General features: G+C 66.2%; 43 protein-coding genes, 1 pseudogene and 1 riboswitch. Of the genes and pseudogenes, 30 read left to right on the forward strand and 14 right to left on the reverse strand.

All coding sequences use genetic code 11. The features are described from left to right. The first annotated feature begins 33 nt into the window (after positions 1-33). Genes G7Y82_RS14610 through G7Y82_RS14620 form a run of 3 tightly spaced genes read left to right on the forward strand, consistent with a single transcriptional unit; the run spans position 34 to position 1,996 of the window. Complete coding sequence (locus G7Y82_RS14610) at positions 34-351, forward strand: SCP2 sterol-binding domain-containing protein (RefSeq protein WP_168148870.1); 318 nt, start codon at positions 34-36, stop codon at positions 349-351. Then, a complete protein-coding gene (locus tag G7Y82_RS14615) occupies positions 348-1,256 on the forward strand; it encodes an SDR family oxidoreductase (RefSeq protein ID WP_168148871.1) in 909 nt (302 codons plus the stop codon). Before G7Y82_RS14610 ends, G7Y82_RS14615 begins: the two co-directional genes overlap by 4 nt. Continuing rightward, a complete protein-coding gene (locus G7Y82_RS14620) occupies positions 1,253-1,996 on the forward strand; it encodes a methyltransferase family protein (protein ID WP_206370724.1) in 744 nt (247 codons plus the stop codon). Before G7Y82_RS14615 ends, G7Y82_RS14620 begins: the two co-directional genes overlap by 4 nt. Positions 1,997-2,030: 34 nt before the next feature. Here the strand turns inward: G7Y82_RS14620 and atzF are convergent. From atzF to G7Y82_RS14640, 4 genes and pseudogenes are all read right to left on the reverse strand, one after another. Next, positions 2,031-3,799 (reverse strand): annotated as a pseudogene (atzF, locus tag G7Y82_RS14625) (allophanate hydrolase). Continuing rightward, positions 3,799-7,332: an urea carboxylase gene (gene uca, locus G7Y82_RS14630; RefSeq protein ID WP_168148872.1), complete on the reverse strand. Its 3,534-nt coding sequence runs from the start codon at positions 7,330-7,332 to the stop codon at positions 3,799-3,801. Before uca ends, atzF begins: the two are co-directional and overlap by 1 nt. 4 nt (positions 7,333-7,336) lie before the next feature. Then, the gene (locus G7Y82_RS14635; RefSeq protein WP_168148873.1) at positions 7,337-7,975 is read right to left on the reverse strand and encodes an urea amidolyase associated protein UAAP2; all 639 of its coding nucleotides are present in this window, start codon (positions 7,973-7,975) and stop codon (positions 7,337-7,339) included. Positions 7,976-7,985: 10 nt separating this feature from the next. Continuing rightward, positions 7,986-8,816: an urea amidolyase associated protein UAAP1 gene (locus tag G7Y82_RS14640; protein ID WP_168148874.1), complete on the reverse strand. Its 831-nt coding sequence runs from the start codon at positions 8,814-8,816 to the stop codon at positions 7,986-7,988. A gap of 278 nt (positions 8,817-9,094) precedes the next feature. Continuing rightward, a riboswitch (guanidine-I (ykkC/yxkD leader) is annotated at positions 9,095-9,195 on the reverse strand. A gap of 224 nt (positions 9,196-9,419) precedes the next feature. Between G7Y82_RS14640 and G7Y82_RS14645 the strand changes: the two genes are divergently transcribed. The 10 genes from G7Y82_RS14645 to G7Y82_RS14690 all read left to right on the forward strand — a co-directional run bounded on the left by G7Y82_RS14645 (position 9,420) and on the right by G7Y82_RS14690 (position 20,425). After that, a complete protein-coding gene (locus G7Y82_RS14645) occupies positions 9,420-10,820 on the forward strand; it encodes an aldehyde dehydrogenase family protein (protein WP_206370728.1) in 1,401 nt (466 codons plus the stop codon). A gap of 2 nt (positions 10,821-10,822) precedes the next feature. Beyond that, positions 10,823-11,164: a 5-carboxymethyl-2-hydroxymuconate Delta-isomerase gene (locus G7Y82_RS14650; RefSeq protein ID WP_168148875.1), complete on the forward strand. Its 342-nt coding sequence runs from the start codon at positions 10,823-10,825 to the stop codon at positions 11,162-11,164. A gap of 8 nt (positions 11,165-11,172) precedes the next feature. Further along, positions 11,173-12,219, forward strand: a complete 1,047-nt coding sequence (locus G7Y82_RS14655) for a D-cysteine desulfhydrase family protein (RefSeq protein WP_168148876.1) — start codon at positions 11,173-11,175, stop codon at positions 12,217-12,219. Positions 12,220-12,292: 73 nt separating this feature from the next. Continuing rightward, complete coding sequence (locus tag G7Y82_RS14660) at positions 12,293-13,681, forward strand: aminotransferase family protein (protein ID WP_168148877.1); 1,389 nt, start codon at positions 12,293-12,295, stop codon at positions 13,679-13,681. A 63-nt stretch (positions 13,682-13,744) separates the two neighbouring features. Then, complete coding sequence (locus G7Y82_RS14665) at positions 13,745-15,058, forward strand: NAD(P)/FAD-dependent oxidoreductase (RefSeq protein WP_168148878.1); 1,314 nt, start codon at positions 13,745-13,747, stop codon at positions 15,056-15,058. Between the two features lie 30 nt (positions 15,059-15,088). After that, entirely contained in the window at positions 15,089-16,399 is a 1,311-nt protein-coding gene (locus G7Y82_RS14670; RefSeq protein ID WP_168148879.1) for a Rieske 2Fe-2S domain-containing protein, read from the forward strand. Further along, the gene (locus G7Y82_RS14675) at positions 16,396-17,871 is read left to right on the forward strand and encodes a glutamine synthetase family protein (protein WP_206370729.1); all 1,476 of its coding nucleotides are present in this window, start codon (positions 16,396-16,398) and stop codon (positions 17,869-17,871) included. The genes G7Y82_RS14670 and G7Y82_RS14675 overlap by 4 nt, the downstream gene beginning before the upstream one ends. A 15-nt stretch (positions 17,872-17,886) precedes the next feature. Continuing rightward, a complete protein-coding gene (locus G7Y82_RS14680) occupies positions 17,887-18,402 on the forward strand; it encodes an Lrp/AsnC family transcriptional regulator (RefSeq protein ID WP_206370730.1) in 516 nt (171 codons plus the stop codon). Positions 18,403-18,542: 140 nt separating this feature from the next. Next, entirely contained in the window at positions 18,543-19,895 is a 1,353-nt protein-coding gene (locus tag G7Y82_RS14685; protein WP_168148881.1) for a spinster family MFS transporter, read from the forward strand. Between the two features lie 44 nt (positions 19,896-19,939). Continuing rightward, the gene (locus tag G7Y82_RS14690; RefSeq protein ID WP_168148882.1) at positions 19,940-20,425 is read left to right on the forward strand and encodes a RidA family protein; all 486 of its coding nucleotides are present in this window, start codon (positions 19,940-19,942) and stop codon (positions 20,423-20,425) included. Between the two features lie 22 nt (positions 20,426-20,447). On the opposite strand, the gene G7Y82_RS14695 is transcribed toward G7Y82_RS14690, so the two are convergent. Then, on the reverse strand, positions 20,448-22,061 hold the full coding sequence (locus G7Y82_RS14695) for a GMC family oxidoreductase (RefSeq protein ID WP_206370731.1): 1,614 nt from the start codon (positions 22,059-22,061) through the stop codon (positions 20,448-20,450). Between the two features lie 514 nt (positions 22,062-22,575). On the opposite strand from G7Y82_RS14695, the gene G7Y82_RS14700 reads away from it, so the two are divergent. From G7Y82_RS14700 to G7Y82_RS14755, 12 genes are all read left to right on the forward strand, one after another. After that, on the forward strand, positions 22,576-25,005 hold the full coding sequence (locus G7Y82_RS14700; RefSeq protein WP_168148883.1) for a TonB-dependent receptor: 2,430 nt from the start codon (positions 22,576-22,578) through the stop codon (positions 25,003-25,005). A 148-nt stretch (positions 25,006-25,153) separates the two neighbouring features. Beyond that, positions 25,154-26,476 carry a spinster family MFS transporter gene (locus G7Y82_RS14705; RefSeq protein WP_168148884.1) on the forward strand — a complete coding sequence of 441 codons (1,323 nt, stop codon included), beginning with the start codon at positions 25,154-25,156 and terminating at the stop codon, positions 26,474-26,476. Further along, the gene (locus G7Y82_RS14710) at positions 26,466-28,052 is read left to right on the forward strand and encodes an amidohydrolase (protein ID WP_168148885.1); all 1,587 of its coding nucleotides are present in this window, start codon (positions 26,466-26,468) and stop codon (positions 28,050-28,052) included. The genes G7Y82_RS14705 and G7Y82_RS14710 overlap by 11 nt, the downstream gene beginning before the upstream one ends. A gap of 7 nt (positions 28,053-28,059) precedes the next feature. After that, positions 28,060-29,067: a dipeptidase gene (locus G7Y82_RS14715; protein WP_168148886.1), complete on the forward strand. Its 1,008-nt coding sequence runs from the start codon at positions 28,060-28,062 to the stop codon at positions 29,065-29,067. A 4-nt stretch (positions 29,068-29,071) separates the two neighbouring features. Then, entirely contained in the window at positions 29,072-30,676 is a 1,605-nt protein-coding gene (locus G7Y82_RS14720) for a tetratricopeptide repeat-containing sulfotransferase family protein (RefSeq protein ID WP_168148887.1), read from the forward strand. Then, entirely contained in the window at positions 30,673-31,839 is a 1,167-nt protein-coding gene (locus G7Y82_RS14725) for a serine hydrolase domain-containing protein (RefSeq protein ID WP_206370732.1), read from the forward strand. Before G7Y82_RS14720 ends, G7Y82_RS14725 begins: the two co-directional genes overlap by 4 nt. After that, positions 31,836-33,104, forward strand: a complete 1,269-nt coding sequence (locus G7Y82_RS14730) for a metal-dependent hydrolase family protein (RefSeq protein ID WP_168148888.1) — start codon at positions 31,836-31,838, stop codon at positions 33,102-33,104. Before G7Y82_RS14725 ends, G7Y82_RS14730 begins: the two co-directional genes overlap by 4 nt. Then, entirely contained in the window at positions 33,089-34,366 is a 1,278-nt protein-coding gene (locus G7Y82_RS14735; RefSeq protein ID WP_168148889.1) for a serine hydrolase domain-containing protein, read from the forward strand. Before G7Y82_RS14730 ends, G7Y82_RS14735 begins: the two co-directional genes overlap by 16 nt. A gap of 14 nt (positions 34,367-34,380) precedes the next feature. Then, positions 34,381-35,676 (forward strand): serine hydrolase domain-containing protein, encoded by a 1,296-nt coding sequence (locus tag G7Y82_RS14740; protein WP_168148890.1) that lies wholly within the window; start codon positions 34,381-34,383, stop codon positions 35,674-35,676. Then, complete coding sequence (locus tag G7Y82_RS14745; RefSeq protein WP_168148891.1) at positions 35,676-36,860, forward strand: M24 family metallopeptidase; 1,185 nt, start codon at positions 35,676-35,678, stop codon at positions 36,858-36,860. The genes G7Y82_RS14740 and G7Y82_RS14745 overlap by 1 nt, the downstream gene beginning before the upstream one ends. Next, positions 36,857-37,006, forward strand: a complete 150-nt coding sequence (locus G7Y82_RS14750; protein ID WP_168148892.1) for a hypothetical protein — start codon at positions 36,857-36,859, stop codon at positions 37,004-37,006. Before G7Y82_RS14745 ends, G7Y82_RS14750 begins: the two co-directional genes overlap by 4 nt. After that, entirely contained in the window at positions 36,999-37,820 is an 822-nt protein-coding gene (locus G7Y82_RS14755; protein WP_168148893.1) for an IclR family transcriptional regulator domain-containing protein, read from the forward strand. Before G7Y82_RS14750 ends, G7Y82_RS14755 begins: the two co-directional genes overlap by 8 nt. A 70-nt stretch (positions 37,821-37,890) precedes the next feature. Here the strand turns inward: G7Y82_RS14755 and G7Y82_RS14760 are convergent, their stop codons facing one another. The 7 genes from G7Y82_RS14760 to G7Y82_RS14790 all read right to left on the reverse strand — a co-directional run bounded on the left by G7Y82_RS14760 (position 37,891) and on the right by G7Y82_RS14790 (position 46,337). Next, positions 37,891-38,475: a cysteine hydrolase family protein gene (locus G7Y82_RS14760; RefSeq protein WP_168148894.1), complete on the reverse strand. Its 585-nt coding sequence runs from the start codon at positions 38,473-38,475 to the stop codon at positions 37,891-37,893. Positions 38,476-38,573: 98 nt separating this feature from the next. Beyond that, a complete protein-coding gene (locus G7Y82_RS14765; RefSeq protein ID WP_168148895.1) occupies positions 38,574-39,848 on the reverse strand; it encodes a lipase family protein in 1,275 nt (424 codons plus the stop codon). Then, a complete protein-coding gene (locus G7Y82_RS14770; protein WP_168148896.1) occupies positions 39,848-41,104 on the reverse strand; it encodes a lipase family protein in 1,257 nt (418 codons plus the stop codon). The genes G7Y82_RS14765 and G7Y82_RS14770 overlap by 1 nt, the downstream gene beginning before the upstream one ends. Before the next feature lie 44 nt (positions 41,105-41,148). Further along, positions 41,149-41,853, reverse strand: a complete 705-nt coding sequence (locus G7Y82_RS14775) for a GntR family transcriptional regulator (protein WP_168148897.1) — start codon at positions 41,851-41,853, stop codon at positions 41,149-41,151. 43 nt (positions 41,854-41,896) lie between these two features. Next, on the reverse strand, positions 41,897-43,234 hold the full coding sequence (locus G7Y82_RS14780; RefSeq protein WP_168148898.1) for a spinster family MFS transporter: 1,338 nt from the start codon (positions 43,232-43,234) through the stop codon (positions 41,897-41,899). Continuing rightward, positions 43,231-43,845 (reverse strand): cysteine hydrolase family protein, encoded by a 615-nt coding sequence (locus G7Y82_RS14785; RefSeq protein ID WP_168148899.1) that lies wholly within the window; start codon positions 43,843-43,845, stop codon positions 43,231-43,233. Before G7Y82_RS14785 ends, G7Y82_RS14780 begins: the two co-directional genes overlap by 4 nt. A gap of 62 nt (positions 43,846-43,907) precedes the next feature. Next, entirely contained in the window at positions 43,908-46,337 is a 2,430-nt protein-coding gene (locus G7Y82_RS14790; RefSeq protein WP_366515671.1) for a TonB-dependent receptor, read from the reverse strand. A gap of 482 nt (positions 46,338-46,819) precedes the next feature. Here G7Y82_RS14790 and G7Y82_RS14795 point away from each other — a divergent pair, with 482 nt between their 5' ends. Further along, complete coding sequence (locus G7Y82_RS14795; RefSeq protein ID WP_168148925.1) at positions 46,820-47,968, forward strand: 3-deoxy-7-phosphoheptulonate synthase; 1,149 nt, start codon at positions 46,820-46,822, stop codon at positions 47,966-47,968. 137 nt (positions 47,969-48,105) lie between these two features. Here the strand turns inward: G7Y82_RS14795 and G7Y82_RS14800 are convergent, their stop codons facing one another. After that, positions 48,106-49,020, reverse strand: coding sequence for a universal stress protein (locus G7Y82_RS14800; protein ID WP_168148901.1), 915 nt, complete (start codon positions 49,018-49,020; stop codon positions 48,106-48,108). 54 nt (positions 49,021-49,074) lie between these two features. On the opposite strand from G7Y82_RS14800, the gene G7Y82_RS14805 reads away from it, so the two are divergent. The 3 genes from G7Y82_RS14805 (at position 49,075) to G7Y82_RS14815 (ending at position 51,352) form a co-directional block, all read left to right on the forward strand. After that, positions 49,075-49,614, forward strand: coding sequence for an HPF/RaiA family ribosome-associated protein (locus tag G7Y82_RS14805; RefSeq protein ID WP_168148902.1), 540 nt, complete (start codon positions 49,075-49,077; stop codon positions 49,612-49,614). 97 nt (positions 49,615-49,711) lie between these two features. Then, a complete protein-coding gene (locus tag G7Y82_RS14810) occupies positions 49,712-50,725 on the forward strand; it encodes a universal stress protein (RefSeq protein WP_168148903.1) in 1,014 nt (337 codons plus the stop codon). Positions 50,726-50,884: 159 nt separating this feature from the next. After that, positions 50,885-51,352, forward strand: a complete 468-nt coding sequence (locus G7Y82_RS14815; RefSeq protein ID WP_168148904.1) for a flavodoxin family protein — start codon at positions 50,885-50,887, stop codon at positions 51,350-51,352. A 13-nt stretch (positions 51,353-51,365) separates the two neighbouring features. Here G7Y82_RS14815 and G7Y82_RS14820 read toward each other — a convergent pair whose 3' ends face one another. Next, a complete protein-coding gene (locus G7Y82_RS14820) occupies positions 51,366-52,274 on the reverse strand; it encodes a LysR family transcriptional regulator (protein WP_168148905.1) in 909 nt (302 codons plus the stop codon). A gap of 103 nt (positions 52,275-52,377) precedes the next feature. Between G7Y82_RS14820 and G7Y82_RS14825 the strand changes: the two genes are divergently transcribed. Then, positions 52,378-53,673 (forward strand): MFS transporter, encoded by a 1,296-nt coding sequence (locus G7Y82_RS14825; RefSeq protein WP_168148906.1) that lies wholly within the window; start codon positions 52,378-52,380, stop codon positions 53,671-53,673. The last annotated feature ends 352 nt before the right edge of the window (positions 53,674-54,025 follow it).

Consider the following 54,025-nt stretch of genomic DNA (forward strand, 5'->3'; position numbering starts at 1 on the left):
TGATTTTCCACACAAACTCGAGAGGAGTTGACGATGAGCGCCCATGATTTTCTGCAGCGTCTGCCGCAGGCCCTGAATGCCGATGCCGCCGCCGGCACCGATTGCACGATCCAGTTCAACATCGCCCGGCCGGCCTACGTCGTCATCAAGGACGGTGCCTGTCAGGTACAGGACGGCAGCGCCGGCAATGCCGACGTGACGCTGACGATGGAAGACGACGATCTGGTGCAATTGATGAAGGGCGAGCTCAACGGCATGACCGCGTTCATGACCGGCAAGCTGCAGCTCGACGGCGACCTGATGCTGGCGCAGCGCGTGTCGTCGCTGTTCGACGCGTCCAAGCTCGGATGACGGCGGCGCAGCGGTATCGCTCGGTGTTCGCGCCCGGTCTCTACGCCGGGCGCCGCATCGTCGTCACCGGTGGCGGCAGCGGCATCGGCCGCTGCACCGCGCACGAGCTCGCGTCGCTCGGCGCCGAGGTGCTGCTCTGCGGACGCAAGGCCGACAAGCTCGAACGCGTGCGCGACGAGATCGTCGAGGACGGCGGTCAGGCGTCGATCGCGGCGTTCGATATCCGCGACGAAGCGGCGGTGCGCGATACCGTGGCGAGCCTGCTCGCCGGCGGTCCGATCTACGGTCTCGTCAACAATGCCGGCGGCCAGTTTCCGTCGCCGGCGCAGGCGATCGGCAAGAAGGGTTTCGAGGCCGTGGTCGCGACCAATCTGACCGGCGGTTTCCTCGTCGCGCGCGAGCTGTACACACAACACTTCGCCCGGCATGGCGGCGCCATCGTCAACATGCTCGCCGACATGTGGGGCGGCATGCCGGCGATGGCGCACTCCGGGGCGGCGCGTGCGGGTATGCTCAATCTGACGCAGACGCTGGCGGTCGAGTGGGCGTCGCGCGGCGTGCGCGTCAATGCCGTCGCACCGGGCTTCGTCGCCAGCTCCGGCATGGACAGCTATGACCCGTCGTTCACGCGCGAGGTCATTCCGCAGATGGCGGCCGAGATTCCGCTCGGCCGGCTCGCCGACGAGTCCGAGGTCAGCGCCGCGATCGTCTTCCTGCTGTCGGACGCGGCATCGTTCATCACCGGCGCGGTGCTGTGCATCGACGGCGGCGGCAGTCTCAACACCAAGCTGTTCCCGCTGTCCGGCGTACCCGCCGACAGCGCGACCAGCCGGCCGTACGACGGCTTCCATCGCGCGCAGCCGCCGGCCGCGCTCGACGCGCTGAAGCCCAAGCTGCCGACATGAGCGACGCGGCCGCGATGCCGGCGCCCGGCTGGGCGCGGGTGCTGCGTCGCGGCAGCGATCGTCTGCTGTTCGATCTCGGCGGCGGTCCGCGGCCGCTGAAGTTTGCGTGGATCGTCAACGCGCAGAAGGCCGGCTCGTTTGCGTTCTATGGCGCGCTGATGGCCTGGTATGCGCCGCAGGTGCCGCAGGCCACCAGCCATGCGGCGTGGATCTACCTCGCACTGCACGGCAGTTACGGGCTGTGCTGGCTGCTCAAGGATCTGTGCTTTCCCGATCCGAACTGGCAGCGCCGCATCACGCTGCCGAGCAGCGTCGTCGCGCTGGTCGGTCTCGGCCTGTACTGGAGCTTCGGCTGGCTGCTGATTTCCGGTGTGTCGCAGCCGCGCTATCCGCTGCCGGACGGCGCGTGGTTCTGCCTGTGCGTGTCGCTGTGCCTGCTCGGCAGCGTCCTGATGATCGCCGCCGACGCGCAGAAGTTCTACACGCTGCGCCTGCGTCGCGGCTTAATCGACGACGGCGTATTCCGCTACGTGCGCCATCCCAACTACCTCGGCGAGATGCTCGTCTACGCGAGCTTCGCGCTGCTGGTCTGGCACTGGTTTCCGGTGGTGGTACTCGCCGTCGTCTGGCTCGGGCTGTTCGCGCCGAACATGGCGTTCAAGGAAGCCAGCCTGTCGCGCTACCCGCAGTGGGCGGCCTACCGGCGGCGCAGCTGGTGCTTGGTGCCGGGGCTGTTGTAGCCGCCGGCCGGTGCCGGCCGGCGGCCCGTATCGCCTACGACTGCGACGCGCGATACGCGCGCCAGCCGCCGAATGCCGTGATGTCGGTGGCGTCGGCCAGCGCCCAGCCTTCGCAGATGAAGCCTTTGACGACGCGGCCGTCGGCCAGCGTCAGACTGCCGATGCCGAGCGGCGGCGGAATGGCGGCGACGAAGCTGCCGAAAAGCGTCAGCGGCACGTCCCACAGCTCGACCTCGATCGCCGCGCCGGCGCCGGCTTTCGCCAGTCCCGGCTTCGGCGGCGTGGTGTTGGCGAGCGCGTAGAGCCGGTAGTCGGCCGAGGTCGTCGTCGCTTCGACGAAATGCGCATCGCGTTCGGTCAGCTCGCGGTTCAACGGCATGCCGCGCAGGTGAGCGCCGACCACGGCGAGGCGCACGTGATCGTCGGCGGGCGGGGATACGGAAGTCATTGGGAATCTCCTGCGGTGTAGAGGGTTTGCCAGCGCCGGCCGATTGCCGCCAGCGCGGCGTCGGCCCAGGCCGGACCGATCAGGGTGACGCCGAACGGCAGGCGGTCGTCGCGAAGGCCGGCCGGCACGGCGAGCGCCGACCAGTCGAGCAGGTTGACGAAGTTCGTGTAGTAGCCGAGTTCGCTGTTGAGGCGCACCGGATCGGCCTGCATCGCCGCGACCGTGTGCATCGACGGCGCGGTCGGCACGAACAGCGCATCGACCGACGCCATCAGATGATCGGCATGGCGCTGCAGTTCGAGCCGCCGGTACTCGGCGCGGAACGTGTCGACGGCGCTGAATTCGCGGCCGCGCTCGATGACGTCGCGTACTACCGGGTGCATCGCGTCCGGGTGCTGTTCGAGGAAGGACTCGGTGGCCGCCAGCCGCTCGGCAACCCAGGGGCCGTCGTAGAGCAGGGCGGCGACCTCGTTGAGCGGCTCGAAGTCGAATTCGACTAACGTCGCGCCGAGCTGCTCGTGAGCTTGTCGGCAGGCCTGCTCGTAGGCGCGCGCGGCGTGCTCGTCGCCGAAGAACTCCGGCTGGCGCGGCACGCCGAGCCGCAGCGTGTCCGGCAGCGCGGCGTCGAATGCCGGCGCCGGCCGCGAATAGGCGTCGTCGGCGTCGAAGCCACCGGCGACATTCGCCAGCAGCCAGGCCTCCTCGACGTCGTGCGCGAAGATCGACACGCAGTCGAGGCTGCGGCAGGCCGGCACGACGCCGCGCGTGCTGAGCCAGCCGCGTGTCGGTTTGAGACCGACCAGGCCGTTGAACGCCGCCGGCACCCGGCCCGAACCGGCGGTGTCGGTGCCGAGCGAGAACGCCACCAGGCCGGCGGCGACGGCGACCGCCGAGCCGGAACTCGAACCGCCGGAGACGTAGTCGCGGTCGTAGACCGAGCGCGGCGCGCCGTACGGCGAACGCGTGCCGTTGAGGCCGGTGGCGAACTGGTCGAGATTGGTCTTGCCGACCAGTAGCGCGCCGGCTGCGCGCAGGCGCGCGATGACGCCGGCATCGGCGGCGGGCCGATAGGCGAAGGCCGGGCACGCGGCACTGGTCTCGAAGCCGGCGCAATCGATGTTGTCCTTGACCGCGAATGGCACGCCCCACAGCGGTTGATCGTCGCGGCGCCCAGCTGCCATCAGCGCCCGCGCCTGTTCGCGCAGCGTCGCGTCCGCGGCGCGGCTGATCCAGACCGCCGGATCGTCGTAGGCCGCACAGCGCTCGATCAATGCGTCGACCATGGCCAGCGGCGTGCTCGTGCCATCGGCGTATTGCTGTTGCAGGCGGCGAATCTGTAAGGCCGGTGCGCGCATCAGTCGACCTCGATCACGGCGAGCGTTTGGCCGGTGCGCACCATGCGCCCGGCGTGCACACACCACTCGCGAACGGCGCCGTCGCGCGGCGCCCGAACTTCCATTTCCATTTTCATAGATTCCAGAATCATCAGGACTTGCCCGGCACGAACGTGCTCGCCGTCGGCGACGACGATCTTCCAGACGGTGCCGGTGACATGTGCGTCGACGCCGATGCAGCCCGGCGGCAGGGTTTGTGCAGCCGCTGCCGGCGGCGGCTCGTCGACGCGAAAGCGGTCGAGACCGCGGACCTTCCAGTCGGCGCGCTCGGCCTCGAAGGCGGTTTGCTGGCGCGTTTTGAAGGATTCGATGCTGTCGCGCTGTTCGGCGAGAAAGCGCGCATGCTCGGCGTACGACAATGTCGTGTCCTCGATGCGCAGCGGGTATTCGCCGTACGGAAATGCGGCGCGCGCTTCGGCCAGTTCGGTTTCGCTGACCGGGTAGAAGCGGATCTGGTCGAAGCAGCGCAGCAGCCATGGCTGCTCGAAGGCCGGCGTGCGCCGCCAGCGGTTCCACATCTGCACGGTGCGGCCGAACAGCTGATAGCCGCCGGGGCCTTCCATGCCGTAGACGCACAGATAGGCGCCGCCGATGCCGACTGCGTTTTCCGGCGTCCAGGTGCGCGCCGGGTTGTATTTGGTCGTGACCAGGCGATGGCGCGGGTCCAGCGGTGTCGCGACCGGTGCGCCGAGATAGACGTCGCCGAGGCCCATCACCAGATAGCGCGCGTCGAAGACGATGCGGCGCACGTCGTCGACCGAGTCGAGACCGTTGATGCGGCGAATGAACTCGATGTTGTCGGGGCACCACGGCGCATCCGGCCGTACCAGCTCCTGGTATTTGCGCATCGCCAGGCGGATTTGCGCATCGTTCCACGACAACGGCAGATGGACGATGCGGCTCGGCACCGTGACCTGCCCGGCGTCGGGCAGCGACGACTCGATCTCGCGCAGCGTGCCGAGCAGCGTTGTCAACGACAGCACGTCGCTGTCGTAATGCACCTGCAGCGAGCGGATACCCGGGGTCAGATCGATCAGACCCGGCAGGCGGCGTTCGCGCAGCGTCTGCATCAACAGCTGCACGCGCAGGCGCAGCGCGAGGTCCAGCGTCATTTCACCGTATTCGACGAGCAGATTGTCGTCGCCGGCTCGGCGATAGCGCACGGCGATGGCGAGATCGTCGCGCGCGGCGACGATCGGCGAGCCGTAGTCAGGGGGCGTGGCGCCGACGACGGTCGGCGCCCCGCGTTCGCGGACCGGCACGAAGCGGACCTTGTCGCCGGGCCGCAGCTGGCCGAGTTTCCACAACTCGTCGCGGGCCACGACCGCCGGGCAGACGAAGCCGCCGAGACTCGGCCCGTCCGGGCCGAGGATGATCGGCATGTCGCCGGTGAAGTCGATCGCGCCGATCGCGTAGGCGTTGTCGTGAATGTTCGACGGGTGCAGGCCGGCTTCGCCGCCGTCGGCACGCGCCCACTGCGGCCGCGGTCCGATCAGGCGCACGCCGGTTCGCGCGCTGTTGAAATGCACCTCGTATTCGGCGCTGAACAGCGTCGCGATGTCGTCGTCGGTGAAGAAGTCCGGCGCGCCATGCGGGCCGTAGCGAACCTGCAGGCGCCACTCGTGGGACAGCGCCGGCGATTCGTCGGCAGTCAGCGCGGCCGGCTCGCTGATGGCCGCTGTCTGGTCTGCGAGGTGCAAGGCATCGCCGGCGCACAGCGCGCCGTGGGCATGACCGCCGAAGCCGCCGAGCGCGAACGTCGCGCCCGAGCCGAGATAGCGCGGCACGTCGAAGCCGCCGCGCACCGCCAGGTAACAGCGCTGGCCGGCGCCGGCGATGGTGCCGAGCGTCAGCACCTGGCCGGCGCGCACCGCATGCGGCGCGCCGTACGCCAGCGCCGCGCCGTCGAGCGTCGCGGGCATCGCCGCACCGACCAGCGCGATCAGCGCGTCGCTGTGAAAGCGCAGCGTCGGGCCGGATAGCGTGCATTCGAGCGCCGCCGTGCCCGCTGCGTTGCCGACCACGCGATTGGCGAGCGCGCACGAGCGGCCGTCCATCGGTCCCGACGGCGGAATGCCGACGTCCCAGTAGCCGAGCCGGCCCGGCGCGTCCTGGATGCTGCTCTGCGTACCCGGGTCGAGCACCTCGATGCTGCGCGAGCCGAACGCAACGTGCTGCAGCGCGTGCGTGCTCAGCTGCGCCGCGGCGAACATCGGGCTGGCGGCGAGCTGGCGCAGGAAATCGAGATTGGTCTCGATGCCGTACAGCGCCGTCGTCTGCAGGGCCGTGCGCAGCTTGGCGACGGCCGCCGGCCGGTCGTCGGCGTGGACGATCAGCTTGGCCAGCAGGGAGTCGTAGTACGGCGTGACCTCGGTGCCGGTTTCGATCCAGGTATCGACGCGCGCGGCGTCGGCGAAGCGGACTTCGGTCAGCAGGCCGCTGAGCGGGCGAAAGTCGCGCTGCGGGTCCTCGGCGCAGAGGCGCACCTCGATCGCGGCGCCGCGCGGCTGCAGCGCGTGCTGCGCGGGCAGCTGCAGCTCACCGGCGGCCTGGCGGATCATCCATTCGACGAGGTCGATGCCGTAGGTCGCTTCGGTGATCGGGTGTTCGACCTGCAGACGCGTGTTGACTTCGAGAAAATAGAACGCGTCGCGCTCGACGTCGTAAACGAACTCGACCGTGCCGGCCGATTCGTAGTCGGCGGCCGCGCCCAACGCGCGTGCCGCGGCGTGCAGGCGCGCCCGCAGTGCGTCGGACAAGTGCGGCGCCGGCGTTTCCTCGACGAGCTTCTGGTGGCGGCGCTGCAGCGAGCAGTCGCGCTCGCCCAGCGAGACGACACGGCCCTGGCCGTCGCCGAAGATCTGCACCTCGATGTGGCGCGCGGTCCCGACGTAACGCTCCAGATAGACGCGCGCATCACCGAAGCCGGCGCCGGCGATCCGGCAGACGCTGTCGTAGCGTGCGCGCAGTTCGCTTTCGTCGCGGCACAGCTGCATGCCGATGCCGCCACCGCCGGCGGTGCTTTTCAGCATCACCGGATAGCCGATGCGCGCCGCTTCGCGCAGCGCCGTGTCGACGTCGTCGAGCAGCTCGCTGCCGGGCAACAGCGGCACGCCGCAGCGCCGTGCGAGCGCGCGTGCTTCATGCTTGAGGCCGAAACGGCGCAGGTGCGTCGGCTGCGGACCGATGAAGCGGATGCCGACCGCTTCCAGTCGCTCGGCGAACGCGGCGTTCTCGCTGAGAAAACCATAGCCGGGATGTACGGCCTGCGCGCCGCTGCGTTGGCAGGCGTCGACGATGCGCTCGATGTCGAGATAGCTGTCGCGCGGCGCCGGGCCGCCGATGTGCACGGCCTCGTCGGCCGCGCGCACCGGCGCCGTGTAGCGGTCGGCATCCGAATACACCGCGACCGTGCGGATGCCGAGCCGCTGTGCGCTGCGCTGCACACGGCCGGCGATCTCGCCGCGGTTGGCGATGAGGATGCGCTCGAACACCGTGTCAGTCCTCCCAGATCAGTACGCGCACCGGCGTCGGGTTGAAGCCGTTGCAGGGGTTGTTGATCTGCGGACAGTTCGAGATCACGCACAGCACATCCATGTCGGCGCGGATCTCGACGTAGTCGCCGGGTGCGGAGACGCCGTCGACGATCGCCAGCCGGCCATCGGATTCGACCGGTACGTTCATGAAGAAGTTGATGTTGCCGACGATGTCGCGCTTGTCCATGCCGTACTTGGCGACTTCGACGAGGAAGTTCTCGCGGCAGGCGTGCATGTAGCGCGTGTGGTGACCGAAGCGCACCGTGTTGGCCTCGCACGAGCAGGCGCCGGCCGATGTGTCGTGCGCGCCGCAGCTGTCGGCGATGACGGTGGCGAGCACGCGATCCTCATTCGACATGATGCGCGTGCCGGTCGTTACGTAGGCGGCATTCTGCGCGCGCAGTGTGTTCTGCGCGCTGTAGCGTTCGCTGTGATCGGCGGCGCTGTAGAACAGCGTGTCGACGGCCTGCTGACCTTCGAGGTCGACGATGCGCAGCACTTCGCCGCGATGGATCAGTTGCGACCAGGGGCGCGTTGGCGCAATGGTGTGGTCGTAGCGAGCGCGGGCCGGGTCACGGGAAGAAAGGGTGATGTTGCTCATGTCCAGATCCTCAGGCGGCCGGCGATTCGCCGAAGTAGCGGGCGTTGTTGTCGAAGCCGCGGCGCGCTTCGGCGGTGGCGTTGCGGCAAAGATCGTCGGCACCGGCTTCGGCGGTGCGGTGGACGATCAGCTCGATGGCGTGCGCCGGCGTCGTGCTCGGCGCCAGCGGATGCGGACAATTGGAGATCGCGACGATCAAGTTCATCTCGGCGCGCAGATCGACGAAGTCGCCGGGCTGCAGCTGCCCGTCGCGCCACACGAAGCGACCGTCGGTGTCGGTCGCGACCGGTGCAAAGAACGTCATGCACGGCGCGATGTCGCGTCGCGACAGGCCGTGCTTGCCGGCCGCGAGGACGAAGTTCTCCTGGGTATTGCGGCGATGGCGGGCCGTGCCGTGCTTTTCGGCATTGCTGGCGGCGGTGCTGCCGCCAAGCAGTGCGTCGTGCGCCGCGCAACTGTCCTCGGTGATCGATGCGAGCACGCGGCCCATGTCGGAGAACAGCACGCGGCCTTTGCCGAGCGCCGCGGTCCACTGCACCTTGACGGTGTCGCCGGCGTTGTAGCGCTCACTGTGGTCGTCGGCGTTCCAGGCAAAGAACGACACGCCCGGCGTTGCCGCGCTGTTGAGCAGACGCAGCGTCTCGCCGCGGGCGATGTGGCCGGTCCAGTACCAGCCGCTCGGTATGGTGTCGCGCAGGCGCACGTCGACGCCGGCGATCGGCGCAGCGTCGCGCGCCGTCGGCGGCGGCAGCGGCAGATCCTTGCCCTGGCCGGTGGCTTTCAGTTCTTCGTAGCGGCGTCGATTGGCCGCGATCGTCGCAGCCGTTTCGGACTCATTCATGGAGGTCACTCCTTAACGCTTGATCGGATGCCGGGTCGTCCCGGCGAGTTCAGGCCGATGTGGCGGCCGGGTCGTCCCGGCTGCCGGCAATGGGTGAGGGCGATCGATGCGGCCCGCTCATGCCGCGCACGACAACGCGTCCGCTGCTGGACGGACGGGTGCATGTGGGCGATGGGGTGGGCGTCATGGTCGATCCTCGGCTGTGGTGAACATCGTTCAGCAAGGATCTGGGGATCGCCGGCGCACGCTCGAACGAAGACCAGATCCTGGCCGTCGAGGTCTCCCGGGTTTTTATCCCGCCGTGCACCGGGCGTCTCACCCGGCGGCAGCTCTCGGACCTGTCGCGCTCGAAAGCGCCGGAACCCTAGCCGCCAACTCATTCAGTTGTGACGCAATACTTACGCCAATTCGAACAAATGTCCAGTGGACGGATTTTTGCAATATCAAAACAACACCGATGTCGTCGCTTTCGGGATATCGCCGTGCTTGCACGCCGAAGATGGTGGTTATACGATATGAACATATGTTCGCAATAAAAACATTTTTTCGTGACCGGCGCCGGATGGCGGCGCGCCGGCCGCGACTGGGCCTGGAGCTGAAACGATGCAGATGCTGATCAACGGAAAAGGCGTGTCGGGGACGCGCAGCTTCGCGGTCGAGAACCCGGCGACGAACGCTGTCGTCACAGAGGTGCCGGATTGCTCGGCGGCCGAACTCGACGCTGCGGTCGGCGCCGCGCAGCAGGCGTTCCCGATTTGGAGCGCGACACCGCACGCCGAGCGCCAGCAGCTGCTGCTCGACTGTGCCGACATTCTGGTCGCCAACCTTGATGAACTGGCGGCGTTGCTGGTGAGCGAGCAGGGCAAGCCGCTGGCCAAGGCCAAGCGCGAGCTGATGGGTTCGGCGGCGTGGCTGCGCTATACCGCGACGCTGGAGCTGCCGGTCGAGACGATTCGCGACGACGAGATGGTGCGCGTCGAACTGCATCACAAGCCGCTCGGCGTGGTCGGTGCCATCGTGCCGTGGAACTATCCGGTGATCTCGGCAGTGGGCAAGTTCGCGCCGGCGATGCTGGCCGGCAACACCGTGGTGCTGAAGCCGTCGCCGTTCACGCCGCTGGCGACGCTGCGTCTGGGCGAGCTGCTGGCCGAGCGCATTCCGGCCGGCGTGCTGAACATCGTCAGCGGTGGCGACGAACTCGGGCGCCTGATCACGGCGCATCCGGCCATTCGCAAGCTGTCACTGACCGGTTCGGTGGCCGCCGGCCGTTCGGTGGCCGCCGCCGCCGCGCAGGATCTCAAGCGCATCACGCTCGAACTGGGCGGCAACGATGCGGCGATCGTGCTCGACGACGTCGACGTCAAGACCGTCGCGCAGAGGATCTTTACCGCAGCGTTCGAGAACACCGGGCAGGTCTGCACGGCGATCAAGCGCGTTTACGTGCACGACAGCATTCATGACGCATTCGTCGATGAACTGGTGGCGCTGGCCGGCGCCGCGCGGCTCGGCGACGGCATGGCCGACGACACCGAATACGGGCCGATCAACAACCGTCCGCAATACGAGCGCGTGCTGGAGCTGATCGAAAGCGCGAAGGCCGATGGCGGCACGATCCGCTGCGGCGGCGAGCGCGTCGACGGACCGGGTTACTTCATCACGCCGGCGATCGTCACCGGGCTGTCGGATGCGGCGCGCCTGGTCGTCGAGGAACAGTTCGGTCCGGTGTTGCCGGTGTTGCGCTACAGCGACGTCGACGACGCGATCGCGCGTGCCAACGACAGCCTGCTCGGGCTTGGCGGTTCGGCGTGGAGCGCCGACGCCGCGCGTGCGGCGGCCGTTGCCGACCGCCTGGTCTGCGGCATGTCGTGGGTCAACGCGCATCTCATGATCGTGCCGCAGGCGCCGATCAGCGGCCAGAAGCTGTCCGGCATCGGCGCCGAAAACGGCGTCGCCGGTCTGCACGCGTTCACGCGCCTGCAGACGCGCATCACGCCGAAGGGCTGAGCGTGCCGCATTTGATCGTCGAATACTCGGCCGGCCTCGACGCGCAGCTGGCGATCGAGCGCGTGCTCGATGCGCTCGGCGAGGCCGCGGCCGAATCCGGCGTGATGCAGCGCCGCGACATCAAGCTGCGTGCCATCCCGTATTCCCATTTCCGCCTGCTCGACGGCGGCGACGCGTTCGTGCACGTCACGGCGCGCCTGCTGTCGGGGCGCAGCGATGCGCAGAAGCTGCAGCTCTCGAGCCGCTTGCGCGAGTGTCTGGCGTCGATGCTGACGCACGTCCACAGCATCAGTGTCGAGATCGTCGACATGCATGCGCCGTCCTATCTCAAGAGGTTGTTGTGAACCTTCCCATGGATCTGAACAAAACGGTCGAGGCCTGTGCCGCCTTCAACAATTTCCCCCGTGTGCGCCTGGCGACACTGCCGACGCCGCTGGAGGAGGCGGTGCATCTCAGCGCCGCGCTGAAGGGGCCGCGCATCTTCTTCAAGCGCGACGACCTGACCGGCGCCGGCCTCGGCGGCAACAAGGTCCGCAAGCTCGAATTCGTGCTCGCGCGCGCGCTCGAAAGCGGCGCCGACACGGTGGTCGTCGTCGGCGGCTTCCAGTCGAACCTGGCGCGCATCGCCTCGGCGATGGGCGCGCGGCTTGGCCTGCAGGTCGAGCTGGTGCTCGGCGGCCTGCCCGACGAGCCGCGGCCGATGACCGGCAACCTGCTGCTCGACCGCCTGTTCGGCGCCAAGGTGACGATGGTCGACACTGAGATCCGCTGGGAATTCGGCGACGCCGTGCAGGTGGTGGTCGAGCGTCTGCAGCGTGAAGGGCGTAAGCCGTTCGTGGTGCCGCTCGGTGGCGCCGGCCCCGAAGGCATGGCCGGCTACGTCAACGCCACGCAGGAAATGCTCGAGCAGTTCGAGGCGATCGGCATCGAGCCCGACTATCTGGCGGTGCCGATCGGCTCCGGTGGGACCTATTCGGGGCTGATGCTCGGCGCACTCCATTTCGATGCGCCGTACCGCGTGCTGGGCATCAGCGTCAGCCGTACGCGCGACTATCTGCTCGAGCGCGTGCCGGCCGAGGCGGCGTCGGCCGCCGTGCAGCTGGGCCTCGACGCGGTGCCGGGCGCCGATGATCTGCTGATTCACGACGACTACGTCGGCACCGGCTACGGCGAGTCGACGGCGGGCGCGATGGAGGCGATCCGCCTGGTCGCCGAGACCGAGGGCATCCTCCTCGATCCGGTCTATTCAGCCAAATGCATGCACGGCGTGATCGAACTGATCCGCCGCGGCGAGATCGGTGCCGATCAGACCCTGGTGTTTCTGCACACCGGCGGCTGGCCCGCGCTGTTCGCGTACGCGCCGGAATCATTCGGCGTCAGCGACGGTCCGAAAGCCTGATGCCGTCGGCAACCTTTTTTGAAACCCATCAAGGCCGCGCGCAGAGCAGGCGCGACAGGCAGGAGATAGTGAGATGAACGCACACGAACCGAAGCCGCGCCCCGAGCTGGAGCAACAGGCTCTCGAGCACATCTGGTTCCACGCCACGCCGCCTGCCGCGCTGCGCCAGAGCGGCGGCATGCTCGTTTTCGAGAAGGGAGAGGGCTGTTACCTCACCGACCATCATGGCGACACCTATCTCGACGCGCTGTCGGGTGGTGCGTTCGTCACCAACATCGGTCACGGCCGTTCGGAAGTGGCGCAGGCATACGCCGAACAGGCCGCCAAGCTGGCCTACGTGACGCCCTACAACTTCGTCGCGCAGCCCACGGTCGAGCTGGCGCAGAAGATCGGCGAACTGGCCCCAGGCGACCTCAATCGCGTGTTCTTCGGCTCCGGCGGCACCGACGCGGTGGAAGTGGCGCTGAAGATCGCCAAGCAATATCACTGGCTCGGCGGCGACCAGAAGCGCACCAAGGTGATCAGCCGTCGCGGCTCCTATCACGGCTCCTCGTTCTATGCGATGAGCGTCACCGGTGCCAGCCACGAGTTCAACAGCAAGATGTTCGCCCCGCTGGTGCCAGGTTGCCTGCAGGTGCCGAGCACCAACTACTACCGCTGCGAGTTCGACATGAGCGAGGAGCAGTACGGCAAGTTCTGCGCGGACATGGTCGAACACACGATCGTGCACGAAGGGCCTGAAACCGTCGCTGCGATCATTGCTGAGCCGATCCCGTCCGCCGCCTCGATCTATCTGCCGCCGGACGGCTACCTGAAACGCCTGCGCGAGATCGCCGACAAGTATGGCGTGCTGTTGATCATCGACGAGGTCATCAACGGCTTCGGCCGCACCGGCAAGATGTTCGCCTGCGAGCACTGGGGCGTGCAGGGCGACATTATGACCATGGCCAAGGGCCTGACCAGCGGCTACGCGCCGATGGGCGCGACCGTCGTCTCCGACAGGGTGACCGCGCGCTTCGATTCCGCCAAGGGCCGCGAGTCCGGCCTCAACCACGTGATCAGCTTCGGCGGCCACGCCGCATCCGCGGCGGCGGCATTGAAGAACATCGAGATCATGCAGACCGAAAGCATGGTCGAGAACTCCGCGAAGATGGGCGCGCTGCTGCTGGAAGGCCTCAATGATCTGCGCAAGTACCCGATCGTCGGCGATGTACGCGGCAAGGGCCTGCTCGCCGCGGTGGAATTGGTGCGTGACGCCAAGACCAAGACCTTCTTCTCCCCGGCCGACGGCGTATCGCCCAAGGTCACGTCGAAGCTGCAGTCGCTCGGCGTGCTTGCCCGTACCTTTCAGGTGGTCGAGTTCGGTCCGCCGTTGTGCGCCGGCCCCACGGAAATCCAGAAGATCGTCGAGGCGATGGAGCAGACCATCGTCTGGCTGATGAAGGAAATGAATCTCGGCTGATAGCCCGGCGGCCATCGGCGCCGTTTCGCCGTCCAGCGAATACGCGCTTTATCGGAAATAAAAATGTCTACACCAAAGCAGGTCGTCGTGGTCGGAGCCGGCGTCATCGGCTGCGCCATCTCCCTTCAACTGGCTCGCAAGGGCTACCAGACCGTCAATGTCGACAAGAACCCCGAGGTCGGCTACGGCAGCACCAGCCACTCCTGCGCGGTCGTGCGTTTTTCGTACTCGCTGCCGGAAACGGTGATGCTGGCCTATGAGGGTTTTCACTACTGGAAGCACTGGGAGCAGTTCGTCGGTAAGCACGACGAACGCGGCCTGGCGCGCTATCACCAGTGCGGTCACCTGATGCTGCGCAGCTCGGCCGACGACCGTGCCTCGGTGGTGCAGTTCTACAAGGAGCTGGGCATTCCGTTCGCGGAGTGGGATCTGCAGACGATCCGTCATCGCCTGCCGGTGCTCGACCTGCGTCTGATGGGGCCGGCGGTCGCGTTTGACGATCCGCATTTCTTCGACGAGCCGAGCGGCGACGCGATGATGCACGGCGGTGTGTTCACGCCGGAGGCCGGCTACATCGGCGATCCGCAGCTGGCCACGCACAACCTGCGTCGCGCGGTCGAGGCCAGCGGCGGGCGCTTCGTGCTCGGCAAGCGCGTGACCGCGATTCTGCGCGACGACGAGCGCGTGCGCGGCGTCGAGCTCGAGGATGGTACGCGCATCGACGCCGACATCGTCGTCAATGCTGCCGGTCCGTACTCGTCCATCGTCAACAAACTGGCCGGCGTCGAGCAGGGCATGTCGATCGGCACGCGCGCGCTGCGCCGCGAAGTGCATCACCTGCCGAGTCCGCCGAACTTCGACTTCGGTCAGTACGGCGTGATGACCTCGGATGGTGATCTGTATCAGTACTTCCGCCCCGAGACCGGCGCCAAGCTGACGGTCGGCTCGGGCGACCCGCCGTGCGATTCGCAGACCTGGGTGGACGATCCGGACCACTTCAACACCGAGTTCACCGAAAGCCAGTGGAACACGCAGGTCTATCGCGCCGCCAAGCGCATTCCGGACCTGCCGATTCCGAGCAAGGCGCAGGGCGTGGTGTCGCTCTACGACGTCGCCGACGACTGGGTGCCGCTGTACGACAAGTCCGACCTCAAGGGTTTCTACATGGCGGTCGGCACCAGCGGCCACCAGTTCAAGAACGCCGGCGTGGTCGGCGAGCTGATGTCGACGCTGATCGATGCCTGCGAGCAGGGCCATGACCACGATGCCGATCCGCTGAGTTTCACGGGCCGCTACACCGGCTACCGCTTCAGCCTTGGCACGTTCTCGCGCCGCCGCGCGATCAACCAGGGCAGCAGCTTCTCGGTACGCGGCTGACGCGCTACACCGCCATAGCAGAGCAGATCGATGAACAGACAGGACAACGAACTCATCACGCGTATCGGTCCGGGCAGCGCTGCCGGTTCGGTATTGCGCCAGTACTGGCAGCCGGCGGCGCTGATCGAGGAACTCGACGGCCCGCGCGCGGTGCGCCCGGTGACCTTGCTCGGCGAGTCGCTGGTGCTGTTCCGCGACGAACAGGGCCGTTATGGACTGGTCGATCGGCGCTGCTCGCATCGCGGCGCCGACCTCTGCTACGGCCGTCTCGAAAACGGCGGCCTGCGCTGTCCGTTCCACGGCTGGCTGTTCGACGTTAACGGCGATTGCCTCGAACAGCCGGCGGAGCCGGAAGGCAGCACGCTGCACGAGCGCATCCGCCATCGCGCCTATCCGTGTGTCGAGCGCGCCGGCGTCATCTTCGCGTACATGGGCGAGGGCGAGCCGCCGGCGTTTCCGGACTTCGACTGCTTTCGCGCGCCAGACACGCACACCTTCGCGTTCAAGGGGCAGTGGGATTGCAATTGGCTGCAGGCACTCGAAGTCGGCATCGATCCGGCGCACGCGTCGTATCTGCACCGCTTCTTCGAAGACGAGGATCCGCGCGATTCGTACGGCAAGCAGTTCCGTGCCGGCGCTGCCGGGACCGAGATTCCGCTGACGCAGGTACTGCGCGACTACGGCCGGCCCGACATTCGTGTCGAGAACACCGGTTACGGTTTTCGCCTGGTGACCACACGACCGCTGCCGGCCGAACAGACGCATTACCGCATCACCAATCTGGCGTTTCCGAACGCGATCGCGATTCCGATGAGCGGCGACATGACGATCACGCAATGGCATGTGCCGATCGACGATACGCACTGCTACTGGTACGCGATCTTCACCAGCTTCGGCGCACCGGTCGACCGTGCGACGATGCGCGCGCAGCGCCTCGAACGGCACACGCTGCCGGATTATCGGCCGACCGCCAATCGCGACAACGAGTGGGGTTACAACGCCGACGAGCAAGCCACGCAGACCTACACCGGTATGGGCATGGACATCAACGTCCACGACCAGTGGGCGGTCGAATCGCAGGGCGCGATCCAGGATCGCACGATCGAGCATCTGGGCAAGACCGACGTTGCGATCATCGCCAACCGGCGACTGCTGCGTGCGGCGATCCAGGCGCGTCAGCAGGGCGAGCCGCTGCCGTTCCGCGAGCCGCTGGTGGATGCCGACACCGGCCCGGTCGCAGTCGACGCGATCGGCGGTCGCGATCTCGGCGAGGCGTGCTGGCGCGCGCTCGATCGTGTGCGCCGCGCCGGTGCATCGTGGTGGGCCAAGGAGCGCGCGTGAGCTCCATCAATCCGGCCGGCGTCGGCCGCAGCGGCTTCGTCGAGCGCCATGCGCCGTGGACGCCGGCGCAGCACGAGGCGGCGCGCGCAGCGCTGGCGCTCGTCGCCGAACGCAACATCAAGACCGTGCGCCTGGCGTTTGCCGACCAGCACGGCATTCTGCGCGGCAAAACCATCGTCGCCGACCTGCTGCCGTCGATCTTTCGCAACGGCTGCGGCATGACCACGACGCTGCTGTCGAAGGACACCTCGCACCGCACGGTCTACCCGGTTTGGAGCGGTGGTGGCGGCATCGGTATGAGCGAGATGACCGGCGCCAGTGACTTTGTCGCGGTACCCGATCCGACAACGTTCCGCGTGCTGCCGTGGGTCGACCATTCGGCCTGGGTGCTGTGCGACGCGTATTTCCAGAACGGCGAGCCGGTGCCGTTCTCGTCGCGCTATCAGTGCGCGCAGCAGCTGCAGCGGCTCGGCGCCGCCGGCTACGACTATCTGGTTGGCGTCGAGCTGGAGTTCTACGTCTACCGCATGCAGAACAGCCGGCACACGATCGCCGACAGCGCGACGCCGGCCGGCCCGGCGCCGGAGGTGTTGCCGCTGTCGCGGGGCTTTCAGTATCTGACCGAAACGCGCTACGACGAGCTCGACCCCATTCTCGACCGCCTGCGCGAAGACCTGCTGGCGCTGGGCCTGCCGGTACGCACGCTGGAAGTCGAGTTCGGCCCGAGTCAGTGCGAGCTGACCTTTGGTCCGGTGGCCGGCGTCGCCGCCGCCGACAATGTCGTGCTGGCGCGCTCGGCGATCAAGCAGATCTGCCGCCGGCTTGGCCTGCATGCGACGTTCATGTGCCGGCCGGCGCTGCCCGGCGCGATGTCGAGTGGCTGGCATCTGCATCAGTCGCTGATCGAGCGCAGCAGCGGTCGCAACGCGTTCATGTCGACGCAGGACGAGCTGCCGTTGTCGGCCGACGGCATGGCGTTCATGGCCGGCCTGCTGCGGCACGCACGCGAGTCGAGTCTGCTCGCGGTGCCGACGATCAACGGCTACAAGCGCTTCCGCCCGTTCTCGCTGGCACCGAACAACATCGTCTGGGGCCGCGATAACCGCGGCGCGATGCTACGTGTGATCGGCGGCACCGACGATCCGGCCTCGCACATCGAGAACCGCATTGGCGAATCGGCCGCCAATCCGTATCTTTATTTCGTCTCGCAGATCGTCTCCGGCCTGGCCGGCATGGAGCAGCAGCTCGATCCGGGGCCGGCGGTCGATACGCCGTATGCGCCGGGCAGCGAGCTGCTGCCGCGCAGCCTCGTCGAAGCGGTCGCCGCGCTGCGCGGCAGCACGCTGTTTGAGGCGCAGCTCGGCCGTCGCTTCATCGACTATCTGCTGACGATCAAGGAATTCGAGTTGCACCGTTTCCTGTCCGACGAGGTGACGGATTGGGAGCAGCGCGAGTATTTCGACGTGTTCTGAAGCAGGAGTATGTCCGTGAGTGACGATAGGCGTACATCATCCAAGCGGCTGGATCGCTACGACCTGGCCCTGATTCGTCAATTACAGCGTGACGGGCGCATGCCGGTGGCCCGTCTTGCCGAACGCATTCACTTGTCAGAATCGTCGTGTGCGCGGCGCATGCGCGCGCTCGAAAATGCGGGCCTGATCTCCGGGTATACGGCGCTTCTCGACCCATCCCTGATTGGTTGCGGCGTCGATGTCTTCGTTAGCGTCAGCCTGCTGCGTCAAGAGACCGCTGAGCTGGCACGTTTTGAAGCGGCGGTGCGTGATGTGCCGCAGATTCTTGAGTGCTATCTGGTCGCCGGTCAGTACGACTACACACTGCGCGTTTCGGTCAGAGACATGGCGAGTTTTGAGCATCTGCATCAAACCGTGCTGACACGCTTGCCTGGCGTGATCAGCATCCAGTCCAGCATGGCGATTCGCACCGTTAAGCGTGAGGCGCCAGCGCCAGCTGAAAGCCTGTGGCCCGAAAGCGTTGCGGCGTAGGTGTCGTTGCGCTGCGAGCAGTCGAGTCGAGCCGGCAGTCGGGCGTTTTCCTGTAGGGCCGCGCTGCGGGAGTGCCGCTTGCTCGGTTCAAATAAATAACTTCTGTTCCATTTGCGAACTTATCGAAGTGCGGAAAGTCCATGTCATCCATGAATGAGCATCACGATGGCGCGTTTGCGCCAACTCCGCAGCCGATGGACAGCATCGCGTCGCCATCCGCTTCAGCGTCGGCCAATATTCCACGTTACTCATGGTGGGTGCTGGCGATCCTGGTTGGCGTCTACAGCTGCTGCTGGACCGATCGCTATTTGATGGTGATCCTCATCGAGCCGATCGCCAAGGACCTGCACTTGAACGACGCGCAGATGGGGTTGCTGACCGGCTTCGCGTTCACGCTGGTCTACTCGTTCGCCGGTCTGCCGTTCGCGTACTGGGCCGATCGCAAGTCGCGCAAGCTGGTGCTGTCGATCGCGGTGTTCGGCTGGAGCATCGCGACCATGCTCAGCAGCCTCGGACGCAACTTCGTAACGATGGCAATGGCGCGGCTCGGCGTCGCCACCTTCGAAGCCGGCTGCAGTCCGCCGGCCTATTCGCTGATCTCCGATTACTTTCCCGCATCGCACCGCGCCCGCGCGATCGCGATCTACGGTCTCGGCATCTCGTTCGGCATCTGGGCCGGCCTGACGCTCGGCGGCGCCGTCAATGCGCACTATGGTTGGCGCGCCGCGTTCATCGTGCTCGGTCTGCCGTCGCTGGTGATGGCGACGCTGGTGCTGCTGTTCGTTCGCGAGCCGAGGCGCGGCCAGCACGAACGCACTGTCGATCGACGCTACTCGGCCGCGCAGGCGGCGCGACTGATGGCCGTGCGTCCGTCATTCATCGGCAGTGCGTTCGCGATGGCGTTGCTGACCATCACCAGCACTTCGTTCGTGACCTGGGCACCGACCTATCTGATCCGTGCGCGCGGCCTCGACACCGAACAGGTCGGCTTCATCATCGGCTCGATCTCGGGCTTCTCCGGCATTGCCGGTTCGCTGGCGATGGGCTGGCTCTGCGACCGCCTCGCCGGTCGCGATCCGCGCTGGTACCTGTGGCTGCCGCTGATCGGCTTCGCACTATTCCTGCCGTTCGAGCGTCTGTTCTTCATGACCACCGGCACCTGGAGCTACGTCTTCTACTTCCTGGCGTCGATGGCGTCGTCGACTTACATCGCGCCGCTGTTCTCGGTCGGCCAGCTGGTACTGCCGGCGAGGGTGCGCGCACTCGGCGCGGCGGTGATGCTGATGGTGCTGAACCTGCTCGGCATGGGCTTCGGCAGCTACGCCGTCGGTCTGCTCAGCGACCACTTCAAGCCGACGCTCGGCGACGAATCGCTGCGCGCCGCGGCGATGTGGCTGCAGATCTCCGCGCTGCTCGGCTTCGTCTGTCTCGCCGTCGCTGCCAGATCGATACGCCGCGATGTCGAAATGACCGAGCGCAGCGTCTCGGCCTGATCTTCAGTGGCGCGCCGACCGCGCGCCGACCACCGGATGCTCCCATGAAAATCGAACAACGCCTCGCCGAACTCGGCATCGAGCTGAATCCGCCGCCCAGTGGCAACGGCCCCTATGGTCAGCGCTACGGACGCATGAAGCCGTTCTTCATTTCAGGCCGCCTGCTGTTCCTGTGCGGCCATACCGCCGGCCTCGACAACGGCGTGCCGCGCTTTCCGGGCCGTCTCGGTCACGATCTGTCGATTGACGAGGGCTACCAGGCGGCGCGCCGCACCGGCATCAACTGCCTGTCGACGATCAAGCGTGCGCTCGGCGATCTCGATCGCGTGTCCGGCATCGCCAGCTCGGTCAATTTCATCGCGTCGACGCCGGACTTCTTCGAGCACCACAAGGTCACCAACGGCCTGACCGACCTGCTCGCCGACGTGTTCGGCGACGACATCGGCGTCGGCCCGCGCGCCAGCCTCGGCACGCCGTCGTTGTCCGACAACTACTGCTTCGAGACTTCGCTGACGCTGCAGATCGACTGAAATCGAAGGACGCGCAGTTCCTTCAGGGGGAATGCGCGGCGGCGAGGATCATGTCGGCGGCCTTCTCGGCGATCATGATCGTCGGCGCGTTTGTATTGGCGCGCGGCACGCGCGGCATGACCGAGGCATCGGCGACGCGCAGACCGGCCACGCCGCGCACGCGCAGCTGCGGGTCGACCACCGAGGCCGCGTCGCCGCCCATGCGGCACGAGCTGGTCGGATGGAACACGGTTTCTGCCTTGTCGCGAATGAAGGCGTCGAGCGCGTCGTCGTCCTGTACCGCTGCGCCAGGCTCCATTTCACGACCGCTGAACGGGCGCATCGCGGCCGATGCGGCGATCTTGCGCGCGGCGCGGATGCCGTCGCGGATCGGCACGATGTCGTCGCGCACCGACAGAAAGCGCGGCTCGATGATCGGATGCGCGAGCGGGTCGGGGGAGGCGAGCCGGATCTGTCCGCGGCTGTCCGGCTGCAGATTGCAGACGTGGATGCCGAAGCCTTCGCGATCTGGTACCGGTCGGTCCGGCGTGCGTGGCAGCGCCAGGATCAGGTGCAGTTGCACGTCCGGCGCACGCAGGCCGTCGCGGCTGCGCAGGAAGCCGCCGACCGGCAGCAGCAGGTCGGATGCGAAGCCGCCCCGCGTCAGCGCCCATTGCGCCGCCGCCAGCCACTGGCGATGCCGTGGCACGTACTGATAGGCGGTGACCGGCTGCAGGCACTCGTATTCGAGGACCACGTCGAGATGTTCCTGCAGTTGTCGGCCGACGTCGGGTGCATCGTGGACCACGTCGATTCCCATCTCGCGCAGGTCGTCGGCCGGCCCGACGCCGGACAGCAGCAGCAACTGCGGAGAATTGACCGCACCACCGCTGAGGATCACCTCGCGGCTGGCGTAGGCGCGCAGCGTGCGCCCGGCGCGAACGTATTCGACGCCGATCGCGCGCCGGCCTTCGAACAGCACGCGCGTCGCCTGCGCATGCGTCTCGACGCGCAGGTTCGGACGTCCGCGTGCCGGATGCAGGAAGGCCACGGCGGTCGACTGGCGCCGGCCGTTGAGCCGCGTCGAATCGAAGAAGCCCAGACCTTCGGGTTGCGGGCCGTTGAAGTCGTCGGTGACGCCGTAGCCGGTATCGCGGCCGGCGGCGACGAAGGCGTCGCACAACGGATTGCGGATGGTCGCCGGAATCACCGGCAGCGGACCACGGTCGTTGTGCAGTTCGCTGGCGCCGCGCCGGTTGCCTTCCGATTTGAGGAAGTACGGCAGCACGTCGGCCCACGACCAGCCGTTGCAGCCATTTTCTGCCCACTCGTCATAGTCGGCGGGGAAGCCGCGTACATAGACGAGGCCGTTCAGCGATGAACTGCCGCCGAGCATCCGACCGCGCGGCCACGGCTGAGAGCGACCGCCGAGGCCGGGCTCGGCCTCGGTGCGAAAGCGCCAGTCCGTCTGCGGATTGCCGACCAGCCAGCGGATGCCCATCGGCACGTGAATCATCGGGTGACGGTCGGCGCCGCCCGCTTCCATGACCAGGACGCGATGCTGCCCATTGGCGCTGAGACGATTGGCGAGCACGCAGCCGGCCGAACCGGCACCGATGACGATGAAATCGAAAATCGAGTCGGACGCTGACGTCATGTCTGCTTTGCCTTGATCTAGCCTCGCGCGCGGGCGACGGCGGGTGAATAAGAAGTTACAAGATACGAACAGTAATTTCTATTGCGAACTTTTTGCAGCGATCATGCCGAACGACAGAGGCATGTCAGCCTGCCGAAAGCCCCTTGCTGTGCATGAGCGCAATGCCGCGACACCAGATAGAGAGTTGATTGCGCATCCGGCGTCACATCAGGCGCGCCGCTTCGTCGCCGCTGTGCACCATCGAGGGTCTCGAGAGGGCGCTAATGGAGCGGAAACCCGCTTCATATGAGTGCTTCGTTTCGTATCGAAGCTTCCGGCGCTGGTCCGCGCGCCACTCGCCACCGGCCGGGTCACGCATTTGGCGGAAAGCTGCAACTCAAAGGCTCGAAATGGCGCAGATCGCCATTGGCACGATGTTCGCGTAATGGATAACTGTTCGTATTTCGTATTTTTTTGGGGCCAGGTATCGGTCTGCAGGTATTTCCAACGCGTCAACACGGAAGGGAGTGCAGTCGTGGGATCGTCTAGAAATTATCGGGTCGTCGGCAGGTTCGGTCGTAGAACCCCCATTGCGCTGGCGGTTGCCGGCTTGTGCAGCGGACAGGCGGCGTGGGCGCAAGGGGCCAGCAGCGCGCAGGGCAGTGACGCGGATGCGTCGGTCGCCGAAGTCATCGTCACCGCCACCGGGCGTCGTCAGGCCGCCCAGGAGGTGCCATACAACCTGACGGTGGTCAGCGGCGACGATATCGCTGCGGCCGGCGTCACCGACACCGCGAGCCTCGCCCGGCAGGTGCCGGGCCTGAGCTATACCGACCTCGGGGCGCGGTCGAACGGCATCAGCAACGGCATCATCCTGCGCGGTCTGAGCGGCACTTCGGCCGGGATCAACAACGCGTCGCCGGCGGCCGGCGACCAGACCGTGTCGACCTACATCAACGGCACGCCGCTGTTCAGCAATCTGCGCATCACCGACGTCAAGCGCGTCGAGGTGCTGCGCGGTCCGCAGGGCACGCTGTACGGCGCCGGCGCGGTCGGCGGTACGATCCGCTACATTTTCAACCGCCCGGATCTGACCCAGCGTTCCGGCGACATCCAGGCGACGCTGAGCCAGACCAACGACTCCGACGGCTTCAACAACAGCGTCGACGGTATCTACAACCTGCCGCTGACGTCGTCGCTGGGGCTGCGCATTTCGGCCGGCTACAGCCGCGATGCCGGCGTGATCGACGCGAAGCACCTGATGACCTACGGCGCCGACGGCAGCCCGGAGCTGGCCGATTCGAGCGACTACTTCGGCAGCGACGCGGTCTATCACCAGCGGCACGATGTCGATACCGACAGCCTCTGGTACGTTCGGCCGTCGCTGCTATGGCAGATCAGCGATTCGGTCGATGCGTTGCTGATGTATCAGCATCAGGACGCGCGCGCCGGGGACTTCACCGGCATCGCCTACAACGACAATCCGGACGGCGACCGCTACAGCACACGCTACCGCACGTCGCCGCAGAAGACCGTCGACGATCTGTACTCGCTCGAGGTCAATGCCGATCTCGGCTTCGCGACACTGACGTCGAACTCGTCGTTCACGTACAGCGATCTGGACTCGCAGACCGACTACACGAACTACGGCCTGGCCAACGAAAGTTTCTACGCCAATTACCCGCGGATCAGCGACTACAACGACATCCTCTACGACACCAAGCGCCTGACGCAGGAATTCCGCCTGGCGTCGAACGAGGGTGGCGCCTGGGACTGGGTGGCCGGTGCGTATTACTCGTACTACGAGCAGAAGTCGTCGATTCCCGGCTTCATTCCGGGCTGGGCGGAGTTCACCAACACGCCGGGCCATCCGGATGCCGTCGCCGCGACCGGCGACGCCGATGCGACCTGGGCGCAGTACTACCAGACGATCTATCCGGACGGCACGTTCAACGACGACCAGACCTTCGTGCTGAGCAAGGACAACAAGAACAGCAATGCGGCGCTGTTCGGTGAGCTGACCTATCACCTCACCGACGCCTGGCAGGTGACGGGCGGCGCGCGTGTGTTCTGGGTGACCAACAACCGTCGTTCGATCCAGGGCATTCCGTATGCCGGTTCGGCCGGCGATTTCGATGCGCACGACAAGTCGTCGGATCAGGATCAGATCTTCAAGCTGAACACCTCGTACAAGCTCGCGTCGCGCGACATGCTGTACTTCACGTGGTCGCAGGGTTATCGCCAGGGCGGCGACAACGCGCTGCCGATGGTCGGCCCTTTCGCCGCCGATCCGGCGCTGGTCGAATACAAGCCGGACTACGCGACGAACTGGGAAGTCGGCGCCAAGGGGCGGCTGTTCAACCGCATCAACTACTCGGCGGCGTTGTACCGGATCTACTGGAAGGACATGCAGGTGCAGTTCCCGGCGCCGGGTTCGGGTATTCCGACGCTGGCCAACGGCGGCAAGGCGCGCTCGCAGGGCGTCGAGCTGCAGCTCGACGGGCCGATCACCAGCTGGCTGGCGGCGACGCTCGGCTATGCTTATACCGACGCACGTCTGACTGAGGACTTCACGGTGCGCAGCGGCTTCAACGGCAACGACGGCGATCATCAGCCGGGCGTGCCCGAGAACAACCTGACCGCGGCGCTGACCGCGATCCAGGCGCTCGGCGCGTCGGACATCACGTATCGCATCGACGCGATGTATCGCAGCGGCGTCAACACCGCGCTCAACTCGGCGGCCCGCAACTACGCCAAGCTCGGCGGTTTCACGACCCTCAATGCCTCGGCGACCTGGCACGTCGGGCAGTTCCGGGTCGGCGCCTATGTCCACAACCTGACCGATACCAACGGCGCGACGGCCGTCGACATCTCCAACGAGACGTCGCCGACCTCGCGGCCGGGCAGCCTCAAGTTCATCCAGCGGCCGCGCACGATCGGTTTGATGACGGGCTATTCGTTCTGAGTCTGAGCTGTCGTTCCCCGTGTGGTTTTCGGATGCGACACCTTAGTCGGGTGCCGCATCCGGCTTTCCGGCGCACGAGACCGTTGCCGAGCTCTGCGCGCTCTGTTGTCAGCGCAGCGGGCACTCTCCGCAGCGTGAGGATGGTGAAATGAATGGTTTCGCAGCAGCGGCCGATGTGAAGCGCTCCGCGCCGGAGGTTTCGGCGGGCGCCAGTCTGTATGCCTGGTATGTGCTCGCCATGTTGATGGTGGTCTACATCTTCAACTGGTTCGATCGCTACCTGCTGAACATCACGATGGAGTCGATCAAGAACGATCTCGGATTGTCCGATACCGAGCTCGGCATCATCAGCGGCTTCGCGTTTTCCGCGGTCTACTCGATCTCCGGTCTGTTCATCGCCCGCATGTCCGATCTCGGCGTGCGCCGCACGGTGGTTGCCGGCGGCCTGGCGCTGTGGAGCACGATGACGGCGGTTTGCGGCATGGCCAGCGGTTTCGTCCACCTCGTCTTCGCCCGGTTCGGCGTCGGCATCGGCGAAGCGACCTGCAGCCCGCCGTCGCACTCGCTGATCTCCGACTACTTTCCGCCGCGCCAGCGCGCGACCGCCATCGCCGTGTTCAGCATCGGCCTTTATATCGGCCTCGGGCTGGGACTCGGTGTCGGCGGCTGGCTCAACGAGCAGTACGGTTGGCGCCATGCGTTCATGGCGGCAGCCGTGCCGGGTCTGTTGTTCGCCGTGCTGTTCCGGCTGACGGTCAAGGAGCCGCCGCGTGGCGCGCACGACGGAGCGGCGGCCGATCAGCATCAAAGCATTGCCGAGGTCGTCCGTTTCATGGTCACGCGTCGCTCGTTCGTCGCCTACACGATCGGCACCGGATTATTCGTGTTCGCCGGCGATGCGACCGACATCTGGGGCGCGACGTTCCTGATGCGGGTCCACGGCTATTCGAGCGAATTCGTCGGCGCGCGGCTGGGGCTGCTCGGCGGTGTCGCCGGCGCGCTCGGCACGCTGTTCTTCGCGGTGCTGGCGGACCGCCTGTCGTTGCGCGATCTGCGCTGGTACGTCCGCGTCGCCGGCCTCGGCGGCTTGGCGACCATGCCTTTCATTCTGCTGTTTCTGTTCGCGTCGAAGGGCTCCATGCTGTTTGCGTTCTACTTCTTCGCGACGTTCTGCGGCGCGTCGTACATGGCGCCGACGATCGCCGTGACGCAACGCCTGATGCCGCCGCGAATGCGCGCGGTGTCGTCGGCGGTGATTCTGCTCAGCTTCAACATCATCGGCGTCGCATCGGGCAACCTGGTGACCGGCTTGCTCAGCGACGCGTTCACGCCGCAGTACGGCGATGCCGCGCTGCGCTATGCGCTGGCCTGGACGATGATCGCGTCGCTGATCGGTTTCGCGCTGATGATCTATGCCGCGCGGCGCCTGCCGCGTGACATCGAGGCCGGAGTTGCCGCCCATGCAGGCTGATCTGATCCTGCGCGGCGCGACGGTCGTCACCATGGCGACCGACGAGACCGGGGCCGGCGCGCCGCTCGCCATCGCGATTCTTGACGGGCGCATCGCAGCCGTGGTGCCCGAGGGCGAGGCGCAGCGCTGGATCGGCGATGCGACGCGCGTCGTCGACGTCAGCGGCAAGACCATCGTGCCGGGCTTCATCGATTCGCACGTGCATTTCACGCAGACCGGACTCGGCAGCCTCGGCCCGCAGGTCTATGACGTGACCCGCCGGGCGCAGGTGCTGGAGACCGTGGCGGCAGCGCACGCGATGATGGCGGACGGCGAGCCGATGCTCGTGCACGGGCTGGCGATCGCCGACCTCGACGCGCCGATCACGATGGCCGATCTCGATCGCATCGCGCCACGGCGTGCGGTCATGATCGGCGACGTCGGTGCGCACGGCTGCATTGTCAGCTCGGCGGCCTGGGCGATGCTCGAACTCGGCGCGCTCGACGGCATCGGGCGTGACGCGCAGGGCCGCCCGGACGGCGTGCTGACCGCCAAGGCCAACACCTGGGCCCGCTACCAGTACTATAACCGCGCGATCAGCGACGCGCGACGTGCACAGGCGCTGCAGCGCGCGTCGCAAATGGCGGCCGAGGTCGGCATCACCACCGTCCACGCGCTCGAGGGCGGCAGCCCGGACGGGCGCGGCTGGCTGCCGGAACGCGATGTCGCGGTGCTGCTCGCCGAACAGGCGACGCTGCCGGTGCGCACCGTCGTCTACTTCCAGAGCACCGACGTGCAGAAGGCGCTGGACTGGCAGCTGCCGCGCATCGGCGGCTGCATCTGGGTCGACGGTGCCTACGGCGAGTTCACCGCGGCGCTGCTGGAGCCGTACTGCAACTGTGCCGGCTGCACCGGCAGCCTCTATTTCTCCGACGACGAGCTGTACGCGTTCGTCGATCGCGCGCACCGCGCCGGGCTGCAGATCAGCATGCACGCGATCGGCGATGCCGCGATCGAGCAGTTGCTCAATGCCTACGAGCGGGCGCTGACCGAAACGCCGCGCGCCGACCACCGGCACCGCATCGAGCATTTCAGTCTGCCGACCGAGGCGCACATCGCGCGCGCCGCCAGACTCGGGGTCGCGGTCGGCATGCAGCCGAATTTCGCGATGGTGCCCGATCCGCTGCCGCAGCCCGACGACGAGCCGGCCGGGCTGGTCGCGTACCTGGGCTACGAGCGCTACCAGCGTCGCCATCCGTACCGGCGCATCGTCGATGCCGGCGTGCTCGTCGCCGGCGGCTCCGACGCTGACCCGATGCCGATGGGGCCGCTGATCGGCATGCAGCGGCTGGCCGCGCATCCGGAGGCGGCGCGGCGGCTGTCGGCGCGCGAAGCGCTGGCGCTGTATACCGTCAATGGCGCGCGCATTGCGTTCGAAGAGCATCTGAAGGGCAGCATCGAGCCCGGCAAGTACGCCGACCTCGTGGTGCTGGCCGACAATCCACTGCTGGCCGATCCGTCGACGTTGGCGTCGATCGCGGTCGAGCAGACCATCGTCAACGGCCGCGTCGTTCATGCGCGCGGCGCCGATCACTGAGAGTCCGATGTCCGATTATCCCGTTTCACTCGACGACGTCATCGTCTGCGACATGACCTTCCCGCAGTCGCCCTGCGGTCCGCTGTACACGCCCGACTTCGCCGGGGCGATGCGCGAGCGCCTGGCGCTCGGCGTGACCTACACCTCGATCACGATCGCCAGCGACGAGCCGACCATCGACGGTGCGATGCGCTGGCTCGGCGAGGCGCGTGCGCACATCGACGAGCATCCGGAGCTGTACGTGATGGTCGAGCGCGTTGCCGACATCGAGCGCGCCAAGGCCGAAGGCAAGGTCGCCGTCAACTTCCATTTCCAGGGCACCAACGCACTGCTCGGCGATCTGGGCCTGGTCGAGGTCTACTACCGGCTCGGCGTCAAGCACATGCTGATGGCGTACAACTCGCGCAACCTGGTTGCCGACGGCTGCCATGAGGACAGCGACGTCGGCCTGAGCCGCTACGGCCGCGCGCTGGTCGCCGAGATGAATCGCGTCGGCATGATCGTCGACGTCTCGCATACCGGCTACCGCAGCTCGCTCGACGCGATCGAGCTGTCGACCAAGCCGGTGATCTTTTCGCACTCGAACGCCAAGGCGCTGTGGAATCACCAGCGCAACATCACCGACGACCAGGCGCGCGCCTGCGCGGCCACCGGCGGCGTGATCGGCGTCAACGGGGTCGGCCTGTTCCTGTCCGAAGCGCGCTTTGACAACTCGCCGGAGACGATCGCCCGCCATATCGATCATTTCGCGAACCTGGTCGGCCCGCAGCACGTCGGCTTCGGTCTCGATTCGGTGCACGACATCCCGTACTTCCTGTCGAACTTCGCGAAGGCCGGCAAGGACCGCAAGTACCCGGTCGGCGGTTATCTGACGTCGAACAAGCCGGCGTTCGCCGGTCCCGACGTGATCGCCAAGGTGACGAGCGTGCTGGCCGGCATGGGCTGGCGCGACGCCGACCTCAAGGGCGTGATGGGCGGCAACTGGCTACGCGTGATGAAGCAGGTCTGGGGCTGACATCGTGACGGCGGTCAGCCTGCAATGCCGCGAGGCCTATCAGGCCGTGCAGCGGCAGCTCAAGGCCGGTCGGCTGCACGAGGCGGCGCTGGCCTGCAAGTCGTTGTGCGAGCGTTTCCCGGCATTCGCCGGCGGCTGGGAGGCGGGCAGCTTCGTCGCGCAACGTCTCGGCAATCTGCCGAAGGCGCTCGAGTACATCGAAAGAGCGTTGGCATTGGAACCGCAGCATCCGCTGCTGCATCTGCGCCGCGCGCGCGTGCTGCTGCAGATGTCGCGCCACGGCGAGGCGCTGCGCGTGGCCGAGGCGGTCGCAACGCTGGCGCCCGCGGATCCTGCGGTGCTTGCGCAGCTGGCCGGCTTTCACACGGCCGCCAACGATCACGCGCGCGCCTTGCCGTTCTATCGCGAGGCCCGGCGCCTCGATCCGTCCGATGCCGGCGTCTGCTTCAACCTCGCCGCGACCGAGCGCTTTGTCGGCAATATCGACGCAGCGGAGGCGGCGTACGAGGCGGGTTTACGCTTGCGGCCGGCGCATCACGAAGCGCGCTATCTGCGCGCCGGCCTGCGCCGGCAGACGCCGGAGCGCAATCACGTCGCGGAGCTCGAGGGCCTGCTCGCCGGTATCGGCGACGACTGGTTCGGCGAGGCACAGCTGTGCTACGCGCTGGCCAAGGAATACGAGGATCTCGGCGAATACGAGCGCAGCTTCGCCACGCTGCAGCGCGGCGGCGCGCGGCGTCGGGCAAACATGCGCTACGACGTCGCCGACGACGAAGCGGCGGTCGACGCGATCATCGCCAGCTTCGCCGCGCCGCTCTCCGAGGCGCCTTCCGGCCATCCGAGCGCCGAGCCGATCTTCGTGCTCGGCCTGCCGCGCACCGGGACGACGCTGGTCGAACGCATCCTGTCCAGCCATCCACAGGTCAGCTCGGCCGGCGAGCTCAATCACTTCGCGATCGAAATGACGCGCGCGGTGCGGGCGACCGGCCGGCCGGCTGCCGACAAGCTGCAGATGATCGAGGCGGCGCCGACGATCGACTTCGCGCAGCTCGGCGAGCGCTATGTCGCCAGCACGCGGCCGCTGACCGGGCATCGCGCGCATTTCATCGACAAGATGCCGCTGAACTATCTGTACTGCGGGCTGATCGCGCGAGCCTTGCCGCAGGCGCGGATCATCGAGCTGGTCCGCCATCCGCTCGACACCTGCCTGTCGGTCTACAAGCAGTGGTTCACGATGGCGTACCCGTTCTCTTACGACCTCGACGATCTCGGCCGTTACTACCTGGCCTACCTGCGGCTGATGCAGCACTGGCACCGCACCATGCCGGGGCGGATTCTGCGGGTGCGCTACGAAGACCTGATCGCCGACCAGACCGGGCAGACACGGCGCATGCTAGAGCACTGCGGGCTGGCCTGGGACGACGCGTGTCTGGCGTTCGAGCGCAACGAGAATGCGAGCACCACGGCCAGTGCCGTGCAGGTCCGGCAGAAGCTCTACAGCTCGGCGGTCGACCGCTGGACGCATTACGCGCAGGCGCTGGCGCCGCTGGCCGATGCGATCAAGGCCAGTCCCGACTATCAGGCGGCCGAGCTGGGATATCCGCTGTGACGCAGCCGTCGATCAATCGGCAGGTTTGCGCAGACCAGGGCGCACCGGCCGCGCCGCGCCTCCTCGATTCGGCGCCGTATTTTCCGCCGCGCGGCGACTGGGAGCAGGTCGCGCCGGCGCGCGAAGGTTTCGACGCCGCGCGGCTCGCCGCCGCGGTGCAGTACGCACAGGAAAACGAATTCCCGGCGCCGCGCGATCTTCGGATCATGAATCTGCAGCGCTATCAGAACGAGCCCGGCTATCGAATGAAGGGTCCGATGAAGGACCGCTGCGGGCCGACCGGGCTCGTCATTCGCCACGGGCGCATCGTCGCCAGTTGGGGCGAACCGCAGCGCGTCGACATGACCTTCAGCGTCAGCAAGAGCTATCTGTCGACAGTGGCCGGCGTCGCATACGACGACGGCCTGCTGCCGGATCTGGAGGCGGCGGTCGCCGACGTGGTCTGGGACGGTACGTTCGACGGTGCGCACAACGCCAGCATCACCTGGGCCGATCTGCTCAATCAGTCGTCCGACTGGCGCGGCATGCTGTTCGGCCAGCCGGACTGGATGGATAGACCGGCGGAGGGGCTGACGCTCGAACAGATTCGCGCCCAGCCGCTGCATCGGCCCGGCACGTTTTTCAAATACAACGATGTGCGCGTCAACGTCGCGTCGTACGCCCTGTTGCAACTGCTGCGCCGGCCGCTGCCGGCGGTGTTGCGCGAGCGCATCATGAATCCGATCGGCGCCTCGCCGAGCTGGCGCTGGTATGGCTACGAGGATTCGACGGTCGAGATCGACGGGCAGATGATGGTGTCGGTCAGCGGCGGCGGTCACTACGGCGGTGGCATGTTCGTCTCGACCTACGATCAGGCGCGTTTCGGTCTGCTGTTCCTCAACGAAGGTCTGTGGAACGGCGGGCGCGTGCTGTCGAAACGCTGGATCGAGATGGCGACCGCCCCGTCGCCGGCGATGCCGGACTACGGCTTCATGTGGTGGCTCAACCGCGGTCCGAGCGCCTGGCCGGACCTGCCGGGCCATCTGTTTTTCGCGGACGGCGTCGGCGGCAACTACGTCGTCGTCGACCGCGAGCACGACCTGCTGATCGTCACGCGCTGGATGGACGAGGACCGCGCGGTGCTCGGCGAGCTGATCCGGCGCGTGATCGGAGCGCTGCGATGAGCCGTCTGCTGCTGCATGGCGCGCGCCTGATCGACGGCAGCGGCGCTGCGCCGCGCGCCGCGCAGTCGGTGCTGATCGATGGCGCACGCATCGTCGCGGTCGACGACGATGCCGCATTCGACGGCATCGACGATGTGCGCCGCGTCGATCTCGGCGGGCGCACGCTGTTGCCCGGGTTCATCGACTGCCATGCCCACCTCGGCGCCTACGACTATGAACTCGAAGCGCGCATCGCCACGCCGGCATCGCTGACGGTGATGCGCACGCTGCCGCAATTGCGCCAGACGCTGGAGGCCGGCGTGACGACGGTGCGCGAGGCCGGCGGTCTCGACGCCGGCTACCGGCTCGCGCACGAGCAGGGGTTGATCGCCAGCCCGCGGCTGCTGCTGTCGATCGTGATCCTGGCGCAGACCGGCGGCATCTGGGACATCGCCTGCGGTTCCGGTGCGCGGCTCGATTTGCATGGCGCGATGGGCCAGGTCGTGCGCTACTGCGGCGGTGTCGAGGCGATGCGGCAGCTCGCGCGCGAGCTGATCGCGGCCGGCGCGGACCTGCTCAACATCCATACGACGAGCAGCCTGCACAAGGATCCCGAGCGGCTGCCGTACGCGATGTTCACGCCCGATGAAATCGCCGCGGTCGTCGATGAAGCGCATCGCGCCGGTCGGCGCGTCATGGCGCACGTCGACGGCGGCCCCGGCGTCGGCAATGCGATACGCGCCGGCGTCGACAGTGTCGATCATCCGTATCTGTTGTCCGACGCCGACATCGAGCTGCTGCTCGAACACGGGACCTGGCTGGTGCCGACGCTGTCGTGCAACTACGGCATCGTCCGCATCGCCGAGCGCGACCCGCATGCCGGCATTCACGAAAGCTCGCTGCGTGCGGCGCGCCAGCTGATCGCGGTTCACACCGACGGCTTTCGCCGCGCACTGAAGGCCGGCGTGCGCTACGCGATGGGCTCGGATTCGTTCGGTCGTTTCCAGGGCGACAATCTGTTCGAGTTGCAGCTGATGGTCGAGGCCGGATGCACGCCGATGCAGGCCATCGTCGCCGGTACCGGCGATGCTGCGCGCTGTATCGGTCGGGCCGACGTCGGCACGGTCGCTGCCGGCCAGTGCGCCGATCTGCTCTGCGTCGATGGCGATCCGCTCGGCGACATTCGCCTGCTGCAGGATCGCGGGCGCTTCGCGTTCGTGATGCAGGGCGGCGGTTTCGTCGTCGACCGCTTGCAGACCGCGGAGTCGGCATGCGGCACGCGCTGAACGTGGCGGCGCTGTTGCTGGCGATGGGTGCCGGACCGCTGGCCGCACAGCCGACGCCGACGCCGACGCCGACGCCGGCGCAGGTCCAGGCCTGGCACGCGCTGCGCGAGGCGTCGCCGTATCTGCCGTTCAGCGGCGCCGCGTCCGAGGATGCCGAGGAGTTTCGTTACGAAAGCCTGCACAGCGGCGAGTTCCTGACCAGCGCGCGCATTGCGCGCGGCGGGCCGGTTGCCGCGCTGCCATACGCGTTGCGGCCCGAGATCGGCGCTGCGCGCGTGCAGACACGGCTCGGCGCGATGACGGTCGATCAGTTCGTCGAGCGCTTTCCGATGGATGGCGTGCTGATTCTCCATCATGGCCGCATCGTCTACGAGCGCTATCCGAAGATGCGTGCCGACGACGCGCATCTGACCTATTCGGTGTCGAAGGTGATTCCGGCGCTGCTGGTCGCCGAACTCGTCGATCTGGGGCGCGTCGATCCGCGGCTCGGTATCGAGCATTACATTCCGCGGCTTGCACACAGTCAGTGGGCCGGCGTAACGGTGCAGAACATTCTCGACATGGCGTCGGGTATGCAGAAGACCGGGCTCGAGGACGATGCCTGGGAGGACGAGTTCTGGGCCAGCATGATGGGCCGCCTGCCAGGCTCGACGTACGACTACGTTGCGGCAATGCAGCGCAACCCCGAGATCCCGCAGGGGACCGACTTCGAGTACGGCACGCAGAACAGCTTTGTGCTCGCCTGGCTGGTCGAAACGATGTGGAAACGTCCGTTCGCCGACGTCGTCAGCGACCGGTTGTGGACGCGCATCGGCGCCGAGCACGACGCCCTGGTCGGCGTTTCGCCGGATGGCGCGCCGCACCCGCGGATCGCCATGACGCTGCGCGACCTCGGCCGCGTCGGCCTGCTCTACACGCCGAGCTGGCGGATGGTCAGCCGCACGCGGCTGGTGTCGAAGGCGGCGCTGCATCGCACGCAGTTCGAGGGGCGGCCGGCACTGCTCAAGGGCATCGAGGTTGACCTCAACGAACGCTCGTTTCCCGGGTCGAGGATTGATCACAACGGCTGGCAATGGGACGCGGTGTTCGGCGACGGCACGATGTGGAAGAGTGGTTTCGGCGGGCAGGGCTTGATGGTGTCGCCGCAGCACGACCTGGTCGTGGCGTTCTTCGGCTCGTGGCCGGCGACCGGCCGTCCCGACTACAACCGTTTCCAGTGGCTGGCGCGGCAGCTTGTCGAGCGCGGCTATTTCGACCGGTGAAGTGCCTCGCCGCCATGCTGTCCGCCGCCGCGCTGCTCGTCGCCTGCGCGCATGTGCCGCCGTCGCCGATGCAGGCAGCGCCGACCGATCTGGCGACCGCGCATCGGCAGACCGAGGCGCTGAACGCCGCGGCGCTGCTGCCGGGCAGCGGCCACGACGTGCACGACGTCGACGCGTTTCGCTACGAGGCGCTGCACGGTCCGCAGTTCACGCCCAGCGCCCGCATCGCGCGCAGCGCAGCGGTCTCGGCTCTGCCGTACGCGCCGCGCGCCGAAATCGGCCGTACGCGCGTGCAGACGCGGATCGGCACGATGAGTGTCGACCAGTTCGTCGACCGCTTCCCGATGGACGGCGTGCTGATGATCCAGCACGGACGCATTGTCTACGAGCGTTACCCGAAGATGCGCGCCGACGACATCCACCAGCTTTATTCGGTGTCGAAGATCGTCGTGGCGCTGCTGGTGGCGGAGTTGGTCGACGACGGTCGCGTCGATCCGGCGCTCGGCATCGAACGCTATGTGCCGGCACTGGCCGGCACCGACTGGGCCGGCGTCAGCGTGCAGAACATCCTCGACATGGCCTCCGGCATGCAGAAGACCGGGCTCGAAGACGAGGCCTGGGAGACCGAGTTCTGGGCCAGCGCCTATGGTCTGCTGCCGCAGTCGCCGTACCAACTGGTGGCGGCGATGCGCCGTAACCCGGCGATTCCGCAGGGCAGCGATTTCGAGTACGCGACGCGCAACACCTTCGTGCTCGCCTGGCTGCTGGAATCGGTATGGCACGCGCCGCTGGCCGATATCGTCAGCGAGCGGCTCTGGCGCCGGATCGGCGCCGAGAGCGACGCCTACATGGGCGTGTCGCCCGGCGGCGCCCCGCACACCGAATTTTCGATGACGCTGCGCGATCTGGGCCGCGTCGGCCTGCTGTATACGCCGAGCTGGAAGCTCGTCGCGCAGCAGCCGCTGGTGTCGGCGGCGACGCTGCAGCGCATGCAGCGCGATGGCCGGCCGCAGCTGTTGCGCGGCATCGAACGCGACGAGAACGAAAGCGGCTTTCACCACGAAGCGGTTGACCACAACGGTTGGCAGTGGGATGCCGTATTCGCCGACGGCACGCTGTGGAAGAGCGGCTATGCCGGCCAGGGTCTGCTGGTGGCGCCGGCCTACGATCTCGTCATCGCCTTCGTCGGCTCATGGCCGTCGATGCAGCAGCAGAACTACAACCGCTTCCAGTGGATCGCGCGCCAGCTCATGCACGACGGTCTGTTCGGAGTGCCGACCACGACGGATCAGACCGTGAGAACGCCGTAATGCCTGATTTCAGCCGCCTGCCATTCACGTCCGACGAATATCGAGAGCGTCAGCGCCGCGTGCGCGAGGAGATGAAAGCGCGCGACATTGAACTGCTGTACGTCACCAGTCCGCCGAATATCCAGTACCTGACCGGTTACGAGGCGATCTGGTATCCGAACCGCTTGCCGGTCGGCGTACTGCTCGATGTGGCGCGTGACGACACGCTGTTCTTCGACTGGGTACGTCACGCGCCCTATGTCGGCACCAGCGTGTTCTGCGACGAGGCGCGTTATTTCCAGTACGGCGAGTCCGATGCGGTGGTCAGCGCCGCGATCGCCGAGCGCGGCCGCGCCGATGCGCGAATCGCGCTCGAAGCGTTCAGTCTCAATCCGTCGGCGCCGGTGATGACGGCGCTGGGCGAGGCGCTGCGTCGGCAAGGTGCGACGGTGATCTCCGGGGATTGGGTCGTCGACAAGCTGCGCCTGTACAAGTCGCCGACGGAAGTCGAGCGCGTGCGACGCGCGGCGGCGATCGCCGATCGCGCGATGCTGCGCCTGCGCGAGCAGTTGCGGCCCGGCTTGACCGAGGCCGAGGTGTCGGCGCGGCTGAACCTGTTGCTGGCCGAGGAGGGCAGCGAGCCGGCGGCGACGCTGCCGCTCGTCAATTCCGGGCCGACGGCGTGGGTCGACGTGCACGCCTTTCCGTCGCAGCGGTGCCTGCAGGCCGGCGACGTGGTGTCGGTGGACTGCTGCGCGGTCGTCGACCGCTACCACGCCAATCTGCAGCGTACCTTCGTGCTCGGCCCGTCGGCGACCAAGGCGCGGGCGATGATCGCCGCCGCCGCCGGCAGTATCGAGGTGCTGTGCCGCGAGGCTCGGCTCGGCGAGGGTCCGGAACGTGCCGCGGCGGCGGCCGTGGCCTATGTGCGCGAGCGCATCCCGGCCGAGAACATCTGGTGGGTGGGCGGCTACGCGCTCGGTCTCGGCACGCCGCCGAGCTGGGTCGGCCACACGTATCTGGCCAACGACGGCGAGGAGCGCTGCGAGCTGCGCGAGGGCTACGTCTCGAACTACGAGAACGTGTTCTTCGACGAGGCGGAAGGATTCGAGGCCGGCTATATCGATACCGTGGTGATGACCAGCGACGGCTTGCGGGCGCTGTCGACAATTCCGCGCGAGCTGCTGGAGGTGCCGCTGCGATGATCCGGATCGACGGCCGCTTGTGGCCGCAGGTGGCGATCTCCTACCATTTCGCCGAACAACATTTTCGTATGCCGAACGGGGAGACGATGCGCGCGCCTGTTTCGTGGGGATGCGCGCAGATTCGAATGAGCACAAGCGATGAGTGACGGGGTGGCGGAAAACGAAGAATCGCAGGCCGACAAGGCGCCGCCCTCCGATTTCGTCGGTTCGGTCGCGCATGGGCTGGCGGTGCTGCGCTCGTTCGATCACGACCATTTCCAGATGACCTTGTCCGAGGTCTCGGCGCGTACCGGGATGACGCGGGCCGGTGCCCGGCGCTATCTGCTGACGCTGGCCCATCTGGGTTACGTCGAGCAGAGCGGGCGGCTGTTCCGTCTGACGCCGAAGGTGCTCGAACTCGGCTACGCGTTCATGTCGACGATGCCGCTGGCCGACATCGCGCAGCCGTATCTGGACCGCCTGACGGCGCGCACCGGTGAGGTTTCGGCCATCGCCGTGCTCGATGGGCGCGAGGTCGTGCACCTGGCGGTGGCGACGCCGGCGCAGCGCCAGTTGCTGCCGAAGGTGACCATCGGCCGGCGCTTCAATGCGCTCTACAACTCGACGGGACGGGTGTTGACCGCCTGTCGCGACGACAAGCCGCTGGAGCAGCAGCTCGGCGGCGCCAAGCTGACCAAGCTGACGAATTGGAGCATCGACAACAAGGCGGCGTTGCTCGACGAGCTGCGTCGCGTACGCGAGCAGGGCTACGCGATCGTCGACCAGGAAAGCGAGGAGGGTCTGCGCTCGCTGGCAGTGCCGATCCGCAACAAGCAGGGCCGCCCGGTTGCGGCGATCAACATCATCACCAATATCGCCACCGTGTCGAGCGAGGAGCTGACCAACCGGCTGTTGCCGGTGCTGCACGAGGCGGCCGACGAGCTATCCCGGGCGATCGGGTCGCAATCCATCGCGTTGTAAGCACCGGATCGTCGGATGCAAAAAAGGGGACGGCGCCAGCCGTCCCCTTTTTTGGCACGAAGCGTGGGTTCTAGCGGCTCGACAGGCTTTCGACGACCTCGCTTTCAGTGACCAGCGCATCGCGCTGAAGATAGGCGATCGCCTCCAGCGCGGCCTCGTGTGCGCGCTGCGACGAGCCGCCGACCAGGTCGCGAATCACGCGCAGGTGGTAGTCGTGCTGATGGGCATCGACCGCCGTGTAGTGGATGCAGACGTCGGTCAGTCCGCCGACCATCAGCAGCGTCGAGGCCTTGTACGCCTTCAGCACGATTTCCAGCTCGGTGCCGAAGAACGCCGAGTAGCGGCGCTTGCGGATCACGAATTCCTCCGGCGTCGGGTCGATGCCGACCGCCAATTGCGTACGCGGGTCGTTCTCGGCGCAATGCGGGCCTTCGGAGCCATCGAGCTCGCGGCCGATGTCGACCATCGACGGCTTGTGTACTTCCTGGATGAAGACCACCGGCACGCCCTTGGCGCGGCACAGATCGATCAGCTTGATGACGCGCGGCAGACGCTGCTCGGCGCCGCCCATCTTCGGGATGCCCGCCGCGCCGCCGCCGTGGCCGATCCCCTGAATGTCGACGACGACGAGAACGGGATTGCCGATGATGTTCATGATGACTCCTTATGCAAATACGAGAGCAGCCCGACGGACTGCCGGTCGCGCGGGCGCCGTCACAAGGCGCCCGCGCGGGTGGGGGAAGGGAAGGCGCGTCAGTCCGCGATCTTGCGGTGGTCGGCGACCTTCTGCAGCGGGCCCGGCGGATGCAGGCTGGCGCAGTTGCTCTCGATCGTCTCGCCGGCCAGCAGGCGCCGTGCGAAAGGCTCCGAGTCCTGCAGCGACAGGTTGACGGTGCTGTGATGCGTCTGGCCCGGGTAGTAGTGCCATTCGACCGTGCTGCCGGCCGTGCACATCGCCGACAGGAAGTTGTACTGCTGCGCGGTGCCGGCCATGGCGTCGGCGAGACCGGTCGCCGTGAACACCGGCGTCTTGAAGTGCGCGTTCGGGAAGGCCTGCGCCTCTTCCAGATGCGCTTCGATCTTGGCGACGCTTTTGCGATACATCTTCGCTGCCGACAGGTCGTCGGCCTTGGCGACGCGCATCGCATCTCGGAAACAACCGGTGCGCGCGGCCTTCAGCAGCGGCCGGCCGGCGGCCGACATGTAGTCGTCGACGTTCAGTTGAGGATAGATCGACTTGCCGGTACCGAGCATGTAGACCATCGCGAACGCCGCGTCCACATAGTCGGGATCGGCATACGGCGGCAGCGGCACCTGCGGCGCCTTGCCCGGATCGGCGACGTGCACGACCAGCCCGGTGGCGATGGTGCCGAGTACGTTGACGTCCGGCGCATAGTCCGGCGCGACGAAGGCGGCGCCGAGCGCGGCGCCGGAACCCTGAGACTGGCCGCTGAGGATCACCCGGTTCGACAGCTGCTTCGGATAGGCGCGCAGCGCGGCGCGCACGTTGTCGAGAATGCTGTAGCCCTCGGGGCGGTAGAGCAGATACGGATGCGGACCGGTCGTGCCGAGACCCTGGTAGTCGCTGGCGACCACTGCATAGCCCTGCTTGAGCCAGGCGTTGATATAGGCGCCACGCTCGGCCGATGGGCCGGTCCACGAGGGCGCGCAGACGTCGGCGGCGCCGACCGTGCCGTGCGCCCAGGCGAGGATCGGCCAGCCGCCGGCCGGTGGCTGGCCCTTGGGCAGATAAACGATGCCGGAGACGACGATCGGCTTGTTGCTGCCCAGACCGTCGGTCGAGCTGTACAGCATGCGCTGCGCGGCCGAGGCGTTGGCCAGGACTTGCGACGCCGGCGCCGGCGCCTGCTTCAGCGGCGTGCCGGGCTGCTCGGGGATCGGCGCATTCCAGCGGTACAGCGACGAAACACCGCCGTCGCCGACCGACGGATCGGCCGGGGGCGGATTCGTCGCCATGGCGGCGAACGGCAGCAGGCCCGCTGCCGCCAACATTAAAAACTTACGCATTACTCGGATTCCGGTGGGGGAGGCTTGAGCGCGGCGCAGTTGCTCGCGATCGCGTCCCCGGCACGCAGCCGGTCGGCGAAGTCGAGCGCGTCGGCAATCGATGCGACAGCTGCGCCTTCGTGGGTCTTCTGGGGGTAGTCGCGCCAGTCGACGGTGGTTCCGGCGTAGCACATCGCCGAAATGAAGTTGTATTGCGTGGTCGGCGGCGCCGCGGTGTCGGCGAGACCGGTGGCCGTGAACACCGGTTGCGTGAAGCGCGTGCTCGGGAACTTGCCGGCCTCGTCGATCTCGTCGAGCAGCGGCATGAACGGCGCGGTATAGGCCTTGTCGAGCGTCAGTCGGTGCCGATTCGACACGTCGATCATCGAGTCGAGGCAGCCGTGCTGCGCGGCCGTCAGCAGTGGTCTGCCGGCACTCGTCACGTAGTCGCGTGGGTCGAGTCCCGGATGCATGGTCGTCGCGTCACCGATCAGGAACAGCATGACGAACGCGGTGTCGACCGATGCGTGATCCGATGCCCACTGATGCGCCTTGATCTGCGGCGCGCCGCCCGGATCCTTCGGCCGCACCACGAGTCCGGTGGCGACCGTGCCGAGCACGTGTAGATCCGGTGCGTACGTTGGCGCCAACAACGCGGCGCCGAGCGCTGCGCCCGAGCCTTGCGAAAAGCCGCCGATGATGACCTGGTTGGCGATCGTGCCGGGGTGCGCGCCGATCGCCGCACGGGCGATGTCGAGCACGCTGTAGCCTTCGGGGCGGTATTGCAGATACGGATGCGGGCCCGGCACGCCGAGACCTTGATAGTCGGTCGCCGCGACTGCGTAGCCGCGCGCCAGCCACGCGTCGATGACGCGCTGCAGGGTCGAATGCTTCGGGTCCGGCCGCATCGCCGACGGCGCGCAGACATCGGCGCCACCGGTCGTGCCATGGCCCCAGGTCAGCAGTGGCCAACCACCCGGTGGTGGCGTTCCTCGCGGCAGGTAGAGCATGCCGGACACGACGACCGGCGTCTTGCCGCCGATGCCGTCGGTCGAGGTGTAGAGCACGCGCATCCCGCGCGCGGCGTGTGCGAGTCGATGCGAGGCTGGCAGCGGCTCGTGGCGCAGCTGGTGGCCCGGATTGTCCGGAATCGCCGCGCCCCAGTCGTAGAACGCCGGTACGCCACCGTCGCCCACCGGCAGTGCGGGGCGCGCCGCGGCGGCCGATGCCGCCGCGCAAGTCAGGCAGGCGGCCAGTAATAGGGTGGTGCGGATCATCGTCATCGAAAGGGCGGTGTTGAAAGGGGGCGGCCGGCGTACGGCTAGCGCCGCGCGCGATTACGCGCCTCGTCGAGCATGTGCAGCGTGATCTTGCGCACCTCGGCCTTGCTTTCCTCGATGTGCGTGCGCAGCAGCTGCTGTGCGTGCTCGGTGCGGCGGCTGAGCAGCACGTTCAGGATCTTCGAGTGCTCGGCGTAGGTCGCCTCGATACGCCGATCCATCGTGAAGTCGAGCCGGCGCACGATGCGAATGCGCTCGGTGACGTCGTGATGGATGCGCGCCATTTCGTCATTGCCGGTCGATTCGACGAGGTGTTCATGGAAGCGCTCATCGAGCTCGGCGATATCGCGACCTTCCTGTGGGCGTGCTTCTAGCGGCGCCATCCAGACCTTGCACAGGGGCTCGAGGCGCAGCTCGATGTCGGCGCTGTCACAGAGCATGCGAAGCGCCGCCAGCTCAAGGATCACGCGTACGTCGTACAGATTTTCGAGGCTGCGGAAGTCGAACGGGCGAATCGTCCAGCCGTTACGGAACTGCACCTCGACATAGCCCTCACGCTGCAGGCGCACCAACGCCTCGCGCACCGGCGTGCGGCTGGCGTCCATGCGTTCGGCGAGTTCGGTTTCCGTGAAGCGGTCGCCGGGTAATAACTGCCAGTCGAAGATTTCCTGCTTGATGCGTTGATAGATCCGCTCCGCGAGATTGTCCTCGCGCGGCGGCTTGCGCACGCTCCTGTACGTCATCATGTCTGTCGCCCCCCTTTTGATCTGGTCGAGACACTGCCCACGTTCATGCGGTCGCCTCCGGCACGTCGAGCGCCGCGGCCCGCATTGCCTGCAGTTCACGTGGTAGATGTCGTGCAGCAAAAACGATGCTGGTAATGCCGAACAGCGCGCCGAACTGCACCAGCACGATGGCGTGGCGCAAGGAATCACTGCCGAAATGCGGCGACAGCAGGTCGCTGAGCAAGCCGACGCTGAAGTTGCCAGCGCCGGAGCCGAGCATGTTCAGCACGAACAGCATCGTCGAAGCGCCGAGCGCGCGCAGGCGCGGTGGCAGCAGGCTCTGGCCGACCGAGAACAGCGGAGCCGAATAGGCCGACGTGCCGATGATCGCGATGAAATAATAGACGTAGAGGAATTTGCCGCCGACATAGAAAAACATCAGCTCGGCGGGGATCATCAGGACAATGCCGATCAGCGGAAACCACAGGTACCAGCGCGGGTCGCGCGACGCAAAGCGGTCGGCAAGCACGCCGGCGCCAAGGGTGCCAAGCAGTCCTGCAACCCCTTCGATCATGCCGCTCATCGCGCCGACCTTCTCGGTGCTCAGCCCTAGCGAACGAATCAGGTAGGTCGGCGTCCAGAACTCGAAACCCGTTCCGGCGAAGGAGGCCAGTCCCAACCCCAGTGTCACCAGTACGAATGTGCGCCGCCGCCACATGGTCCGTGAGGCCTCGCTCAGGGAATAGTGCCGATGCAGCGCATCGTTGCCGGGGGTGTCATGCTGGCCGCGTCGCGGTTCGCGAATCGCGAAGCGGACAACCACTGCCATCAGCAGGCCGGGCAGGCCGACGACGAAGAACGCTGCCTGCCAGCCGTAGTGGGCGTTGACGGCGCCGCCGACGGACAGCCCGAGCCAGATACCGAAAGAGATGCCGAGACTGTAGATCGCGAACGCGGTGCCACGGCGGTGTAACGGAAAATAGTCCGAGATCAGCGAGTGCGCAGGTGGGCTGCAACCCGCCTCGCAGACGGCGACCCCGGCGCGCGCGAGTGCGAGCGTACCGAAGCCTCTCGCGAAGCCGGACAGGGTCGTCATCAGGCTCCAGGCCGCGAGCGCGACGGCCATGATCGTGCGTCGCGAGCCGCGGTCGGCCCAGCGCGCGATCGGAAAGCCGGCGAGCGAGTAGATCACCGAGAATGTGAAGCCGCTGAGCAGGCCCATCTGCGTATCAGATGCGCCCAGGCTTTCGCGGATCGGTTCGAGCAGGATCACCAGAACATAGCGATCCATCCAGTTGAAGGTGTAGACGCCACACAGCAGGAACAGCACGACCCAAGAGTAGGACGGGATCTGCTCGGTGCGGGCTGGTGGCGACAGCGCTGCCTCGGCCAGCGCCATCATGCGCTCCGCCGTGCCGCGAATGCGGCTTGCATCGCCGCCGTCGTGCGCCGCGCGCCGTGCTGCAGATATTCCATCGCACGCAGCGACGCATCATGCGCCGGCACCGACGAGCCGGCGACGGCGTCCTCGACGACACGCACGTGGTAGTCGTACTGATGTGCGTCGACGAAGGTGTAATGCACGCAGACGTCGGTGAAGCCGCCGCAGAGGATCAGCGTCTCCGCCTTGAGTCCGCGCAGCAGGATTTCCAGTTCGGTGCCGAAGAAGCACGAGTAGCGGCGCTTGCGGATGAAGTAGTCGTCGTCACGCATGCCGACCTCGCGCGCCACCGGCGTGCCCGGATCGCCCTCGAGGCAATGCACGTGTTCGTCGCCGTCCAGTTCGCGGCCGAAGTCGACCATGTTGCGACGATGTTCTTCCTGAAAAAAGATGATCGGGACGCCGGCTTCGCGCGCCGATTCGACCAGTTTCGGAATATTGGCGAAGTACTCGACGAAGCCCGGCATGCGCCAGTCGCGGCCTTCGGTCTTCGGCGGATCGTAGCCGCCCTGTTGCGCGTCGACGACGATCAACACCGGCTTGCCGACGATCAGCGGGTTGTCCTTTTTCATTTACAGCTCCCGGATGCCAATGACCGCCCGGGCGCCTCTTGGCGCCCGGGCGGTCCGGTCAATTAACGGTAGTTCCAGGTCAGGCGCAGACCAAGCGTGCGCGGGGTGCCCCAGACCACCTGCTGCGTGTAGTCGTACAGGTTCTGCATGTAGACGAAGTACTTCTTGTTGGCGAGGTTCTGGCCGAAAACGTCGACCTGGTAGGTCTCGGTCGGCGAAATCCAGCCGAGGTTCGCGCTCCACAGTCCGTATGCCTTACCTTCTTCGGTGACCTGATTGCTCATCGAGAAGTAGTGGTCGGCCATCCAGGTATAGTCGGTGCGTGCCTTGATCATGCCGTAGTCGCCGATCGCGGTGACGTACGACAAACCGCCGTTGGCCGTCGGGTTCGAGAACGGCAGTTCATGCCCGTTGAGCGGGTTGCCGTCCTTGTCGACTTCGTCGGTTTCGATCTTGCTCTGTGTCGCGCCGAAGCCGGCGTTCAGCGTCAGACCGCGCATCAGCAGTGCCTGGACGTTCGCTTCGCCGCCCCAGACATGTACCGTGTCGATGTTGCTGAGCACACCGGCACCGACGGTGCTGCCATCGTCAGTCGTGTACGTCTTGTAGATCGACGTCTGCATGTCCTTGAAGTCGTAGTAGAACATCGAGGCGTCGAAGCGCAGGCGGTGGTTGAAGAAGTCAGCCTTCGAACCGACCTCATAGGAGATCAGCTTTTCCGACTTGACCGGCTTCAGTGCGTCGATCGGCGAACTGGCGTCGATCGTGCCGTACTGCGACTGGCTGTTGATGTTCGGGCTGCGATGACCGCTGGTGATCGACGCGTAGGTCATCACGTTGTCGGTCGGCGACCACTGCAGAACCGCCTTGCCGTCATAGTCGCCGCTGAACGCATGGCGATGCTGGTCCGAGGTCGGGTCGGTGTAGTAACCGTCGCGGGCGAAGTTGACGTCGACGTCTTCCCACGAGTAGCGCGAACCGAGAATCAGCTTGACCTTCTCGGCCAGCGGAATATCGAGGTTGCCGTACAGCGCGTACGAGCGCGTGTCCTTCTTCGAGTGATCGTTGTAGTACGTCGTCGGGAACAGGTTCGTCGTCAGATGACGGGTGTCGTCGTAGAAAAAGCCACCGAGAATCCAGTCCATGCCGGACCAGTTACCGGACGCGCGCAGTTCCTGCGTGTACGTGTCGGCCTTCGCGGTCAGACGATCGTCGTACTGGTACTGGATGTTGCCGTCGAGATCCTCGGTGATGTTCTTGTAGCCGCCGGAGTAGGCGCTGATCGACGTCAGTTTCCAGCCGTCGAGCTGCCAGTTCAGCGTTGCATGGCCGCCGTAGCTGGTGATGTCGTTGCGTGGACGCACGGTATCGCCGTTGTTGCCGGGAATGTCGGCACCGAGCCAGTGCTTTGGATCGAAATGGCCGTACAGCGAGTTCGCCGAGACGTTGAGGTTGCCCTCGTCGTCGGTCAGCGCATAGATGCCGACGCAGTTGCCGGTCATCTGCTGCGACATCGAGCAGGTCTTGCCGGTGTTCGGATCGACCGTGCCGTTCAGGGCATAGGCTTCGGCGCCCTGATCGACTTTGAACCAATTGCCGGCCAGTTCCAGCGACAGGTTCTGTGCCAGGTCGATGTCGAGCGTGCCGCGCAGTGCGCCGGTGTCGATGTCGTTGGCGTCGACGCCGTCGACCTGGCCGTGCACGTAGCCGTCGCGGCGATGCGTCTGCGCCGCCAGTCGGCCGCGCACGTGCTCGCTCAGCGGGCCGCTGATGACGGCGTCGAACTGCTGGTTGTTGAATGTGCCGTATTCGGTCGAGATCGAGCCCTGCAGCGTGTCGGTCGGCTTGTTGGTGATGACGTTGACCAGACCGCCGGTCGCGTTACGGCCATACAGCGTGCCCTGCGGTCCCTTCAGGACCTCGATGCGCTGCACGTCGAAGAATTGCAGCGCCTGCGCGAACGCCGAGCTGGCATAGACCTCGTCGGTGTACATCGCCACCGGCGGCTCGATGCCGTCGCCGTACGGCACGTTGAGGCAGATGCTGCGAAAACAGAACGTCGGATTCTGCGATTCACCGAAGAACGACTTGAACGACGTATTCGGAACGTGGCTGAGCAGGTCAGTGGCCTTGGTGACGCCGAGATCCTTCAGTTGCTCACTGGTGAAGGCAGCGATCGACATCGGCGTCTGCTGCAGGGATTCACTGTGCTTTTGCGCGGTGACAACAATCGTGGCGAGACTGTCTGGAGCGCCGCCGGTTTGCTTCGTGTCCAGCGCGCCGGTGGAATCCGCTGCAGCAGCGACTTCGGTCGCGGTGTTGGAATGAGTGTCGTCTGCCAGCGCCAAATGAGGCGTCGACAGAATCATCAGGCATGCCGCGACCGGGGCGGCTGCTGGCAGCTTTTGCATGGAGGAGCGTGGCATATCGAGTACCGGAGTGAAGAGGGTTTGAGCTTTTCTGGCGCTCAAGTTCAGTGTTCCGTCTTGCATACAAGAACATGTCCAAGAAAGCACTCTTCGTGCCAAGCTGAGAAATACTTATTAACTCATTGTAATTAAAGTACAATATAAAAATTTACAAAGCCAGAATGGAAAATAGCCTGCTTCAAATAAGTGCGTAATTTGTACTGTAGTCCGTAATGCGAACAAATCGTGCACATGAACATTGCACGGTGTGTCGCCGCGGTGCGGCTTTTGGCATGGGTCGCTCGCCTCTGAGCAGGTGATCAGCGTTACTGTGTTGTCGACGCGCACGCGGAGGCATGCCGAAAGCGATCGCGAGCGTCGGCACAGCGCGAACGATCTCTGTTAGCATCGCTGCCCATGAACCATCTGTCCTCCATGTATTTTTCGTTTTACTGGTCTCCGGTTGCCGGCGGACGGTTAGCGAGTACGTGACAGATCGACATCGCTTCCAAGCACCGCCGGCGCGCAAGCCCGGCGGTTTTTTTTTGACCAGAGCCCATATCCCCATGTCCAGTACGCTCCATGCAGCGCCCCCCCGAGTCGCGGCCGCCGACCTATCGTCGGGGACGACCGACGACGAGAACATCGACAGCATCACCGAATTGCCGGCGCCGGAATCCCTGATCAGCCGCTTGCCGATACGTGACACGCCAGTCGAGCAGCACATTCGCGCGTCGCGTGAGCGTATCCGTCGCCTGATCGCTGGCGACGACGATCGTTTGCTGGTGGTGATGGGGCCGTGCTCGATCCACGATGTCGATTCGGCGCTGGAATACGCGCGGCGGTTAACGGCGGTACGCGAGCAATATGCGGACACGCTGGAAATCGTCATGCGCGTCTATTTCGAGAAGCCGCGCACCACGATCGGCTGGAAGGGGCTGATCAACGACCCGCATCTGGACGGCAGCTACCGCATCGAAGATGGGCTGCGTATCGCGCGGCAACTGTTGATCGAGATCAACCAGCTGGGTTTGCCGGCGGCCACCGAGTTTCTCGATGTGATCTCACCGCAGTACATCGGCGATCTGATCTCCTGGGGCGCGATCGGTGCGCGCACCACGGAAAGCCAGGTGCACCGCGAGCTGGCTTCCGGTTTGTCGGCGCCGGTCGGTTTCAAGAACGGTACCGATGGCAGCGTACGCATTGCCGCTGACGCCATCGTCGCGGCGGGTCGCCCCCATCGTTTCCTGTCAGTGCAAAAGAATGGTCAAGTCTCGATCGTGCGTACGCGCGGCAACCCCCACGGGCACGCGATTCTGCGCGGCGGGCCGCAACCGAATTACGACGCAGCCAGCGTCGAGCAGGCTTGTGCGTTGCTCGAGGCCAGCGGGTTGGCGCCGCGGGTCATGGTCGACTGCAGTCACGCAAACAGTGCCAAGCAGCATTTGCTGCAGATCAATGTTGCTCAGGACATCGCCCAGCAGGTCGCAGGCGGTTCCCGCAAGATTTTTGCGGTCATGGTCGAGAGCCATCTCGAAGCCGGCGCGCAGAAGTTCACGCCCGGCGTCGATTCAGTCGAGCACCTGCGCCGTGGCGTGAGCATTACCGATGCGTGCCTTGCGTGGTCGCACTCGGTCGAAGTGCTGGACATCCTGTCGGCGGCCGTCGCCGAGCGGCGCAATGCGGATTCGTCGCCTCTGCAACGCCGTGCCTGAATTCGGCGCGGACGCCGCGCCAGACGGACGTGCGGTCGCATCTATGCGGGAGGCGGGTGTGCTGTTGCTGATGCGGTGCTGACAGCGGGGCACTGCGGGTTCGTCAGCCCTGACGCGCTGGTGCGTGTCGATTGGCGCTAGGCGTGCCGGGTGCGTGCGCGCTGGGTCAGATGGGCGCGAACTTCCGTCGGCTTGACCACCAGCAGGTCACAGCCGACGCGGCCGAGGATGGCCTCGGCGGTGCTGCCGAGCAATAGGCGTTCCGCCAGGTTGCGGTCGCTGCTGCCCATCACGATGACGTCGGCGTGATTGCGATCGGCGTAGTCGAACAGCGACGGTGCGGCGGCGCCGACCAGGAAGTGACGACGGTCGGCCGGTACGCTGTGCGCGTCGGCGAACGCTTCGAAACGGTCGTGGTGTACCTGATAGATGCCGTCGTAGATTTCTTCGCTGATGGCCGCCACGGCCATCTGTCCGGCGGGGTCGAGCACCGGCACCGCCTGGAAGGCATAGGCCAGATGCAGTTCGGCGTCGACCGCATAGGCGAACGCCATGGCTTGCTCGACGAGTGCATCGGCACTGCCTTCCGCCATCACGTCGACCGCCAGCACGATGTGTTTCGGCGTCATGCCGTCGCTGTTGACGAGCAATACCGGCACCGGGCAATCGCGCAGCAGCTGCCGGTCGAGTGGCGTGGTCAGGATATGGCGCAAACCGTGCTGCAGATCGACATCCTTGACGACCATGTCGGCCTGCGACTCGACAACGTGCAGATTGATTTCTTCGAGCGGGTCATCGGTCCACAGCACCTCGACGGTCGGCCGGATGCCCAGCTCCTGAAATTCGCTGACGGCTTTCTGCAGTTGCGAGCGCTGCTCGTGCAGCAGCGTTTCGTGCGCGCTGTCGTGAGCGCCGATGCCGTGCCGGTGTTCGACCAACAGTACGTGCAGTGCGGCGCCGCTGCGGTGCGCCAGCCACGCCGCCTGGCGCATGGCCGGCGATACGTGCCCGTCGGGCCGCGCAATCATCAGGATGCGTTGATAAGTCTTCATCGCCGTCACTCCGGTTTGTTGGATAGAGCATGCGCGCCAGGGCGCGTGCCGGCCTTGACGACGATCAAGCGCGGGTTTGCAGCGATTGACCGATATCAATGTCGTTGCGGCGTGTGGGGTCGAAGCTGCAAACGTCCGGTGGGCATCGGCGCAGACCTGACCGGGGCCGATGCCGACCGCCGTCAACCGTGGTCGAACCAGGAGTCAGACGCGATGAAAATGCCGCTCCGCATCGAATTTCGCCATATGCCGTCTTCCCCGGCCTTGCGCGCGCTGATCCAGCAGCAACTGCGGCGTCTCGAGCGCCGCTTCGACGATCTGACGCGTTGCGACGTCGTTCTCGATATCGAGCAGCGGCGTACGCAGTCCGCCAAGCCACTATGCGTCTCCATTCGCGCGACACGCCCCAATATCGAGGCGGACGTGCACTCCGTCGGCGCTCAGGAATACGCCTATGAATCCGTACGTCGTGCATTCGACGCGCTGCGCCGCCAACTCGGCGATGCACGCGGCGCATTGCGCCGGGCGAGCCGCACGCCGCGCCGCGGCATGGCGGCGCGGCAGCGCAACACGATATTGACCGGCACCACCTGAACTTGATCCCGGTCAGTCCGTCCGCCTGTCGGGTCTGCCAGCCTCGGGGTGCGTCGCCACGAGCGGCCACGACTTTCACAGACGCAGGAGTTCCCGCATGGATACCGTCCGCCACATCGTCGCCATTGTCGATCCGCAAATGCGCGAAACCGCCGCGTTGCGTCGTGCTGCGGCGCTGGCGCGGCGCGGCAATGCGGCCCTGTATCTGCTGATGTGCGCCTATGACGCGATCTTCGATGCCGAGCTTGAAGTGACCGATCCGCGCGTGCAGGAGATGGCTAAGGCGCACTGGCTGGAACAGCGTCGGCAGTGGCTGGATGCGCGGGCCGAAGCACTGATCGCCGACGGTCTCGATGTGCGGGTCGAAGTGGTGTGGGCGCCTCGCGCGCACGAAGCGATCCTGATGCGCAGCCTGGCGCTGAAGCCGGATCTGGTGATCAAGGACTTGCTGCCGCGGCGCGGCAGCAAGCTGCAGATGCCGATGACGAGCGGCGATTGGCGGCTGGCACGCAGCTGTCCGGCGCCGCTGATGTTCGTGCGCCAGGATCAGGACTTGCTGCCGCAGCGTATTGCCGCTGCCGTCGACGTCAGCCCCGATGCGAATCAGGTGCGCGCCGCGCTGAACGAGCGTGTTGCGCTGCTGGCGACGTCGCTCGCGGCGCAGGCTGGCGCCGAGGTGCGGCTGGTTTATGCGCTGCCGTACCTGCGGCCGACCAATGCCGTCGCCGCGTCGCGTCATCTGCGCGAGCTGTACGACCATGCGCGGACGGCGGCCGCCGATGCGTTCCGTACATTCGCGGCGCAGCATGAGATCGCGCCGGATCGCGCCGACTGGCTGCAGCGCGACGGCGATCCGGCGCTGATGCTGAGCCGTTACGTCGAGACGCGACACATCGATCTGCTGGTGGTTGGCTCGGCGTATCACACGATCATTGGCCGCTTCCTGCTCGGCAGCGTGTCCGAGGACTTGCTGCGGCAGTTGCGCTGCGACGTGCTGCTGGTCAAGCCCGAGGATTTCGTCGCGCAACTGGCGTCGCATCACGATCTCGAACGCTTGCGGCGCCATTACGGCGATACGCCGCAAGCCGCCGCCACTGCCACCGCCGACTGAGGGCAAGGTCCGCCGTCGCGCGATGCCAAGGCCCTGACATCTGCCGCGTCGCGCGGCAGGCTGCATTGACCGGCGTCAATGCGGCGATGGAAAAAATGCGCCAGCTTGCGACAAAAAAGGGGCAGTCGTTACGGGTTGGTCGCGAGTCGTCGAGGCGCCATGAAGAAGCAGCTGGTGGTTTTCTATTCGCGGACCGGTGCGACGCGGCGGCTCGCACACCGGCTCGCCGAGCGGCTGGACGCGGATGTCGAGGAGATTTTCGAACTGCATCCGCGGCGCGGCATTCTGCGCTGCGTGTTCGACGCGCTGTCCGGGCACGAGCCCGATATCGCCGCGCCGCTGTTCAAGGCATCGGACTACGAGCGGGTCATCGTCGGCAGCCCGGTCTGGGCCGGCCGCGTCGCCAGCCCGGTGCGCAGTTATCTGGTTGCCTACAGCGAGACCTTTCGTGAGGTCAGCTTTTTCTGCACCTGCTATCGCCACGGCTTCAGTGCGTTCGCCGATATGGCGAGCCTGTGCGATCGCCTGCCACGCGCGACGCTGATGGTCCTGGCATCCGCCACCGACGTCGGCGCCTCGGTGGCGCTGGACGGCTTCGTCCGCCAGCTAGCGTCCGCCCGAAGGTGACCGTCGCGCGGTCTCAGCGGCGCGTCGCGGCGGCCGATGCCAGCGATGCACGTGCCGATTCGACGAAGTTGCGAACGAACGGCGAGAGATCGCTGCGGCGCCAGGCCAGGGCCAGTTTGGCCGAGGTCGTCAGGTCCGGCAGTTTGCGGAACACCACGCCGCCGACGTGCAGGTGGCGGATCGAGTCCGGCACCAGCGAGACGCCGATGCCGGCCGCTACCAGACTGAGGATGGAAGCGAGTTGCGGTGCTGGCTGCCCGAGCCGCGCTTCAAAGCCGGCGTCGCGGCAGGCCTCGAGGATGGTGTCGTGCAGCGTGAAGCCGATCTCGCGTGGCGTCAGCACGAAAGCCTCGTCGGCCAGTTGTCGCAGGCGCAAGCCGCGTTTGCGTGCGAGGCGGTGTTGCGCCGGCAATGCGGCGACCAGCGGCTCGTCGGCGACGGTCAGCAGTTCAACGCCGTCGCTGAGCGTCGGGTAGGGCCGCAGGAACGCCAGGTCGAGTGCGCCGGATGCCAGCGCCGTGCCGAGCTTGGTCGTATTGCTTTCGTCCAGCGTCAGCTCGACATCGGGATAGCGGGCGCTGAAATGGCCGACCACCGACGTCAGCGTGCCGTTGAAGTGGGCCGAGGCTGTGAAGCCGATGCGTAGCGCGCCAAGCTCGCCACGATCGGCGCGCTGCGCCGCACGCACCGCCTGCTCGATCTGCTGTGGCAGTCGATGCACGTGGTCGTAGAACGCTTGCCCGGCGGCGGTGAGTTCCGCGCCCTGCGGGATCCGATGAAACAGCCGTGCGCCGACTTCGCGCTCCAGGTCGCGGATCTGCAGACTTAGCGGTGGCTGGCCGATGCCGACCCGCTCGGCGGCACGCGTGAAGCTGCGCTCGGCGGCGATCGCCAGGAAGTAGCGGATGTGCCGAATCTCCATGGTCCATATATTAAATAAATGGAGATCGTCATTGCTATGCAATGGTCTAAATGATGCGGCGAGCCTACGCTCAAAGGCAAGCCTATAGCTCGGCATCGTCGCCATGAATCCCGTCGTCGCACCCGCCGTTACGCCGCTGTCATCGACTGAGTCCGTCGCCGTCACGCGACGCTGGACGCAGCGCGGCACAGCGGAATACCGGCGCATGAATCTGGCGCTGTTTCTCGCCGGCTTCGCGAGTTTTTCGTTGATGTACTGCGTGCAGCCGCTGCTGGTGCCGTTCGCACGGCAGTTTCATCTCAGTGCGACCGGCAGTTCGCTGGCCTTGTCGCTGACCACCGGTGTGCTGGCGATCTCCATCCCGTTCATCGGTGCGCTGTCCGAGCGTTACGGCCGGCGTGGCCTGATGGCGGTGTCGATGATCAGCGCGGCAATCCTCAACCTGCTGGCCGGCGTTGCGCCGACGTGGTCGAGCCTGCTCGTTCTGCGCGCGCTGGAGGGGCTGGCACTGGGCGGCGTGCCGGCGGTGGCGATGACCTATCTGGCCGAGGAGATCGAGCCGCAGGGTCTAGGCTTCTCGATGGGCCTGTATGTCAGCGGCACGGCATTCGGCGGCATGCTCGGGCGCGTCGGCATGGGCATGCTGTCCGACATCGGTTCATGGCGGACGGCGATGATGGTGCTGGCGACGATCGACCTGGCTGCCGCGATCGGATTCGTCGTGTTGTTGCCGCGCTCGAAAGGGTTTGTGCCGCGCCGGCGGTGGGACGTCGGCTTTCATGTTCAGGCCTGGAAGTCACACCTCTCGCATGGCGGGTTGATCCACCTGTTTGCGCTGGCGTTTGTCGTCATGGGCATGTTCGTGACGATCTACAACTACGCCGGCTTCCGCCTCAGTGGCCCGGAGTTCGGGCTCGATCAGACCCGTATTGGATTCATCTTTCTCGCCTACATCCTGGGCATGGTGGCGTCACCTGTTGCCGGGCTTGCAGCCAATCGTTGGGGGCGGGTGCCGGTGCTGGTCAGCGGCGTGCTCATCGCGCTGAGTGGAATCGTCGTCACGCTGACGCACCAGATGGCTGGCGTGATCGTTGGCATCGCGCTGATCACTGTCGGCTTCTTCTCGACGCACTCGCTTGCGAGTGCCTGGGTTGGTCGCCTGGGCGCAGCGCGCAAGGGGCATGCGGCGGCGTTGTATCTGCTGGCGTACTACCTGGGCTCGAGCTTGCTCGGATCGGCTGCCGGAGACTTCTGGCAGCGAGCGCAGTGGCATGGCGTCGTCGCGTTCACGACCGTCCTGCTCGGCGTTGCGTTGTCGCTGGTGTGGTCGATGCGGCGTTTCGATGACCTGCGAGTCGAGACTTCAGCGCCTCAATCCGCAGTGGGTGGCCGTGCCTGAAAAGGCGTGCGAGCGTCCGCTGAATCGTGAAGTGAACACTTAATCGCCAGCGACTTCCGTTTATCTGAGCAATTGTTGCTCATCTGCGCCGCAAATTGGTGCATCGAGCTGCTTTTTGACCCGCACGAGAAAAGAAAAATTCATATTATTTCAATGTGTTGTAACAGAGTTGAAAAAAACCGTTGCAACGCCCTGAAAAAGCCCTATTATTCGCCGCCCCGCTGCTCGACAACGACGAAAAACGAAGTCGGCGCAGCCTGAATCTTTAAGAATTGAGCAAGTAATTTGTGTGGGTGCTCCCGTGTACGTGGCGAAGCCATGAAACATGAGAGTATCAACGTAGCCAAGTCAA

Origin of the sequence: Solimonas marina (assembly GCF_012241385.1) — a bacterium.
GTDB classification, from domain to species: Bacteria; Pseudomonadota; Gammaproteobacteria; order Nevskiales; family Nevskiaceae; genus Solimonas; species Solimonas marina.

Bases quoted from the DNA above. Each gene is read 5' to 3' on its own strand.
- G7Y82_RS14670 (WP_168148879.1), top strand. From the start codon at position 15,089: ATGAACAGACAGGACAACGAACTCATCACGCGTATCGGTCCGGGCAGC.
- G7Y82_RS14740 (WP_168148890.1), top strand. From the start codon at position 34,381: ATGCTGTCCGCCGCCGCGCTGCTCGTCGCCTGCGCGCATGTGCCGCCG.
- G7Y82_RS14765 (WP_168148895.1), bottom strand. From the start codon at position 39,848: ATGCGTAAGTTTTTAATGTTGGCGGCAGCGGGCCTGCTGCCGTTCGCC.
- G7Y82_RS14665 (WP_168148878.1), top strand. From the start codon at position 13,745: ATGTCTACACCAAAGCAGGTCGTCGTGGTCGGAGCCGGCGTCATCGGC.
- G7Y82_RS14825 (WP_168148906.1), top strand. From the start codon at position 52,378: ATGAATCCCGTCGTCGCACCCGCCGTTACGCCGCTGTCATCGACTGAG.
- G7Y82_RS14810 (WP_168148903.1), top strand. From the start codon at position 49,712: ATGGATACCGTCCGCCACATCGTCGCCATTGTCGATCCGCAAATGCGC.
- G7Y82_RS14655 (WP_168148876.1), top strand. From the start codon at position 11,173: ATGGATCTGAACAAAACGGTCGAGGCCTGTGCCGCCTTCAACAATTTC.
- G7Y82_RS14795 (WP_168148925.1), top strand. From the start codon at position 46,820: ATGTCCAGTACGCTCCATGCAGCGCCCCCCCGAGTCGCGGCCGCCGAC.
- G7Y82_RS14770 (WP_168148896.1), bottom strand. From the start codon at position 41,104: ATGATCCGCACCACCCTATTACTGGCCGCCTGCCTGACTTGCGCGGCG.
- G7Y82_RS14760 (WP_168148894.1), bottom strand. From the start codon at position 38,475: ATGAACATCATCGGCAATCCCGTTCTCGTCGTCGTCGACATTCAGGGG.
- G7Y82_RS14710 (WP_168148885.1), top strand. From the start codon at position 26,466: ATGCAGGCTGATCTGATCCTGCGCGGCGCGACGGTCGTCACCATGGCG.
- G7Y82_RS14820 (WP_168148905.1), bottom strand. From the start codon at position 52,274: ATGGAGATTCGGCACATCCGCTACTTCCTGGCGATCGCCGCCGAGCGC.
- G7Y82_RS14745 (WP_168148891.1), top strand. From the start codon at position 35,676: ATGCCTGATTTCAGCCGCCTGCCATTCACGTCCGACGAATATCGAGAG.
- G7Y82_RS14705 (WP_168148884.1), top strand. From the start codon at position 25,154: ATGAATGGTTTCGCAGCAGCGGCCGATGTGAAGCGCTCCGCGCCGGAG.
- G7Y82_RS14735 (WP_168148889.1), top strand. From the start codon at position 33,089: ATGCGGCACGCGCTGAACGTGGCGGCGCTGTTGCTGGCGATGGGTGCC.
- G7Y82_RS14815 (WP_168148904.1), top strand. From the start codon at position 50,885: ATGAAGAAGCAGCTGGTGGTTTTCTATTCGCGGACCGGTGCGACGCGG.
- G7Y82_RS14615 (WP_168148871.1), top strand. From the start codon at position 348: ATGACGGCGGCGCAGCGGTATCGCTCGGTGTTCGCGCCCGGTCTCTAC.
- G7Y82_RS14775 (WP_168148897.1), bottom strand. From the start codon at position 41,853: ATGATGACGTACAGGAGCGTGCGCAAGCCGCCGCGCGAGGACAATCTC.
- G7Y82_RS14750 (WP_168148892.1), top strand. From the start codon at position 36,857: ATGATCCGGATCGACGGCCGCTTGTGGCCGCAGGTGGCGATCTCCTAC.
- G7Y82_RS14660 (WP_168148877.1), top strand. From the start codon at position 12,293: ATGAACGCACACGAACCGAAGCCGCGCCCCGAGCTGGAGCAACAGGCT.
- G7Y82_RS14620 (WP_206370724.1), top strand. From the start codon at position 1,253: ATGAGCGACGCGGCCGCGATGCCGGCGCCCGGCTGGGCGCGGGTGCTG.
- G7Y82_RS14730 (WP_168148888.1), top strand. From the start codon at position 31,836: ATGAGCCGTCTGCTGCTGCATGGCGCGCGCCTGATCGACGGCAGCGGC.
- G7Y82_RS14635 (WP_168148873.1), bottom strand. From the start codon at position 7,975: ATGAGCAACATCACCCTTTCTTCCCGTGACCCGGCCCGCGCTCGCTAC.
- G7Y82_RS14785 (WP_168148899.1), bottom strand. From the start codon at position 43,845: ATGAAAAAGGACAACCCGCTGATCGTCGGCAAGCCGGTGTTGATCGTC.
- G7Y82_RS14640 (WP_168148874.1), bottom strand. From the start codon at position 8,816: ATGAATGAGTCCGAAACGGCTGCGACGATCGCGGCCAATCGACGCCGC.
- G7Y82_RS14780 (WP_168148898.1), bottom strand. From the start codon at position 43,234: ATGATGGCGCTGGCCGAGGCAGCGCTGTCGCCACCAGCCCGCACCGAG.
- G7Y82_RS14610 (WP_168148870.1), top strand. From the start codon at position 34: ATGAGCGCCCATGATTTTCTGCAGCGTCTGCCGCAGGCCCTGAATGCC.
- G7Y82_RS14790 (WP_366515671.1), bottom strand. From the start codon at position 46,337: ATGCAAGACGGAACACTGAACTTGAGCGCCAGAAAAGCTCAAACCCTC.
- G7Y82_RS14690 (WP_168148882.1), top strand. From the start codon at position 19,940: ATGAAAATCGAACAACGCCTCGCCGAACTCGGCATCGAGCTGAATCCG.
- G7Y82_RS14695 (WP_206370731.1), bottom strand. From the start codon at position 22,061: ATGACGTCAGCGTCCGACTCGATTTTCGATTTCATCGTCATCGGTGCC.
- G7Y82_RS14800 (WP_168148901.1), bottom strand. From the start codon at position 49,020: ATGAAGACTTATCAACGCATCCTGATGATTGCGCGGCCCGACGGGCAC.
- G7Y82_RS14715 (WP_168148886.1), top strand. From the start codon at position 28,060: ATGTCCGATTATCCCGTTTCACTCGACGACGTCATCGTCTGCGACATG.
- G7Y82_RS14755 (WP_168148893.1), top strand. From the start codon at position 36,999: ATGAGTGACGGGGTGGCGGAAAACGAAGAATCGCAGGCCGACAAGGCG.
- G7Y82_RS14645 (WP_206370728.1), top strand. From the start codon at position 9,420: ATGCAGATGCTGATCAACGGAAAAGGCGTGTCGGGGACGCGCAGCTTC.
- G7Y82_RS14685 (WP_168148881.1), top strand. From the start codon at position 18,543: ATGTCATCCATGAATGAGCATCACGATGGCGCGTTTGCGCCAACTCCG.